Origin of the sequence: Streptomyces sp. WAC07094, from assembly GCF_036320405.1 — a bacterium.
GTDB classification, from domain to species: Bacteria; Actinomycetota; Actinomycetes; order Streptomycetales; family Streptomycetaceae; genus Streptomyces; species Streptomyces lannensis.
Genome location: NZ_JAVMJZ010000001.1, coordinates 1,032,869 through 1,087,884, shown reverse-complemented (window position 1 = coordinate 1,087,884; position 55,016 = coordinate 1,032,869). Strand labels below are relative to the sequence as shown.

General features: G+C 71.5%; 55 protein-coding genes (1 of these 55 cut by a window edge). 28 read left to right on the top strand and 27 right to left on the bottom strand.

The features are described from left to right. Positions 1-34 precede the first annotated feature (34 nt). Positions 35-508 (bottom strand): Lrp/AsnC family transcriptional regulator, encoded by a 474-nt coding sequence (locus RCR19_RS04850; RefSeq protein WP_331263941.1) that lies wholly within the window; start codon positions 506-508, stop codon positions 35-37. A 228-nt stretch (positions 509-736) separates the two neighbouring features. On the opposite strand from RCR19_RS04850, the gene RCR19_RS04845 reads away from it, so the two are divergent. Both RCR19_RS04845 and RCR19_RS04840 read left to right on the top strand, forming a co-directional pair. Further along, on the top strand, positions 737-2,227 hold the full coding sequence (locus RCR19_RS04845) for an FUSC family protein (protein WP_331269348.1): 1,491 nt from the start codon (positions 737-739) through the stop codon (positions 2,225-2,227). Positions 2,228-2,329: 102 nt separating this feature from the next. Then, positions 2,330-3,355: a lactonase family protein gene (locus RCR19_RS04840; protein WP_331263940.1), complete on the top strand. Its 1,026-nt coding sequence runs from the start codon at positions 2,330-2,332 to the stop codon at positions 3,353-3,355. Between the two features lie 175 nt (positions 3,356-3,530). On the opposite strand, the gene RCR19_RS04835 is transcribed toward RCR19_RS04840, so the two are convergent. From RCR19_RS04835 to RCR19_RS04825, 3 genes are all read right to left on the bottom strand, one after another. Then, the gene (locus RCR19_RS04835) at positions 3,531-4,454 is read right to left on the bottom strand and encodes a hypothetical protein (protein WP_331263939.1); all 924 of its coding nucleotides are present in this window, start codon (positions 4,452-4,454) and stop codon (positions 3,531-3,533) included. A gap of 504 nt (positions 4,455-4,958) precedes the next feature. Then, a complete protein-coding gene (locus RCR19_RS04830; RefSeq protein WP_059127513.1) occupies positions 4,959-5,636 on the bottom strand; it encodes a uracil-DNA glycosylase in 678 nt (225 codons plus the stop codon). Between the two features lie 178 nt (positions 5,637-5,814). Next, positions 5,815-6,900, bottom strand: a complete 1,086-nt coding sequence (locus tag RCR19_RS04825; protein ID WP_331263938.1) for an exo-alpha-sialidase — start codon at positions 6,898-6,900, stop codon at positions 5,815-5,817. Positions 6,901-7,200: 300 nt separating this feature from the next. On the opposite strand from RCR19_RS04825, the gene RCR19_RS04820 reads away from it, so the two are divergent. After that, positions 7,201-7,767 (top strand): hypothetical protein, encoded by a 567-nt coding sequence (locus tag RCR19_RS04820; protein ID WP_331263937.1) that lies wholly within the window; start codon positions 7,201-7,203, stop codon positions 7,765-7,767. Positions 7,768-8,007: 240 nt separating this feature from the next. Here RCR19_RS04820 and RCR19_RS04815 read toward each other — a convergent pair whose 3' ends face one another. The 3 genes from RCR19_RS04815 to RCR19_RS04805 form a co-directional block, all read right to left on the bottom strand. Beyond that, entirely contained in the window at positions 8,008-10,053 is a 2,046-nt protein-coding gene (locus RCR19_RS04815; RefSeq protein WP_331263936.1) for a HEAT repeat domain-containing protein, read from the bottom strand. 400 nt (positions 10,054-10,453) lie between these two features. Next, a complete protein-coding gene (locus tag RCR19_RS04810; RefSeq protein WP_331263935.1) occupies positions 10,454-11,815 on the bottom strand; it encodes a nucleobase:cation symporter-2 family protein in 1,362 nt (453 codons plus the stop codon). Positions 11,816-11,882: 67 nt separating this feature from the next. Then, entirely contained in the window at positions 11,883-13,226 is a 1,344-nt protein-coding gene (locus RCR19_RS04805; RefSeq protein WP_331263934.1) for an FAD-dependent oxidoreductase, read from the bottom strand. A 166-nt stretch (positions 13,227-13,392) separates the two neighbouring features. Between RCR19_RS04805 and RCR19_RS04800 the strand changes: the two genes are divergently transcribed. Continuing rightward, positions 13,393-13,911: a DUF6214 family protein gene (locus RCR19_RS04800; protein WP_331263933.1), complete on the top strand. Its 519-nt coding sequence runs from the start codon at positions 13,393-13,395 to the stop codon at positions 13,909-13,911. Between the two features lie 33 nt (positions 13,912-13,944). On the opposite strand, the gene RCR19_RS04795 is transcribed toward RCR19_RS04800, so the two are convergent. Further along, positions 13,945-14,643, bottom strand: coding sequence for a helix-turn-helix domain-containing protein (locus RCR19_RS04795; RefSeq protein WP_331263932.1), 699 nt, complete (start codon positions 14,641-14,643; stop codon positions 13,945-13,947). A gap of 130 nt (positions 14,644-14,773) precedes the next feature. Then, a complete protein-coding gene (locus RCR19_RS04790; RefSeq protein WP_331263931.1) occupies positions 14,774-15,466 on the bottom strand; it encodes an SDR family oxidoreductase in 693 nt (230 codons plus the stop codon). Between the two features lie 73 nt (positions 15,467-15,539). Here RCR19_RS04790 and RCR19_RS04785 point away from each other — a divergent pair, with 73 nt between their 5' ends. After that, positions 15,540-16,163 carry a TetR family transcriptional regulator gene (locus RCR19_RS04785; protein WP_331263930.1) on the top strand — a complete coding sequence of 208 codons (624 nt, stop codon included), beginning with the start codon at positions 15,540-15,542 and terminating at the stop codon, positions 16,161-16,163. Positions 16,164-16,207: 44 nt separating this feature from the next. After that, positions 16,208-16,453: a DUF2630 family protein gene (locus tag RCR19_RS04780; RefSeq protein ID WP_331263929.1), complete on the top strand. Its 246-nt coding sequence runs from the start codon at positions 16,208-16,210 to the stop codon at positions 16,451-16,453. An 18-nt stretch (positions 16,454-16,471) separates the two neighbouring features. Here RCR19_RS04780 and RCR19_RS04775 read toward each other — a convergent pair whose 3' ends face one another. The 4 genes from RCR19_RS04775 to RCR19_RS04760 all read right to left on the bottom strand — a co-directional run bounded on the left by RCR19_RS04775 (position 16,472) and on the right by RCR19_RS04760 (position 19,610). After that, complete coding sequence (locus RCR19_RS04775) at positions 16,472-17,170, bottom strand: HAD-IA family hydrolase (protein ID WP_331263928.1); 699 nt, start codon at positions 17,168-17,170, stop codon at positions 16,472-16,474. Positions 17,171-17,202: 32 nt separating this feature from the next. Then, positions 17,203-17,910 carry a phosphatase PAP2 family protein gene (locus RCR19_RS04770; RefSeq protein ID WP_331263927.1) on the bottom strand — a complete coding sequence of 236 codons (708 nt, stop codon included), beginning with the start codon at positions 17,908-17,910 and terminating at the stop codon, positions 17,203-17,205. A 47-nt stretch (positions 17,911-17,957) separates the two neighbouring features. Beyond that, positions 17,958-18,893 carry a M56 family metallopeptidase gene (locus tag RCR19_RS04765; RefSeq protein ID WP_331263926.1) on the bottom strand — a complete coding sequence of 312 codons (936 nt, stop codon included), beginning with the start codon at positions 18,891-18,893 and terminating at the stop codon, positions 17,958-17,960. Positions 18,894-19,055: 162 nt separating this feature from the next. Continuing rightward, positions 19,056-19,610 carry a DUF5134 domain-containing protein gene (locus tag RCR19_RS04760; RefSeq protein ID WP_331263925.1) on the bottom strand — a complete coding sequence of 185 codons (555 nt, stop codon included), beginning with the start codon at positions 19,608-19,610 and terminating at the stop codon, positions 19,056-19,058. A gap of 167 nt (positions 19,611-19,777) precedes the next feature. Between RCR19_RS04760 and RCR19_RS04755 the strand changes: the two genes are divergently transcribed. Further along, on the top strand, positions 19,778-21,418 hold the full coding sequence (locus tag RCR19_RS04755) for an FUSC family protein (protein ID WP_331263924.1): 1,641 nt from the start codon (positions 19,778-19,780) through the stop codon (positions 21,416-21,418). Further along, the gene (locus RCR19_RS04750) at positions 21,415-22,050 is read left to right on the top strand and encodes a MarR family transcriptional regulator (RefSeq protein ID WP_331263923.1); all 636 of its coding nucleotides are present in this window, start codon (positions 21,415-21,417) and stop codon (positions 22,048-22,050) included. Before RCR19_RS04755 ends, RCR19_RS04750 begins: the two co-directional genes overlap by 4 nt. A 263-nt stretch (positions 22,051-22,313) precedes the next feature. Here RCR19_RS04750 and RCR19_RS04745 read toward each other — a convergent pair whose 3' ends face one another. Then, positions 22,314-22,706, bottom strand: a complete 393-nt coding sequence (locus RCR19_RS04745; RefSeq protein ID WP_331263922.1) for a VOC family protein — start codon at positions 22,704-22,706, stop codon at positions 22,314-22,316. Between the two features lie 71 nt (positions 22,707-22,777). Here RCR19_RS04745 and RCR19_RS04740 point away from each other — a divergent pair, with 71 nt between their 5' ends. Further along, on the top strand, positions 22,778-23,326 hold the full coding sequence (locus tag RCR19_RS04740; protein ID WP_331263921.1) for an N-acetyltransferase: 549 nt from the start codon (positions 22,778-22,780) through the stop codon (positions 23,324-23,326). Between the two features lie 30 nt (positions 23,327-23,356). On the opposite strand, the gene RCR19_RS04735 is transcribed toward RCR19_RS04740, so the two are convergent. Further along, positions 23,357-24,040, bottom strand: a complete 684-nt coding sequence (locus RCR19_RS04735; RefSeq protein WP_331263920.1) for a glycerophosphodiester phosphodiesterase family protein — start codon at positions 24,038-24,040, stop codon at positions 23,357-23,359. Between the two features lie 499 nt (positions 24,041-24,539). Between RCR19_RS04735 and RCR19_RS04730 the strand changes: the two genes are divergently transcribed. From RCR19_RS04730 to RCR19_RS04710, 5 genes are all read left to right on the top strand, one after another. After that, positions 24,540-25,937 carry a DUF6421 family protein gene (locus tag RCR19_RS04730; RefSeq protein ID WP_331263919.1) on the top strand — a complete coding sequence of 466 codons (1,398 nt, stop codon included), beginning with the start codon at positions 24,540-24,542 and terminating at the stop codon, positions 25,935-25,937. 56 nt (positions 25,938-25,993) lie between these two features. Next, entirely contained in the window at positions 25,994-26,746 is a 753-nt protein-coding gene (locus RCR19_RS04725) for an SDR family NAD(P)-dependent oxidoreductase (protein ID WP_331263918.1), read from the top strand. Continuing rightward, positions 26,743-27,813, top strand: a complete 1,071-nt coding sequence (locus tag RCR19_RS04720) for a low specificity L-threonine aldolase (RefSeq protein WP_331263917.1) — start codon at positions 26,743-26,745, stop codon at positions 27,811-27,813. The genes RCR19_RS04725 and RCR19_RS04720 overlap by 4 nt, the downstream gene beginning before the upstream one ends. Before the next feature lie 130 nt (positions 27,814-27,943). Continuing rightward, positions 27,944-28,534: a transglutaminase family protein gene (locus RCR19_RS04715; protein ID WP_331263916.1), complete on the top strand. Its 591-nt coding sequence runs from the start codon at positions 27,944-27,946 to the stop codon at positions 28,532-28,534. A gap of 9 nt (positions 28,535-28,543) precedes the next feature. Next, a complete protein-coding gene (locus tag RCR19_RS04710; RefSeq protein WP_331263915.1) occupies positions 28,544-29,236 on the top strand; it encodes a phenylalanine--tRNA ligase beta subunit-related protein in 693 nt (230 codons plus the stop codon). A gap of 6 nt (positions 29,237-29,242) precedes the next feature. Here the strand turns inward: RCR19_RS04710 and RCR19_RS04705 are convergent, their stop codons facing one another. Continuing rightward, positions 29,243-29,971: a lysophospholipid acyltransferase family protein gene (locus RCR19_RS04705; RefSeq protein WP_115976812.1), complete on the bottom strand. Its 729-nt coding sequence runs from the start codon at positions 29,969-29,971 to the stop codon at positions 29,243-29,245. 182 nt (positions 29,972-30,153) lie between these two features. Next, positions 30,154-30,570: a DUF4395 domain-containing protein gene (locus RCR19_RS04700; RefSeq protein WP_331263914.1), complete on the bottom strand. Its 417-nt coding sequence runs from the start codon at positions 30,568-30,570 to the stop codon at positions 30,154-30,156. Between the two features lie 75 nt (positions 30,571-30,645). On the opposite strand from RCR19_RS04700, the gene RCR19_RS04695 reads away from it, so the two are divergent. The 4 genes from RCR19_RS04695 to RCR19_RS04680 all read left to right on the top strand — a co-directional run bounded on the left by RCR19_RS04695 (position 30,646) and on the right by RCR19_RS04680 (position 33,824). Then, positions 30,646-31,059: a thioredoxin family protein gene (locus RCR19_RS04695; protein ID WP_331269347.1), complete on the top strand. Its 414-nt coding sequence runs from the start codon at positions 30,646-30,648 to the stop codon at positions 31,057-31,059. Between the two features lie 256 nt (positions 31,060-31,315). After that, entirely contained in the window at positions 31,316-31,825 is a 510-nt protein-coding gene (locus RCR19_RS04690) for a flavin reductase family protein (RefSeq protein ID WP_331263913.1), read from the top strand. A gap of 194 nt (positions 31,826-32,019) precedes the next feature. Then, positions 32,020-32,805 (top strand): electron transfer flavoprotein subunit beta/FixA family protein, encoded by a 786-nt coding sequence (locus RCR19_RS04685; protein WP_331263912.1) that lies wholly within the window; start codon positions 32,020-32,022, stop codon positions 32,803-32,805. A 56-nt stretch (positions 32,806-32,861) separates the two neighbouring features. Next, positions 32,862-33,824 carry an electron transfer flavoprotein subunit alpha/FixB family protein gene (locus RCR19_RS04680; RefSeq protein ID WP_220290811.1) on the top strand — a complete coding sequence of 321 codons (963 nt, stop codon included), beginning with the start codon at positions 32,862-32,864 and terminating at the stop codon, positions 33,822-33,824. Between the two features lie 55 nt (positions 33,825-33,879). Here RCR19_RS04680 and RCR19_RS04675 read toward each other — a convergent pair whose 3' ends face one another. Next, the gene (locus RCR19_RS04675; RefSeq protein ID WP_331263911.1) at positions 33,880-34,785 is read right to left on the bottom strand and encodes an endonuclease/exonuclease/phosphatase family protein; all 906 of its coding nucleotides are present in this window, start codon (positions 34,783-34,785) and stop codon (positions 33,880-33,882) included. Between the two features lie 217 nt (positions 34,786-35,002). Here RCR19_RS04675 and RCR19_RS04670 point away from each other — a divergent pair, with 217 nt between their 5' ends. After that, positions 35,003-36,334, top strand: a complete 1,332-nt coding sequence (locus RCR19_RS04670; protein ID WP_331263910.1) for an aldolase/citrate lyase family protein — start codon at positions 35,003-35,005, stop codon at positions 36,332-36,334. A gap of 88 nt (positions 36,335-36,422) precedes the next feature. Here RCR19_RS04670 and RCR19_RS04665 read toward each other — a convergent pair whose 3' ends face one another. Continuing rightward, positions 36,423-37,505 carry a LacI family DNA-binding transcriptional regulator gene (locus RCR19_RS04665; RefSeq protein ID WP_331263909.1) on the bottom strand — a complete coding sequence of 361 codons (1,083 nt, stop codon included), beginning with the start codon at positions 37,503-37,505 and terminating at the stop codon, positions 36,423-36,425. Positions 37,506-37,706: 201 nt separating this feature from the next. On the opposite strand from RCR19_RS04665, the gene RCR19_RS04660 reads away from it, so the two are divergent. Then, a complete protein-coding gene (locus RCR19_RS04660) occupies positions 37,707-38,666 on the top strand; it encodes an ROK family protein (RefSeq protein ID WP_331269346.1) in 960 nt (319 codons plus the stop codon). Positions 38,667-38,744: 78 nt separating this feature from the next. Here RCR19_RS04660 and RCR19_RS04655 read toward each other — a convergent pair whose 3' ends face one another. Continuing rightward, the gene (locus RCR19_RS04655) at positions 38,745-40,766 is read right to left on the bottom strand and encodes an NPCBM/NEW2 domain-containing protein (protein WP_331263908.1); all 2,022 of its coding nucleotides are present in this window, start codon (positions 40,764-40,766) and stop codon (positions 38,745-38,747) included. Positions 40,767-41,146: 380 nt separating this feature from the next. On the opposite strand from RCR19_RS04655, the gene RCR19_RS04650 reads away from it, so the two are divergent. After that, positions 41,147-41,341 carry a hypothetical protein gene (locus RCR19_RS04650; RefSeq protein WP_331263907.1) on the top strand — a complete coding sequence of 65 codons (195 nt, stop codon included), beginning with the start codon at positions 41,147-41,149 and terminating at the stop codon, positions 41,339-41,341. 149 nt (positions 41,342-41,490) lie between these two features. Further along, positions 41,491-42,531 carry an NUDIX domain-containing protein gene (locus RCR19_RS04645; protein WP_331263906.1) on the top strand — a complete coding sequence of 347 codons (1,041 nt, stop codon included), beginning with the start codon at positions 41,491-41,493 and terminating at the stop codon, positions 42,529-42,531. 124 nt (positions 42,532-42,655) lie between these two features. On the opposite strand, the gene RCR19_RS04640 is transcribed toward RCR19_RS04645, so the two are convergent. After that, positions 42,656-44,011 carry a dipeptidase gene (locus RCR19_RS04640; RefSeq protein ID WP_331263905.1) on the bottom strand — a complete coding sequence of 452 codons (1,356 nt, stop codon included), beginning with the start codon at positions 44,009-44,011 and terminating at the stop codon, positions 42,656-42,658. A gap of 183 nt (positions 44,012-44,194) precedes the next feature. Between RCR19_RS04640 and RCR19_RS04635 the strand changes: the two genes are divergently transcribed. Next, positions 44,195-45,427, top strand: coding sequence for a geranylgeranyl reductase family protein (locus RCR19_RS04635; RefSeq protein ID WP_331263904.1), 1,233 nt, complete (start codon positions 44,195-44,197; stop codon positions 45,425-45,427). On the opposite strand, the gene RCR19_RS04630 is transcribed toward RCR19_RS04635, so the two are convergent. Beyond that, complete coding sequence (locus RCR19_RS04630) at positions 45,417-45,875, bottom strand: nitroreductase family deazaflavin-dependent oxidoreductase (RefSeq protein WP_331263903.1); 459 nt, start codon at positions 45,873-45,875, stop codon at positions 45,417-45,419. The two genes, RCR19_RS04635 and RCR19_RS04630, sit on opposite strands and share 11 nt — an antisense overlap. A gap of 273 nt (positions 45,876-46,148) precedes the next feature. On the opposite strand from RCR19_RS04630, the gene RCR19_RS04625 reads away from it, so the two are divergent. After that, positions 46,149-46,841, top strand: coding sequence for a TetR/AcrR family transcriptional regulator (locus RCR19_RS04625; protein WP_331263902.1), 693 nt, complete (start codon positions 46,149-46,151; stop codon positions 46,839-46,841). Positions 46,842-46,856: 15 nt separating this feature from the next. Here the strand turns inward: RCR19_RS04625 and RCR19_RS04620 are convergent, their stop codons facing one another. Then, positions 46,857-47,936 (bottom strand): medium chain dehydrogenase/reductase family protein, encoded by a 1,080-nt coding sequence (locus RCR19_RS04620; protein ID WP_331263901.1) that lies wholly within the window; start codon positions 47,934-47,936, stop codon positions 46,857-46,859. A gap of 158 nt (positions 47,937-48,094) precedes the next feature. Between RCR19_RS04620 and RCR19_RS04615 the strand changes: the two genes are divergently transcribed. From RCR19_RS04615 to RCR19_RS04605, 3 genes are all read left to right on the top strand, one after another. Next, positions 48,095-48,745 (top strand): TetR/AcrR family transcriptional regulator, encoded by a 651-nt coding sequence (locus RCR19_RS04615; RefSeq protein WP_331263900.1) that lies wholly within the window; start codon positions 48,095-48,097, stop codon positions 48,743-48,745. A gap of 116 nt (positions 48,746-48,861) precedes the next feature. After that, complete coding sequence (locus RCR19_RS04610; protein ID WP_331263899.1) at positions 48,862-50,091, top strand: sensor histidine kinase; 1,230 nt, start codon at positions 48,862-48,864, stop codon at positions 50,089-50,091. Beyond that, positions 50,088-50,753: a response regulator transcription factor gene (locus tag RCR19_RS04605; RefSeq protein WP_331263898.1), complete on the top strand. Its 666-nt coding sequence runs from the start codon at positions 50,088-50,090 to the stop codon at positions 50,751-50,753. The genes RCR19_RS04610 and RCR19_RS04605 overlap by 4 nt, the downstream gene beginning before the upstream one ends. Here the strand turns inward: RCR19_RS04605 and RCR19_RS04600 are convergent. Beyond that, a complete protein-coding gene (locus RCR19_RS04600; RefSeq protein WP_331263897.1) occupies positions 50,714-51,025 on the bottom strand; it encodes a DUF6332 family protein in 312 nt (103 codons plus the stop codon). The two genes, RCR19_RS04605 and RCR19_RS04600, sit on opposite strands and share 40 nt — an antisense overlap. Positions 51,026-51,095: 70 nt before the next feature. Next, positions 51,096-52,577 (bottom strand): MFS transporter, encoded by a 1,482-nt coding sequence (locus RCR19_RS04595; protein ID WP_331263896.1) that lies wholly within the window; start codon positions 52,575-52,577, stop codon positions 51,096-51,098. An 85-nt stretch (positions 52,578-52,662) separates the two neighbouring features. Between RCR19_RS04595 and RCR19_RS04590 the strand changes: the two genes are divergently transcribed. After that, positions 52,663-53,055 carry a MarR family transcriptional regulator gene (locus tag RCR19_RS04590; protein ID WP_331263895.1) on the top strand — a complete coding sequence of 131 codons (393 nt, stop codon included), beginning with the start codon at positions 52,663-52,665 and terminating at the stop codon, positions 53,053-53,055. A 43-nt stretch (positions 53,056-53,098) separates the two neighbouring features. Here the strand turns inward: RCR19_RS04590 and RCR19_RS04585 are convergent, their stop codons facing one another. Together RCR19_RS04585 and RCR19_RS04580 are read right to left on the bottom strand one after the other, a co-directional pair. Then, complete coding sequence (locus RCR19_RS04585; protein ID WP_331263894.1) at positions 53,099-53,839, bottom strand: maleylpyruvate isomerase family mycothiol-dependent enzyme; 741 nt, start codon at positions 53,837-53,839, stop codon at positions 53,099-53,101. A 57-nt stretch (positions 53,840-53,896) separates the two neighbouring features. After that, positions 53,897-55,016, bottom strand: partial view of a cytochrome P450 gene (locus RCR19_RS04580; RefSeq protein ID WP_331263893.1) — the 3' portion only. 188 nt of this gene lie beyond the right edge of the window; only the last 1,120 of its 1,308 coding nucleotides appear in the window; the start codon falls outside the window, past its right edge; it ends in the stop codon at positions 53,897-53,899.

Here is a 55,016-nt window from a genome sequence, read left to right as displayed (position 1 = left end):
AGGGGCCCCTGCGCGCTCCGCACCGGACGGATCATCACCCGGTCGTACGGCCGATCGACTCGACCAGCGGCAGCACACGGTGCGGAACACGCTCGCGCAGCGCCACCTCCGTACGGGTGCGCACCACACCGGGCAGGCCGATCAGGGTCTGGATGACGTCTTCCAGGTGCTCGTTGTCCCGCGCCACGACCCGGGTCATCAGATCCCCGCCGCCGGTGATCGAGAACGCCTCGACGATCTCGGGCACGGCCGCGAGGGCTTCACCCACGTCGTCCAGGTGACCCTGGGTGACCTCGACGTGCACGAAGGCGAGCACGGGATGCCCGAGGGCGGCGGGTGACAGGGAGGGCGCCGTACCGGTGATCACCCCGTCGCGCTCCAGACGGCCGAGCCGCGCCTGGAGGGTGCCGCGGGCGATGCCGAGGGTGCGCGCGTACTCGCGGACACTGGTGCGCGGCTGTTCGAGCAGCAGCCGCAGGATGCGGGTGTCGAGTTCGTCCACGGCCATGGTCCGTTGGCCTCCTCCGCGTACGCATGCCTTTCGCTCGACTGTACCAATGGCCCACTGAGGGACATGTCGCTTGAGCCATCGTCCTCCGGATGTTTTCCTTGTCGGTATCAATGGCGCCGCGCAGCGCAGGACCGGTGACGAAGCCGGAATCCGTGCCCGCGGCGCCTTTCCATGTTCCGGCGCCGGCGTCGACCAGTAGGGGGCGGACTTCCGACCGTGAAGAAGATGTTCTCGGCTCCCGATCCGGGGCTGTTCCGGTTGCGGATCTCGCTGCGCGCGGTGCTCGGGATCGGCCTGGCCGTGGCCGTGTGCGAGAGCGCCGGGCTCTCCCTGCCCGCCTCGATCACCGGCGGACTCGCCGCACTCCTCGCGCTGTTCACGGTCGCCGATCCCACCGTGCGGGATCAGGCCCTGACCACGGCGCTGATGCCCGTCGTCGGCCTCCCGGTCCTCGCGCTCGCGTCGTTCCTGCACGGTGTTCCCACGGCGCGGGACGCGGTCTGGTCGGCGGTCGTCTTCGCCGGCGTGTACGCCCGCCGCTGGGGGGCGCGCGGCCATGCGCTCGGCATCTTCGCGTTCATGATGTTCTTCGTCGCCCAGTTCCTGCACGCCGTCCCGGACCGGATCCCGCAGTTGTACGCGGCAGTGGGACTGTCGCTCGCCACGGCCTTCGCGGTCCGGTTCGGCGTGTGGTGCATCGAGCGCCGCCGGCCGCTGCCCGCCGCGCCCGCACCGTCCGCGGGACGGGGCCTCGGCCGGCCCGCCACCCGGCAGGCCTTCCAGGCGACGGCCGCCTGCGCCTTCGCCGCCGCCGTCGGCCAGGTGGTCTCGCACGAGCGTTGGTACTGGGCGGTCGGCGCCGCGTGGTGGATCTTCGTGAACACCGCCTCGCGCGGTGAGACGCTCGTGCGCGGCGTCAGGCGTGTCGTCGGAACGGTGGCCGGCATCGCGGCGGGACTGGTGATCGCCGTCCCACTGCACGGTGCGCCGGTTGCCACGGCTGCGCTCATCGCCGTCTGCGTGTTCGGGATCTTCTACACGGCGGCGCCGTCGTACAGCTGGATGATGTTCTTCGTCACCGTGATGGCGGGGCTGCTCTACGGCCTCCTGGGGGTCCTGCACCCGGGGCTCCTCGGGCTGCGTCTCGTGGAGACGGGCGTGGGGGCGCTCGGAGCCGCGCTCGCGGTCGCCCTCGTGCTGCCGGTCACCACCCACACGGTCACCGACCACTGGGTGCGCCGTGCCCTGCACGCGGTGCACGACTGCACCGCGGCGGCGACCCGGCGGCTCGCGGGTGATGCCGCCTCGGAACCGGCGGCCCGCGCGGCGGAGCTCGATGTGCTTCTGGGGCGTGTGCGCCTCGCCCTGGCGCCGCTGGTGCACCCGCTGAACCCGCTCCGGGCGCGCAAGGCGCGGGCACTTCAGGTGCTCGCCCTGCTGGACGAGTGCGCCCGTCAGACGCGCGGCCTCGTGGCCGTCGCCGCCGATCCCGACGCCTCGCACGACGCCAGGCTCACGGCCGCCTGCCACCGGGTCGAGACGGCGGTGGAGGCACTGCTCGGCGCCGTCCCCGAGCGCGCCGCAGGGGCGTCCCGGGACGGCGCACCCGGCCACCATCCGGGCGCCGAACAGGCCCTCGGCCACCTCCACGACCTGGAGCGGGCGCTCGTGGCCCTGGCCACCCCGCTGCGGGGCTCCTCCCTCGCGCAGGCGTGACACCGGCCAGGAGGAGCACGGCGCTCCCCGCACCCACCGCTCCCATTTGGTCTAGACCTGCTGCTACCTTCTCCCGCAGAGTGTCGGCGAGAGGGGACGTCAGTGGCGGACGACGGCGGGCGGCGGAGGGCGTACATCGGCTCGTTCACGGCAGCGGGAGGGCGGGGTGTCCTCACGGCGGCCGTGGATCCGGACAGCGGGGCGCTGCGCCTTGTGGGCGCCGTGGACGCGGTGCCCGATCCCTCCTACCTCGCACTGTCGGACACCGTGCTGTACGCCGTCAGCGAGACGGCCGACGGGGCGGTGGCGGCGTTCCGCGTCGACGGGGAGCGAACCGTACTCATCGGTGCACCCGTCTCCGTAGCGGGGAGCGAACCCACGCATCTGAGCGTGCACGCCGGACACGTACTGACCGCCAACTACGGTTCCGGCAGCGTCAGCGCGCTGCCGTTGCGCGGCGACGGCGCCTTCGTGGACGGTGCCGCCGTCGTGCTCCGGCACGAGGGCTCGGGCCCGGTCGTGGACCGGCAGCAGTCGGCGCACGCCCATCAGGTGCAGCCCGATCCGAGCGGCCGGTGGATCGTCAGCGTCGACCTCGGCACGGACTCCGTGCGGGTGTGCGCGTTGCGGGGCGACGCCCTTTCCCTGCATCACGAGACCGTGCTGCGTCCCGGATCCGGGCCGCGCCACCTGGCCTTCCATCCGGACGGTGAGCGTGCCTACGTCCTCAACGAACTGGCCCCCACCGTCACCGTCTGCCGCTGGGACGCCGCGGCGGGAACGCTCGAGCCGGCCGGTGAGATGCCCGTGCTGCCGGACGAGCCCGTGGGCGACGCCTACCCGTCCGGGATCGCCGTCTCGCCCGACGGACGCTTTGTGTGGACCGCGACGCGTGGGCAGGACGTACTGTCCGTGCTCCCCGTCGAGGGCGAGTCGCTCGGCCGGCCCGACACGGTGCCGTGCGGGGGTGTCTGGCCGCGCGCGATCACCCTGGCGGCGGGTTATCTGTACGTCGCCAACGAACGGTCGGGGGACGTGAGCTGGTTCGCCGTGGACCCCGCGTCGGGCGTGCCGCGACGGCGGGGCTCCGTGGAGGCACCGGCGGCCTCCTGCGTCGTCTTCGGCTGAACCCCGCCCGAACAGGTGCGGTCGGGCCGTCCCGGAGCCGCACACGGCGTCGGAGGCGGTGGTGCGCCCCGCCGGCGTGCGATGTGTGCACGGGCGCGGCTCCGGTAGGACGAAGGGCCCGACTTCCTGAGGGGAGCGGGCCCTTGCGTGGGCAACGGACGCGGTCCGACCGGGTTCAGTGGACCGGAGTGCCCTGCGGCTGCTGCGGGGCGATGCCCAGCGCCGACGTGTACTTGGAGAGCGCCAGCTTGCCGATCGCCGGATACGGGCCGAGCGCCTCCGCCGTGGCGCAGTCCGCCTCCTTCGCCGCCGCGTCCAGCAGCCCGGACTCCAGCTCCGGTCCGATGAGGTACGGCGCGAGCGCCAGCTGCTGCGAGCCGGAAGCGCGCAGCTGCTCCGCCACAGCCGCGATCGAGCCATCCTCGTCCAGCGCCGCCGCCATCACGGGCACGGCGAGCCGGGCGGCCAGCAGCATGCCCGTGATGCCTGCCGCCTGCACGGCCTCGTCGCCCCCGACGGAGGCGAGGATGATGCCGTCCGCAGCGGTCGCCACCGTGAACAGCCGGGCGCGGTCGGCACGGGCGAGGCCCGCCTCGGACAGGCGCACGTGCAGCGCCTCGGCGAGCAGCGGGTGCGGGCCGAGGGCGTCGGTCAGGTCGGCCGCGATGCGACTGTCCATGACGGCCTGGCGGATCCGGCGCAGCAGCGCGTTGTCCGGGCCGGCCAGCAGGGGCACCACCACGGCGACGGGGCCGTCCGGCTCCTTGGCCTCCGTGCCGGCGGCGAGGGCCTGCTCGTAACGAGCGGTGCGCTCCTCGGCGGTCTTCACGAGAACGGACTGCACCGTGGGGAACTCGGAGTCGTCCCCGTCCAGGTACCCGATGCGGGCGTCAAGGCCAGGCAGCTCGGAACGCGCGATGCTCACGACCTCCTCGGCGAGGCTGCGCGTGGCGGCGCTGGGCTTGCCGGGCACCGCGAGGACGAGCGCGGGCGCGCCCTCGGGAGCCGCCAGCGGTTCCGGGCGGCGGTGCCGACCCGGCTGGCGGGGTCGCGGCATTCGTACAGGCAGGCCGGATGCGGGGCCAGTGGGGGAGCTCATGGCGCCGCATGCTACTCAATTTGTGGGCTCCCCTGTTCGGGGAGGGTGCAGGTGAGCGGTTTCCGTCCGGTTTTGTCTGATGAGTTACGTACGGAGCAGAAGTGGTCGATACGGCGTGACTTCTCCTCCGTTCATCGGGAACAACTTCCCCGTTACGGCGGGGAGTATCGGCCTCCGCTTTCGTCCGTACCGGAAAGGGGGCTCCTGGCGTAGGTGAGTTCGAGTTCACCGGACATGAGTGCGAGTGCGATCGGTGCGTATCAGGGCCGGCGGGTCGCCGTCCGCCGGGACGCGGCCTGAATGCCTCCCGGAGCGGCCCGACCGCCGTCGAGCATTGCGGCCTTCACCTCGCCGGCGGCCGTGAGCCGTATCCAACCCGTCTTCCCGTTCGGGGAGTTGCCTCGCAGGGCAAACGATGTCCCGGCATCTCGGGTGCAGATCGTACGGACGTCGGTGCCGGGCCCCGTGTGCCGACCGCCCGGTCGCCTACAGGGCCCGGCCCTATCACGGCAGACGCCAGTCCACCGGCTGCCCACCCTGCCCGATCAGCAGATCGTTGGCCCGGCTGAACGGGCGTGAACCGAAGAAGCCCCGGTCCGCCGACATCGGGGACGGGTGCGCCGACTCGATCGACGGCAGATCTCCGAGCAGCGGCCGCAGATTGCGTGCGTCGCGCCCCCACAGAACGGACACCAGCGGCTTTCCGCGCCCGGCCAGCGCTCGTATCGCCTGCTCGGTGACCTCCTCCCAGCCCTTGCCCCGGTGCGCGGCGGGACGGCGCGGGGCAGTGGTGAGCGCCCTGTTGAGCAAGAGCACGCCCTGCTGGGTCCAGGGGGTGAGATCGCCGTTGGACGGCTGGGGCAGCCCCAGGTCCGTGTTCAGCTCCCGGAAGATGTTGATCAGGCTGCCGGGCAGCGGCCGTACCTCCGGTGCGACGGAGAACGACAGGCCCACGGCGTGCCCCGGTGTGGGGTACGGATCCTGTCCGACAATCAGGACGCGGACCTCGTCGAAGGGCTGCTGGAAGGCGCGCAGGACATGGGGACCCGCCGGGAGGTAGGTGCGCCCCGCGGCGATCTCGGTACGGAGGAAGTCCCCCATCTCGGCGATTCGTCCGGCGACGGGTTCGAGGGCCTTCGCCCAGCCGGGTTCGACGATCTCATGCAACGGTCGTGGTGCCACGGGCGTCACCCTACTGCCGTGCGGACCGTCGTGATCACCGGGTGGCCCGAGAGTGACCGGGAACGACCGTCTGGTTGCCGAACAGGGGTGACCGCGCTCGTACTTGACCGGATGCCGTCCCTCCCCGGGCCGGGGCCTGGTTCCCTCCTGCCGAGGCCTCCGCACGGCCGCCCCCGGATCAGGAGATCACCGCCGCCCGTACGCACAGCACGTCCGGGAGGTGCGATGCCAGCCGCTGCCAGGTGTCACCGTCGTTCGCGGACGCGTACAACTCGCCGTTGCGATTGCCGAAGTAGACGCCCGCCGGGTCCGCGTCGTCCGTGCACAGGGCGTCGCGCAGCACCGTGCCGTAGTGGTCCTCGTCCGGAAGCCCCGCGGACAGCGGTTCCCAGCTCTTGCCCGCGTCCTCCGTACGGAAGACCCTGCACCGGCGTCCGGCCGGAACGCGGTCCGCGTCGGCGGTGATGGGAAAGACGTACGCCGTGTCCCCGCGGTGCGGATGCGCGGCCGCGGCGAACCCGAACGTCGACGGCAGACCCGCGCCGATGTCCGTCCAGTGGGCGCCCGCGTCGTCGCTTCTGTACACCCCCCAGTGGTTCTGCAGATACATCCGGTCCGGGGTCGCGGCATCCTGGGCGACCTTGTGCACGCACTGGCCGAACTCCGGGTTCGGATCCGGCAGGAAAACCGCGGAGACGCCGGAGTTGGACGGCTTCCAGCTCGCGCCCCCGTCCCCGCTGCGGAACACCCCGGCCGTCGAGACGGCGACCGTCAGTGCCTTCGGGTCCCGTCGGTCGGTGACCACGGTGTGCAGTCCTTCGCCGCCGCCGCCCGGCACCCATTTGTCGCGCGTCGGGTGCTCCCACAGAGGGCGGACGAGGCTGAAGGTCTCGCCCCGGTCCTCGGAGCGGTACAACGCCGCCGGTTCCGTACCCGCGTAGATCACGTCCGGCTCCGCCGCCGCCGGGTGCAGCTGCCACACCCGCTCCAGTGAGGCGCCGGTGTCCTTCGGGAACTTGACGGCGGGTCGTGTCGGCTCGGTCCAGGTGCGGCCCAGGTCGTCGGAGTGGAAGACGGAGGGCCCCCAGTGCGCGCTGTCCCCGCCGGCCAGCAGACGCGGGGTGTCGCCCCGGGTGTCGATGGCGACCGAGTAGACCGCCTGTGCGTTGAAGTACGGACTCTCGTCGAACTCCCAGGCGCCGCCTTGCCGTCGCCCGATGAAGAGTCCCTTGCGCGTGCCCACGGTGAGCAGTACGTCGGCCATGCCGACCACCTCCGAAACGCCGGTGTTCCAGACAGGGGTCAGTCTGCACCCCGGCACTGACAGACACCCTCGGACCGCTTGTTCTCGCAGGTCGGCAGCCGTGTTGCCGTCTTGGGGAGCGACGTGTGCCGGGGTACGTGGGGCTGGTCGCGGCGATCCGGGACCGGGTGCCCCGACCGCCGTCGCACCGCGGACCGGTGGGACGCCGGCTGAGCAGCGGGCGTCCGGCACGCGTATGGAGGTGCGGTCGGGGGGTGTCCGTGCGTGAGGAGGATGCCATCGATGAGGTGGTTGCCATCGATGACTGCGTTCCGCGGTCCCGGGGTGTGGTGGTGGCGGTGGCGGCGCAATCCGCTGCGGCGCCGCAGCGATGCTCTGGAGGCCTGGATCGTGTTGACGGTCTGGGCCGCGACCGTGACCGGGGGAGTGCTGGCGGGGACTGCGGCGGCGCACACGGTGGAGCGCGGTCTGGCCCGGGAACGGGCCGAGTGGCGCCCGGTGGTGGCTCTGCTCGCCGAGGACGCGCCGAGAGCGGCCGGCGCCGGCCCGGTGTGGGCGGACGTGCGCTGGAGGGGAGAGGACGGGGCGTTCCACCTCGCCCAGGCGCGGGTGGCCGCCGGAAGTCCGACGGGCACCGCCGTCACCGTCTGGTCGGATCGCGACGGCTTCCTGGTGACACAGCCCCCCACGGCGTCCGCGGCGCATGTGCGCGCGGCCATGGTCGGCTTGATGATGGGGGCCGGCGCGGCGGCCGTTCCGATCCTGGGCGGGCGCATCGCCCGCGACGGTCTGGAGCGGCGGCGCATGGCGCAGTGGGACGCGGCCTGGGCGCGGTTCGGGTCGACCTGGGGGCGGAAGACGGGCTGATCCCCGGCTGGGCGGGCCACCGCCCGACTCGCCCCGGGAACACGGCAATCCACGGGTCCCGCGGCAAGTCCGGCGGACCTCCCGCCCGGCGGCTCGCGCCCGCGGCACCTCCGCGAGGCGGAGCGCCGCCGTCTTCCCACGGTGCACGGACGGCGGGGCCCGTACTCCGCCGTGCCCCGCGCGTCCCGAACCGGGGGCGTCCGGGACACGGTCACCTGGGCCCTGCCGCTGTCGACGCCGTCAGCTCTGCCGCAGCATCCGGTCCGCGCTCAGTGCCTCCCGGCAGGCGCGCAGCAGCCGTTCGTCCTCCAGGACGTCATGGCTGCCGTATCCGCCGGTTCGTGCCCGGTGCCGACGCGGAGCGGCCACCTCCGTGCGCAGCAGCTCGTGGACCGGCCGGCCGGCCGGACCCATCCCGGCGAGGCACTCGGCGATCGTGCCGCGTGTGTAGAGGTTCTCCTCCCAGGCGGCACGCAACACGGGCAGGACGGGATCCGGATCGCCCGTGACACGCCACAGGGCGCACGCGGCCGCCGTACGCTGCCACACCTCGTCGGACCTCGTCATGACGCTCAGCTCCGGCACCAGCGACCGAGCCTGAGCGCCCATGCGTCCCAGCGTCCCGGCGGCCGCCCGTCGGCGATGCGGACGTCCGGACCCCAACTCCCGGGCCAGCACGGGAAGAACGGCTTCGGGATCCCCCTCGGCCGACCACAGCGCGGCGGCTGCCGTCACCGCGCACTCTCCGTCCAGCAGTCCGCGCAGCACGGGGATCGCCTCGGGTGCCGCCAGGGCGTCCAGGACACGTACTGCCGATTCCGTGAGCGCCTCGCGCCGCGGCAGGTCGCCGGGCACTTCGTGCAGCAGACGGAGTACCTCCGGCAGTGCGGCCCGATCGCGCAGCAGCGCGAGCGCGTGCAGGGTCGTCCCGGCATGGCCGCACACGTCGGGGGAGTCCAGCGGGACGCGCCTCAGACGGGCGCGCAGGGGACCGGCGAGTCCGGCGGCCTCGGGTCCCAGATGTGCCACCACGTACCCCAGGTCGTGCGGAACGGTCTCCTGCCCGAGCACCGCGGCCAGGGCCGGTACCGCGCGAGGATCCCCGGTGCGTGCCAGCGCCTTCAGCGGACCGCCGAGGGTGGGTGCTCCGTGCTCCCAGCGCCGCACCCAGCACTCGGGGTCGGCGGTCACCAGCGCGGCGAGCCGGTCGGCGGCCGGCGCCGCCAGTTCGAAGAGGTCCTCCAGGACGGAGACCGCCGCCTCCCGCAACCGCGCGTCGTCGGCCGCGAGCTGGTCGCCGATCAGCGCCACCGGTTCCTCGTACGTGCCACGCCACTCGCGGAACAGCCCGGCCGACATCCACACCGCATTGCACCGGTCGGCCCCGTCCGGACTCGTCAACTGGCCGCTCAGCAGGGCGATCCGCTCGACGGTGCGGCCGCCGAGCGCGGCGTGCAGCGTGCGCAGCAGCCGGGAGCCCTCCTCGTCCGCCGGCCGCAGCCGCCGCAGCCGGCCGACGAGCGTGTCCGTCTCCGGGCGGTCGTCCGTCCGGGGGGCGCGTGCCACTCGGGATCTCTCCCGCAGCAGTGCGACGACCGTCGGCACCAGGTCCTTCGGCAGCCGTTCGGGAGCGCGGCCGGCAAGTTGGCCCAGTGCGGCCAGTCGCAGTCCCGGGTCGGTCAGTGTCCCGTACAGCTCGTGCAGGAGATCCACGGCGGGCAGCGGCGACGCGGGGTGAAGCCGTGCGAAGCACCCGAGAGCCTCGATCAGCGCCGTCTTCACGCTGTCGTCCGCCTCCCGCTCGACGCGCCTGTGCAGCACGGTGAACACCCGTGCCGGGCCGTCGGCGAACCGCACCACCGCGTGTGCCGCAGCCCGCCGCACCTCGGGATCGGCGTCCTCGGTCAGGCCGAGGAAGACCTCGGCGCCCGCTCGCACCGCCGCGCGGGCCATCGCGTGGTTGTCCGGCCGGTCCGCGTCCGGGTCGTCGGGGAAGTCCTCGTCCTCGAGGTCCGTCCCGCCGATGCTCGCCAGCAGTTCCACGACGCTCCCGCGATCGGGCAGTCCGGCCTGGCCTATGACGTCGAACAGAAAGGGGATGCACGCGAGTGTCGAGTCGTACACATCCCCCTGGTGGTGCACGGCGCCGTACATGCCGTCGAGCGCTCTCTCCCGCTCGTCCGGAAGTTCCGAGAGCAGTCCCCGCAGCAGCATGGGCACGTCCTCGGCACTTCCGTAGGCATGTTCCATGGAGGCCCAGTCGACCTCGTCGATTCCGATGAACACGGCGCTCCTCCCCGTAAGTCAGCAGCCGGTCGTGAGTGTGTATCACCCCACTGACAGTCACGCCCGGAATCCGCCGAAGCGAGCCGAGTCCTGCCCCTGTTCGGACACGTGTTGCGACAATCGTGCCGGGAACGGAGCGACGGGTGCCCGCAGCTGCACGGACGCTCACGAGCGGCGCGGGTGCCGCCTCGCCGCTCGGGTTCGATCTGTTCGGTCCGCGGCGTCCCGCCGATCACGTCAGGCGCTCATCCGCTCGGACGTCGCGTCGCGGACAGATGGCGGTGGTGTCCGCCGCAACCGACGTCGGGTCGGGACGGCCGGAAACCGTCACCGTGCGAGCCCAGGGAACGGCGTGTTCGGCTCCCGGAACGCAACGGCGGCTCGGTCCAAACGGCAGACCCTAGGGCCGGTCGGCGACTTCGCCGTGTCCCGCCCCGCCACGCGCCTCGGGGGCGCCCGAACCCGCCCTCGCCGGCCGGTGGTTGAAGAGCAGGTTCAACGCGATCGCCGTCAGGGAGCCCGCGCTGATCCCGCTGTTCATCACCGTCCGGAACCAGTCGGGGAAGCGCTCGTACACCGTCGGAACACCGACCGGCAGCATGCCGACCGCGAGCGAGACCGCCACCACGGTCACGTTGTGACCGGCCTTCAGGTCCACCTCCGCGAGCGTACGCAGCCCACTGGCGGCGACCGTTCCGAACATGACCAGACCCGCACCGCCCAGCACCGGTGCCGGAATCGCCGCGACCACCGCGCCGAGCTTGGGCAGCAACCCAAGCACCACGAGCATGCCGCCAGACGTCGCGACCACCCATCGGCTGCGCACCCGGGTCATACCGATCAGACCGACGTTCTGGGCGTAGGCCGTGTACGGGAAGGTGTTGAACACGCCGCCGAGAACGGTGGAGAGCCCGTCGGCCCGTAGGCCGTCCGCGAGCGACCGGGGCCCGGTCCTCCGCCCGGTCAGCTCTCCGACCGCGATCAGATCGCCGGTCGTCTCCGTTATCGTCACCAGTGCCACCACGAGCATCGACACGATCGCCGAGGCACGGAAGACCGGCGTGCCGAAGTGGAAGGGGGTGCTGATCCCGACCCAGTCGGCGTCGCGGACACCGCCGAAGTCGGTGAACCCCAACGGCACCGCGACCGCGAGCCCCACCGCGATGCCGATCAGCACCGCGATCCGGCTCAGGAACGCCGGCGCGAACCGCTGCACCCCGAGCACCACGACCAGGACGAAGGCCGCCAGAGCCAGGTTCCCCGGTTCCCCGAAGTCCTTCGACCCCTGACCGCCGGCGACCCAGTTGCCCGCCACGGGCAACAGGGAGAGGCCGATGATCAGGATCACCGTCCCGGTGACGAGCGGCGGGAAGAAGTGCAGCAGCCCGCCGAAGACGGGCGCGAGCAGCATGATCGCGCACCCCGACACGATCACCGAGCCGTAGATCGCGGGCAGCCCACCACCCGTCGTCCCGATCAGCACCATCGGGGGAACGGCGGCGAAGGTGCAGCCCTGCACGATCGGCAGCCGTGCGCCGAAACGCCGGAAGCCGACGCACTGGATGAGCGTGGCCACTCCGCACACCAGCAGGTCGGCCGTGATCAGGTAGGCCAGGTCGGCGGCCGACAGCTTCATCGCGCCGCCCACGATCAGCGGAACCGCGACGGCACCGGCGTACATCGCGAGGACGTGCTGGAAGCCGAAGACGGCGAGTCGGCGCAGGGGCGGCACCTCGTCGACCGGGTGCACGGAGATGGTCACGGCCGGGACCGCGGGCCGCTCGAACCGGCCCTCGACGCCTCCGTGGCGGCCGCCGCGTATCGCCTCTTCAGCGCGCGTCTCCGCGCGCCGCGGCCAGCAGGGACCGCCAGTCCGGGAGCTTCACCACGGACCGGCCCAGCGACCCCCCGAGCTCCGCCTCGGCCCGCTCGATCGCCAGCCACCCCGTCCAGTCGACAGGGGCGAGCCCGTCCGCCTCCAGGGCCGGCAGCGCGTCCTCGGGGACCTCGCGCCGCATGAGACCGGGGGCGTCCTCGAGCAGCGACGTCACGGTCTCCTTCGCGCACGGCCGGTTCGTTCCGATGACGCCCGTCGGGCCCCGCTTGATCCAGCCGGCCACGTACTCGCCCGGGGAGACCTCGCCGTCACGCAGCACGCGCCCCGCCCGGTGCGGCACCGTGCCCGTCGCCGTCTCGAACGGGAGACCCTCCAGCGGCACTCCGCGGTAGCCGACCGAGCGCAGCACCAGCTGGGCCTCGATGTCCTCGTACCGCCCGCTGCCCGTGACGCCTCCCTGTCCGTCGGGCAGCGTCCGCTCGAAGCGCACGGCCCCCACCCGGCCGCCGTCGGCGAGCAGTTCGACCGGGCGCAGGAAGAAGCGCAGCCGGATCCGGCGCGGGGCACCCCGCGGCGGTGCGGCGGCCCACCCGCGCAGCACCTCGACATTGCGCCGCTGGGCCGCCGGCAGTCCGGTGGGGTCGGCGTAGGCCGGGTCGAGCGCAAGCTCGGCCTCGTCCACGACCACCTCGGTGTCGGGCAGGGAGCCGAGCTCGCGCAGTTCCTTGGTGGTGAACCGGGCCTGCGAGGGACCGCGCCGCCCCACCATGTGGACCTCGGCCACCTTGCTGTCGCCCAGCGCAGCCAGTGCCGCCTGCGGCATGTCGGTGGGGCTGAGCTCGGGCACCTGGCGGGACAGGATCCGGGTCACGTCGACCGCGACGTTTCCGACGCCGATCACCACCGCCGTGCGCGCGCCGAGCACGAATCCGTCGGTGAGGGAGTCGGGGTGCGCGCTGTACCAGGACACGAATTCGGTCGCCGACCAGCTGCCGGGCAGTTCCTCGCCGGGGATGCCGAGGTGCCGGTCGGTCGCGGCGCCGACGCAGTAGACCACCGCGTGGTAGTGCTCGCGCAGCCGGGCCGGCGATACCCCGCCCGTTCCGACCTGGACGCCGCCGAGGAATCTGACCCGTTCGTGCTCCATGACGGTGCGCAGGTTGTTCTGCAGCGACTTGATCTTCTCGTGGTCCGGTGCGACTCCGTAACGCACGAGGCCGTACGGGCACGGCAGCCGGTCCAGGACGTCGACGCGCACCTGCGGATCCTGCTGGACAAGGCTCTGGGCGGTGTAGACCCCGCTCGGCCCGGAGCCGACGACGGCGACATGCAGCACGGCGGAACTCCCTCGCTGAGGAGATCGCTGGTGGCTCCAGCATTGCACCGCGCGCGGCATGAAGGGAGGGGTGAACGGTGCGGCGCTGGGCCGACGGGGTGCGGTGCGCGCTCCTGCCGTGCGTGGCTTTCGCATCGTATGTGATGACGCGCATACGTTGCGTTGTGTGCTCGAAGTGTCCTTTCAGGAATTTTCCGATCACTTCCGGTCGGATGGGGCGGTATCCGTATGTCCCGCGTGGGAAGTGCGGGAGCACGGAGACGTCACGACGTGGTTCGCCGTGCGGCTCGACCTGCCCGACGGAGGGTGGATCGATGTGCTCGCCGTGGCGTCGGGTGGGTGTGTGGGGATCGAGGAGGTGCGGTCCCAGCCGCCGTTGACGTTCGACGACCTGGCGGCCGTCGTCGACTGGATCGAGGAACCGCTGCTCGAGGCCTGCGGGATGGCGCCGGAACGCGAGGACGAACCCGGCGGGACGTCCGCCTGCCGCGACCGGCCGGCCATGCCGCGCGGTGTCGAGGGCCTGCGCTTCGTGGCCGAGGAGTATCTGGCCGCTCGTCGGGAGGGCGTCGACCCGGTGTGCGCGGTGATGCGGGCGACCGGGCGCAGCCGGCGCAGATCGCTCAAGCTGATCGCGGGGGCCAGGGACGCCGGGTTCCTGCCGCCGCGTCATGTGCGCTGCTGACAGGTGCTTTTGCCGCAGTGTGCACAGGAACGTTCATGCCGGGCCGGGCTGATTGGGGAGTCCGGTCGCCTCCGGGTGCCGGCTCTCCGTCGCGAAGAACCTCGAGAGGCCGGTGTCGTGCCGCCCGTCCGGTCCCTCGGGAGGCGGTGGTGTGCCCATCCCCCAGTCGAGTCCGTACCGCTCGAACAGCTCGGCGCGCAGCACCGGCAGCGGCATCGGAGCGCCCGGTATCAGCGCCGCGTAGACCGCGCCCATCAGCAGTGCGCGCAGCATCGGATAGTCGGTCTCGGTGTTCGCCGAACCGTGGCGGGTGACGGTGTCCCGCAGCAGTTGCGCCAGCCGCTGCTGCTCGGGGCACTGCACGAACCCCTCGGCGTGCAGCATCCCCGCCATGTGCTGGCGCATCAGCACGGGGTGGTGCACGGTGAGGCCGAGGATCGCGTCGACCGCCCGCGCCATCCTCTCCCGGCCGTCGTCGGTGCGCGGCTCGCGCTCCAGCGCCTCCTCCAGGGTGCGGTGCATCACCCGGTGCACCGCCGACTGCAGGAGTTGCCGCTTGCCCGGAAAGTAGTAGGACACCAGACCCCGGGCGGAACCCGCGCGGTCGGCGATGTCGCCCAGCGTCGTCGCCTCGTAGCCTCGCTCGCCGACCAGTTCGATCGCGGCCTGCAGAAGCCGCTCGCGGGAACGTCTCCGCAATTCTTCATTGACCGAGGCGCTGCGCGGCGACATCCTGGACTCCTGCGTTGACTGGTTGTCAGCCAACTATACTCAGCGCATCCCGGACCCGTTTCCGTCGGAAGGGTCCGGGGCCGGCGTCTGCCCTGGGCCACACGGGGGATGGTCCAGGGCGGCGCCGAGGTCATCGTTTGCGTACGGCCTCGCGCCAGATCATCCGTGGCACGCTCGGCTTCACGTCCTTCGTGACGACGCCCATAGCCCCGCGTACGAAGCGCCGGTCGACCAACTCCCGCAGCATGGCCGCCGCAAGGTCGGCCCGGGCCGTGAACACACCGTCCGCGCTGTCCTGCGCGACCCTGTAGCGGGTCGGCTCCGGGTGGTCGAAGAGTCCGGACGGCCGGGCGACCGTCCAGTCCAGCGGGCTCTGCCGCAGCACGGCCTCCATGCGGCGCATGTCGTCGTGCGCGGTCCGGGCGAGCACCCGGTTCACATACGGGTCCAGCACATAGTTGAAGAAGAAGGCCCCGCTGGGCCGCCAGTCCGGGTCCAGGGCGCTGGAGGTGACCGCCACCAGACGCTTCACACCGTGGCGCCCCATCGCCTCGGTGATGGTCCGTGCCGATGCCGAGTAGAGGGTCACCGGTGCCCGTCCCGGCCGGACCCCCAGCGCGGACAGTACGGCGTCGGCGCCCTCCACCGCGGCGTCGACCGCGTCCGGGTCGGTGGCGTCGGCGTCGACGACGGTCAGGCCCGCGCGCGGGGCGGTCCGATGCGGCCGGCGGGTCACCGCGGTCACCTCGTTGCCGTCCGCCAGCGCCTGGGCGACCAGTTCACGCCCGGTGGGTCCGCCCGCTCCGAAAACGGCGATGTGCATGACGTGTCTCCTCGGGTCGATGGTCCGTTCGTCCCTTGACACTCGCGCTCGGGGGCCGGGATATTCAACGCTGATGAATAAAACACGCGGCCGTCCACCCGGCCGCCCCGCCACCAAGGCCCGCATCGCCGGCGCCGCAAGGGGCCTGTTCCTGGAGCGCGGCTACCAGCGCACGACGCTGCGCGCGGTCGCGGCAGAGGCCGATGTCGACGTGGCGCTCATCGGCTACCACTTCGGTTCGAAGCAGGGGCTGTTCGGCGAGTCGATGAATTTGCACTGCGGTCGGTCGAACGCGATCGTCAGCGCCCTGGGCGGCGATCCCGCGGGACTCGCCGATCGGCTTCTGGACGCCGTCACCTCGCTGTGGGAGGACCCGTCGGGTGCCGGGTTCGCCGCCATGGACGGCACGGCACTGAGGGACGAGGACGTGATGCGGGTGTTCCGCGAGTTCCTCGAGCGGGAGGTCCTCGGCCGGATCGCGGACCATCTCGGCGGCCGGGACGCCACGGACCGCGCCACGGCAGCGGTGGCGGTGATCGGCGGCCTGATCTTCACGCGCTATCTGAATCCGCTGGGTCCCGTGACCGCCCTGGAGGCGGCGGACGTCCGTCGGATCCTGGGACCGCCGCTGCGCGCCGCCCTGCACGGACGTCTCCGCGCGGCGAGGCCGTCCGCCCAGGTGTCGCAGAGCCACTGATCCGTCCCTAGAGTGGGCACGAGTCCCGAGGAGGCGTAACGCACATGGCTGATGAGCAGATCCTGGCCAGGATCACGGCGATGGTGGACGAGGAGCGCGGTCTGCGCGAGGCGGTGTCGTCCGGCCGGATCGACAGCGAGACGGAGCACGAACGACTCGCCGAGATCGAAAGCGCGTTGGACCAGTGCTGGGACCTGCTGCGCCAGCGCCGCGCGAAGTCCGAGTTCGGCGAGAACCCGGACGACGCCCGCGTCCGCCCGGCGTCGCAGGTCGAGGGCTACCAGGGCTGAGGAAGCGGGAGTCCCGCGTCAGCCGATCAGGCCGAGGACCGGACGGAGCCCGTCCGGTCGTTCGGCCACCGGACGGTGATCGACGAAGTGGACCGCGCAGCCCAGCTCCGCCGCGCCACCGTCCGCGTGGCGGCTGTCGCCGACCATGAGCGTGTCCTCGGGCGCCACGCCGAGCGCGTCGCAGGCCAGGGCGAACAGCCGGGTGTCGGGTTTCTGCACACCGTGCTCGTACGACAGCACGTATGCGTCGACGTAGTGGTCGACGCCGTGCTCCCGGAAGACCGGCCGCAGATCCCAGCCGATGTTGCTGACCACGCCGATGGCGACACCGCGCCCGCGCAGGGCGGCCAGCACCTCGGCCGTGTCGGGGTACGGCCGCCAGGCCGCGGGCGTCATATGGCGGTCGTACAGGGCGTCATGGAGGCCCGGGTCGGGCAGCGGCACCCGGAGGGAGAGGGCTGTGTAGGCGGCCCGGTGCTCCTCGGCGCTGCGGTCCCGTACCGCCCAGAGCGCGGCGAGGCCGGCCGGCAGGGGATCCTCGGGTGGGGCGCCTCCGGCCAGTGCGCCCGCGGCCTCCAGCCGCTCCGCCGCACGCACGACCTCGGTCTCGGGCAGTGCCGCACCGGCATCGGCCAGCACCGCACGCAGCCAGGACTCGGTCGACTCGATGCGGAAGAGGGTGCCGGAGAAGTCGAAGAGCACGCCTTTGATCGCCATGGGTGCGATCCTTTGCGACGCGGCCCTCGAGGTCAAGACGGCCCCGCCGGTGCCGCGGGCTCCTCCTCACCCCGGCCCCACCGCTCGTACGACGCCACCGCGAGCGCGACCATCAGGGCCCCGAGCAGCCAGCCGCCGACCACGTCCGACGGCCAGTGCACGCCCAGCCAGACCCTGCTCAGACCCACTCCGACGACGGAGACCACCGCCGCCGCCCACGCCATGAGTCGTGTCGCACCCCGCGCGCCGTACCGGTGCAGGAGCCACAGCAGCAGGCCGCACACCACGGTCGCCGTCATCGCATGACCGGACGGGAAGGCCGATTCGCGCGCGGTGTCCACCGGATCGGGCCACACGGGGCGTGCCCGGCCCACCAGTACCTTGAGGGCCTTCTGCACGAGCGCGGCCAGCACGCAGGTGGCTGCCACCCACAGGGCCGCCCGCGCGTCCCGGCGCCGCCACAGCAGCCAGAGGACCGTGGCCGCGGCCAGAATGCGCATGGTCGCCGGGTCCCAGACCCAGTCCGTCAGGATGCGGAACGCACGGGTGGTGCCGTGGTGGGCGACAGCCGAGCGGTGCAGGCTGCGCGAGATGCCGCCGTCCAGCGCCGTCAACGGGTTCCAGGAGAGCGCGACCAGCAACAGCAGTGTCAGCGACGCGACGGCCAGGGCCGCGGCGGCGAATACCGCGACCCGGGGGCTCGACCGGTGCGGCGGCGAGTCGACGTGCGCGAGGTGCATGAACCGATCCTCGCCGACATGAGGGGGACGGGGCCAACGCGCAACGGCTATCCCAGCGCCCGCAAACCCGGGACGAAGGCCACCAGCACCGGGATCACGGGCACGAGCGCGGCGGTCGCCGTCAGCCGCAGCCTGTGTGCGGGCGGCAGCCGGTCCGGAGGAGTGAGCAGACGGTGGACGCGCTGCGGCACATGGGCCTGCGGAGTCGGGCAGGGCCCGAACACGCCACGGTCCTCGTTGAGTTCCACCAGTGCCAGAGCGGTGGTGAGGCGGCCGTGTCGGCGGGACGCCATGTCGTCGGCGGCGAGTTCGACGAGCCGGTGCATCTCCTCGCGGAACGCGGCGAACACGGGCACCTGGGGAAACCCGTTGGCCAGTGCGGCGGATGAGTGCAGCAGCCAGTCGTGCCGGGCCCGCGCATGCCCCTGTTCATGGGCGAGCACGGCGTCCAGCTGCCTGCCCTTCAGCCGGCGCAACGCGGCCGTGGTGACGACCAGTCGGGGCGTGGCCCCGGACAGCCACCAGGCGTCGGGGCGCTCTCCCTCCAGGACCACCAGCCGGTCGGTGTCGGGTTCCTCGCCGGGCAACAGCGGGGCCCGGACGAGCAGTTCGGCGCGGCTCTGCCGGCGCCGGGCCCGCGCGCGGGCGACCTCCCGGACCAGCATCGCCGCGGTCCACGCCCCGCCACAGGCCAGGGCCACGGCCGTGGTCGCTGCCCATCCGCTCCCGGTGCCCAGCGCATAGGCCTCCACCACCGCGTGCGGCGCCGGGGCGAACACATGGCCCCGTACCGCCTCCCAGGCGGCCGCCGCGCTCAGCGTCATCGACAGCACGCAGCAGGCCAGCACGGCCGCCACCACGCACTGCCACATCCACAGGGCGACCACCGGTTCCCGGTCCGGCCAGTCCGCCCGGGCGAGCAGCCGCGGGGCGAGAACGGCGGTCAGGGCGCCGAGCAGCAGCAGTGCCGCGGGGACCATCATGGGCCGAAGCCTATGAGCCGGGTGTCGCGACGGGATACGTACTGCCACGGCAAAGTGACGCACGCCACGGTTTGCCGCAGGGCGGCAGGGGCGCCGGCGGCGGTACCCGCCACGGAGCACGACGGAGCCGTCCGGCACGGGCGCCTGCGCCCGCGCCGGGGATCAGAGCGTGAGGAGCATCGCCACCATGGCGAGGGCCATGGACAGCCGGCATACGCGCGCCAACTCCGGCCGGTCTCCCCAGCCGACGGTCCGCGGACCCGCGGCGACGGTCACGGTGGTGACCGGTACGAGCCGTACCCCGGACCACAGCACGTACCCCGCGAAATAGAGCAGGAGCACGCCGGTGAGCGGCGCGAGACCTCCGTGACCGCCGTGCATGTGGTGCCCGGGAGAGGCGGTCATCGCCGCGGCCATGTAGACCATCGCGAACGCACCCACCAGATGGTGCAGATGATGGGTGCTCCTGCGGGCCGTCCACAGCGCCCGCACGGCAGCGCCCGCGAAGACCACCAGATAGGCCGTCCAGGCCCAGCGGGGTGGCGCGAGGACCGCCGCGGGCACGGCCATCACGGCCATCCCGAAACCCATCAGCGCATCGCCGCCCGCGGCACGGCGCTGCTCCTCGACGGAGCTGCGCATGCGCAGCAGACAGTAGGCCCCGGTCGCCGCACACAGCGCGACGAGCAGCCAGCCGGGCGAAGCCGGTCCGTGCACGGCGCACCTCCTGCTCGACGTCTCGGACGGTCGCAGGGGGCATGCCCCTCACCGACGGTGCGCAAGCGAGCGCACAGGGGTACGTGGGGGAGCGCGCGAACGCCCCAGTGGGCCGGAGCCGCACCGGTCAGATGTTTCGCGAGTAAAACACCTGCTAAGCTTTATGGATGAGCAGCGAGATCCCCGGAACCACCTCCCGAGTGCGCCCCCTGCCTCTCGCCGGGATCCTGCGCCTCGGCAGACCCTCGGACATCTGGTTCAAGCCCGCACTGAGCGTGGTGGCCGCGGTCGCCCCGCCGAATCTCACGCTGCTCGCCGTCGGCCGGCTCGACCTGGCCGTCTACACGATGGCCGGATCCCTGTGCGCCCTCTACGCACACAACCGCCCCTACGCGGCCCGCGCCCGGGTGCTCGCGCTGGTCGTCCTCGGCATGGTCGGCGGCCTCGCCGTGGCCCTGACGGCCGCCTCGCTGACCGCGAACGCGGTGGTGCTGGTGACCGTGGGGGCGCTGCTCGCGGCCTTGCAGAAGGCGCTCTGCGACGCGACGCGCATCGGCCCGCCGGGCAATGTGATCTTCGCCTTCATCACCTCGGCGTCCCTGTTCGCCCCGCAGTCCCCCGGTCAGGTCCCCGCCCACGTCGCCCTCGCCGCCGCGGCGGGCGCCTGGTCCTGGATCGTGGGCATGGCCCCCGGGCTGCTGCGTCCGCACGGCCCCGAGCGCCGTGCCGTCGCCCAGGCACTGAACGCGGCCGCCGCCTTCGCCGAGAGCGGGGAGGCGACGGCACGGGCCGGTGCCGCGGCGGCGGTGCACAACGCGTGGCAGTCACTTCTGTCCACCGGTGCCCGCTCCGCGGCCCGGCGCCCTCTCGAACGACTCGTCGTGCGGGCGGAGGTCGCGATGGCGGCGCCCGACGACTCCGAGCCGGAGCGGCTGCGCGTGTGGGCCCGCGCCCTGAGGGGCACCGGCCCGCTGCCCCGGCCGGCCGAGCCGGGTGGGACGGCCGACCGGCTCCTCGGCGTCGAGGCCGAACTCGACCGCCCGCGGCGCCCGTGGCGCCAGGCGCTCGGACCGCTCGCTCCCCTTGCCCTGCGCACCGCGCTCGGCTGCGCCCTCGCCGGATACGTCTCGCTCGCGCTCGGCGTCGGCCGTCCGTACTGGGCGCTGGTCACCGCCGCCTCGATCTATCAGGCCAACGTCACACTCACCTGGCGCCGCGGCGTCCAGCGGATCGTCGGCAACCTCGCCGGTGTGCTGGTCTTCGCGGCCGTCGCCCCGGTCGCCCACGCCGGTCGGTTCGCCCTCGTGGTCTGCTGTCTCGTCCTCAACTTCGGAGCCGAGGCGCTGATCGGGCGCAACTACTGGCTCGGCAGCGTCTGTGTCACCCCGATGGCCCTGTTGATCAGCGAGTTCGCCCGATACCAGGAGCCCGGCGGCCTCATGGCGGACCGCGTCCTGGACACCCTCATCGGGGCGCTGGTCGGTTTCGTCGCCGCGATCGCAGTCACCAACAGGCGGGCCGGTGACCGTATCGAACACGCCCTCGCTGCCGTGGAACGGGCCCGTGGCGTCGCGTCCGGTGTGATGGCCGCGGAGCACCCGGAACCGCGCGCCCTGGAATCCGCGCGCCGGGAACTGGCCGCCGCCGTGACGGACCTGCGCGCCGCGGCCGACGCCGCTGCGGGCGAATGGTGGCAGCGCGCACTGCCGGAGGAACGGGTGCTGCGGGCGGAGCGCGCCGGACACCGTACGCTCGCAGCGACGGTACGACGCCAGGGACTGCACATCTCGGAAGGCTCACGGGTATGACGGCGGCGAACGGACGGGCGGCCTCCGGGAACCGTGCGGTCGGACGGAGGGACACGGACGAGGGCGCGGACGACCGCGGCGGCACCGGGAGGGACGTGCGGGCCGTGGGCAGCGGCGCGGCCGGGCAGGGGGACGACATCGTCGCGGCCGTGGTGCGTCAGTGGCACCTCGTCCGCCCCGACATCGACACCGGGCCGATGGAGATCATCGGCCGTATCAACCGCTGCGCCGCCCTGCTGCAGCAGGCGGAGGACGCGCCGCTGCGCCGTGCCGGGCTCACCCGGCCGGAGTTCGACGTCCTCGGCACACTGCGGCGCACGGGGCACGAACTGACACCCGGTGAACTCGCCCGCGAGACCTTCTCCTCCGGGGCCGCCGTCACCAAGCGCCTGAAGCAGCTGACCGAGCGCGGTCTGGTCGAGCGCCGTGGCGACGACAGGGACCGCCGGGTCGCCCACGTGCGTCTCACGGACGCCGGCCGCGACCTCGTGGACGAGGTCCTGCCAGAGCAACTCTCGTACGAGAGAACCGTTCTGTCCGGTCTCGACGACGGGGGACAGCGCACACTGGCGGCGCTGCTCGGGGAACTGCTGGTCCAGTTGGAGGGCCGGCTCGGCGCGTCGCGGAGCTGACCGCCCGGGCGACCGCGGCCCACCGGTGTGCCCGGCGCTCAGTTTTCGCTGTTCCGCCGTGTGGATGCGGGCGTTCGCGCCCTGGGGGTCCTCGAGGACCGCGATGCGCGGTCCGTCCGGGAGCGACGCCGGTTCGGGCGGGCGGCCGGCGCCCGTCCAGGTGTGTCGGAAGAGACGCGGACGGGGCAGCACCGCCTGCCCGGTCGATTCCCGGTCCGCGGTCGTGCCGGCGGCGGCCGGTGCCCGCGCCCCGCCGGCCGGCGTCAGATCCCAGGGCGGTACCGCAAGGGGTGATCGGCCGGGACCTCCACGAGCACGATCTCCGTGCCGTCCGGGTCCTCGATCCACATCTCGACCAGGCCCCACGGCTCCTTGACGGGCGGCCGTACGATACCGACCCCGGCGTCCGCCAGCTCCCGGTGCGCGGCCGCCACGTCCGGCACCTGCAACCAGAGTTTCAGCGCCGGGGAGGGCGGGATCTCGCTGCGCCCCGCCACCTCCAGAAAGCCTCCGCCGAGGAAGTAGACGACCCCGCGCTCCGGGCCCGTGCCGAACTCCCGGTACACCGTGAGCCCGAGTTTCTCGCCGTAGAAGGCGCGGGAGCGGTCCGGATCGGTCGGGCGCAGGAGCGTGCGGCTGCTCAGAACGTGGACCATGCGACGGGAGCCTAGTGGGAGGGCTACCCTCGTCGATGCCCGCGCCGCGCCACCGATTCGGAGAGACAGCCATGGACAGCGCCGCCCTCGCCACCACCGGCCTGACCTTTCGCGACGCCACCGACGCGGACGTCGACACGCTGGTCGCGCTGATCGAGTCGGCCTACCGCGGTGACTCGAGCCGGGCCGGCTGGACCACCGAGGCGGACATCCTGGAAGGGCAGCGCACCGACCCCGAGGGTGTGCTCGAGGTCGTCAAATCGCCCGACAGCCGCTTGCTCACCGTGGAGCGCGACGGCGCGGTCGTCGCCTGCTGCCAGCTCGAACACCGTGGCGACAGCGCCTACTTCGGCATGTTCGCGGTCAGCCCCGCGCTCCAGGGCGCGGGCCTGGGCAAGGTGATTATCGCCGAGGCCGAGCGGGCGGCGCGCTCGGACTGGGGCGTCACGCAGATGCAGATGACGGTGATCTCCGTCCGCGAGGACCTCATCGCCTGGTACGAGCGCCGCGGCTACCGCCGTACGGGACAGATGAGCCCCTTCCCGTACGGCGACGAGCGCTTCGGTGTTCCGCAGCGCGACGACCTGCAGTTCGAGCTGCTGGTCAAGCCGCTGGTCTGACTCCGGGAGCGGGGCCGGGCCGGGTGACGCTCACGCGGTGAACCGGCCGGTCCGCTTGATCTCCGGGTAGTCGGTCGTGGCGCCGTCCAGTTCGAGGGCGCGGACCAGACGCAGGTGGTCCAGCGTGTTCACGACCCAGGCGATGATCTTCAGGTCGGCCTTGCGGGCGTGCTCGACGACCTCGAGGGTCAGTCGTCGGATGTTGAGGCAGACCGTGGCGGCGCCGGCCTCGACGGCGCGCTCCACGACGTCGGTCCCGTACCGGCTGGCGATCAACGCCGTGCGCACGCCGGGCACGAGCCGGGCGATCTCGGCGATGGCCTCGTCGTGGAACGACGACACCTCGACCCGGCCGACGAGGTCCCGGCGGTGCATCACCTCGGCCAGGGCGCGGGCGGCCGCGACGTCCTTGATCTCCGCCTGGAGCGGTGTTCCGACGGCGTCGAGGACCTCCTCGAAGACCGGGACGCGCTCCCCGCGACCGGCGTCGAGTGCGCGCAGTTCCGCGAGTGTCTTCTCGGTGATCGCACCCGAGCCGTCGGTTGTTCGGTCCACTTCGGCGTCGTGCATGACCACGAGAGCGCCGTCCTTGCTCAGATGCAGATCGAGTTCGATCAGGTCCAGGCCCGCGCGCTCGGCGGCGAGAAAGGACCTGAGGGTGTTCTCGGGCTCGACACCCATGACTCCGCGGTGACCGATGGTGAGGAAGTTCAAGGTTCAACTCGCTTCCGTCGACGGCGGCTCGGTTGCCACACGGCGTTCCCGTGACCGGCGTGGCACGGCGGCAGCCTAGTGGCCCGGGTCCGAGGTGAACCCGCTCGTACGCGGGCCAATGGGTGCCGAGCACGGCGTGAATCCTGAGCGAACCGGCGACCATGTGTCACCCCTGGGTGGGCGCGTCACGCCCGTGTTGACGCCCGCGCCGCCGACCGCGTGTGGCCGGTTGTCGCCCCCGCTTCCGTACCGCTCCGCGACGGCCGTCGGACCTGGCCGGTGTGACGGGGTGTGTCGCCGCCATGGCGGGGTCGGCCCGGGCCGCGCTCGTCCGGGCCTTGCAGGGCATGGCGAACTCGTCGTCATCGGCATGGCCGACAGGAAAAAGCGCGGTGAAGGCGGGGGGAGGGCAGGATAATTTCCCGATCGTCTACTTGCTGGGAGAAAGCTTGTACGCATACGGTGTCCTTACGCGAGGTTCTCCCGTGGAGGTCGGGTCATGACGGAAATTCTTGTGCAGGTGGGTCCGGAGGGGCAGGTCGCTCCGGTGAGCAGGGTGGTGGATCACCCGGCTTGGCCCGTGCTCAAGGGTGCCGTGGAACAGATTCGGCCATGGCAGTCCAAGGACGGCTCGATCGACTTCGATGCGGACGGCGCGCCGACCGTCACGGAGGCCGAGCGTGTCGTGGGCCGGGTGGCCGACGCCGTCGCGGAGCTCTCCCCGCTGCTGCCGCACGACTCCGCGTACCACGAGGCGCTCGTGACGGACCTGCTCCGGTGGACCGAAGAGGGCTTCCCGGTGCCCGACTTCCTGGACTCGCTGCTGGCCTTCCAGCCCGCCGCGGACCGCCGGGACGGCCTGCAGCACCTGGTCGTCTTCCCGATGTACACGCAGAACGGCAACCCCGACCGCAATCTCGAGGCGGTCGTACTGCGCATGGTCTGGCCCGAGTGGCTCGCCGATCTGGAGGCCACCCGGTACGACAACCCGCTGTTCTGCGGCATCACCTTCGAGGACTTCACGGCGGGCTACGACACCAACTCGGCCGTCCTCTTCCCCGAGACCATCGCCGTGCGCGAGGCGCCCGAGCGCTTCTCCTGGGGCGGCATCTTCTGCGACCGCGAGGCCGCCCGCTTCCGCCGGGTCACCGCGGCCGCCGTGGACCTCCTCGGTCTCGAGCTGCCGGAGGACATCGCGGCGATGGTGCACGACCAGGACCGCTGCCAGCAGGCGTTCGTGCTCTGGGACATGGTGCACGACCGCACCCACAGCCACGGTGACCTGCCGTTCGACCCGTTCATGATCAAGCAGCGCCAGCCGTTCTGGATGTACGGCCTCGAGGAACTGCGCTGCGACCTCACGGCCTTCAAGGAGGCGGTGAAGCTGGAGGGCGACGGCTTCCCGCAGGGCCGCGACGTGCAGTACGCGGTGCTCTTCGACCGTATGTTCCGCTTCCCGGTCACCGGCGAGCGTGTGCGCAACTACGACGGCCTCGGCGGCCAGCTGCTCTTCGCCTACCTGCACAAGCACGACGTCGTCCGCTGGACCGACAACAGGCTGTCCATAGACTGGCAGCGCGCCCCGCAGGTCACCAACCAGCTGTGCACCGAGATCGAGACGCTGTACCGCGAGGGCATCGACCGTCCCAAGCTGGTCCACTGGTTCAAGGCGTACGAACTCGTCTCCACCTACCTAGCCCCGCACCCCGGTTCCCGCTGGGCCAAGGGCCCGGATGCCCTCGACCTCACCCTGCCGCCGCGTAAGCTCGTGGACGACGTGCTTCCGGACGAGTTTCCGCTGAGCATGTTCTATGAGGCGCTCCAGAAGAAGCTGAAGAACGTGATCGCCTCCACCAAGGGCATCACCGCGGACGCCGCCGAGCAGGCAGCCGCGTGAGCGCTCGCGCAGTGCGTACGGGTGATGCAGCGGACGCTGCTCGGGAGGCGAGGATCATGCGGAACGGCAACGGTGCACTGAGCGGCGCGGTGATCGCGGTGGCGGGCGCGGGTGGACCCGCCGGCCGGGCGGCGCTGCAGCGGCTGGCCGAGGCGGGCGCGACCGTGGTGGGTTCGGACAACGACCCCGAGCGCCTCGCGGAAGCGGTGGATGCGGCCCGCTACGCGCACGGCGGCGCCACCGTCATCGGGGACACGGTCGACCTGCTCGATCTGAAGTCCACCCGTGACTGGGCCTCCCACATCGAAAAGGACTTCGGGCACGTCGACGGGCTCGTGCACCTCGTCGGAGGCTGGCGCGGCAGCGAGACCTTCACCAAGACCAGCCTCGACGACTGGGACTTCCTGGACCTGCTGCTCATCCGCACCGTGCAGCACACGTCCCTCGCCTTCTTCGACGCCCTCCAGCGCAGCGACCGGGGCCGATACGTCCTGATCAGCGCCGCGGGTGCGACCAAGCCCACCGCGGGCAACGCCTCGTACGCCGCGGCCAAGGCCGCCGCCGAGGCCTGGACGCTCGCCATGGCCGACGCCTTCCGCAAGACGGGGGGTGCCGAGGGACCGACATCGGCGGCTGGGATCCTTGTGGTGAAGGCGCTGGTGCACGACGCGATGCGCGCCGACCGCCCCAACGCGAAGTTCGCGGGCTTCACGGACGTCGAGGACCTGGCCGAGGCCATCGCCGAAGTCTGGGAGAAGCCCGCCGCCGAAGTGAACGGAAACCGTCTGTGGCTCACCGAGACGCCGTGAACCCTCCCAAGACCGACGCGCGTCGCCACCACGACCCGGAGGTCCGCGGTTTCGCGAGCGACAACTACGCCGGGGCGCACCCGGAGGTGCTCGCCGCCCTGTCCGTGGCCAACGGCGGGCACCAGGTCGCGTACGGGGAGGACGACTACACGGAGAACCTCCAGGGGATCGTCCGCAGTCACTTCGGTGCGACGGCAGAGGCCTTCCCGGTCTTCAACGGCACCGGTGCGAACGTCGTCGCCCTCCAGGCGGTCACCGACCGCTGGGGTGCGGTGATCTGCGCCGAGAGCGCGCACATCAACGTCGACGAGGGCGGTGCCCCCGAGCGCATGGGCGGCCTCAAGCTGCTCACCGTGCCCACCCCGGACGGCAAGCTCACCCCCGAGCTGATCGACCGGCAGGCCTACGGCTGGGAGGACGAGCACCGCGCGATGCCGCAGGCCGTCTCGATCACCCAGAGCACCGAGCTGGGCACCCTCTACACCCCGGGCGAGATCCGCGCGATCTGTGAGCACGCCCATGCGCACGGGATGAAGGTGCACCTGGACGGCTCCCGGATAGCCAACGCGGCCGCCTCCCTGAACGTACCGATGCGGACGTTCACCAACGCAGTCGGCGTCGACATCCTCTCCCTCGGCGGGACGAAGAACGGCGCGCTGTTCGGCGAGGCGGTCGTCGTCATCAACCAGGACGCCGTGAGCCACATGAAACACCTGCGCAAGCTGTCCATGCAGCTCGCGTCCAAGATGCGCTTCGTGTCCGTGCAGCTGGAGGCCCTGCTCGCGAGGGACCTGTGGCTGCGCAACGCCCGCCATGCCAACGAGATGGCGCAGCGTCTGGCGGAGGGCGTGCGCGCGGTCCACGGCGTCGAGATCCTCTACCCGGTGCAGGCCAACGCCGTGTTCGCCCGTCTGCCGCACGACGTCAGTGAGCGTCTGCAGAAGCGCTTCCGGTTCTACTTCTGGGACGAGGCCGCGGGTGACGTCCGCTGGATGTGCGCCTTCGACACGCGGGAGGACGACGTGGACCGGTTCGTCGCCGCCCTCAAGGAGGAGATGGCGCGCTAGCGGTGCGAGGTCTCTCCCGGCCGACCTGACCCGATCGACAGACCCCGGCCGCCCGCTTCTCATGCATAAATGTGCGGCCTACCGAAAATCGATCGACTGAGGGTCGGCCGCATTCCTATGCTTTGCCGGCATGGAACTGATCCAGCAGACCCCGGACCTTTCCGCCTACCTGGGCGCTGACGAGGCGATCGACCACCATCATCCGGTGGTGCGCGAGACGGCCGCGCGACTCGCCGAGCGAGCAGCGGATTCGTATGCCTATGCGCGCGCGGCGTATGAATTCGTGCGCGACACCATTCCGCACTCCGCCGACAGCGGTGATCCGCGTGTCACCTGGCGCGCCTCCGACGTCATCGAGCAGCGCACCGGCATCTGCCATGCCAAGGCCCATGCCCTGGCCGCACTGCTGCGCGCCGAGGACATCCCGACGGCTCTGTGCTACCAGCGGCTCCTGCACCACGACGGCGGCCATGTCGTGCACGGTCTGGTCGCCGTGCGGTTCGACGGCGCCTGGCACCGGCAGGACCCGCGCGGGAACAAGCCGGGCGTCGACGCCCGCTTCTCCCTCCATGGGGAGCGCCTGGCCTGGGTCCCCGACAAGAAGTCCAATGAAGCGGACTATCCAGTCCTGTATGCTGTACCTCACCCGGTTGTACTCAGCGCTCTCGAGGCGGCCCGAGACCGGCCGGCCCTCTGGAAGACGCTCCCCACCGCACTCTGAGGCAAGGCGATGACCACCACCCTGACCGTGTCCGACACGGTGCGCGCCCTCGCGCCCGGCTTCACCCATGTGGCCGTCGAGGCATACGACCTGGTGAACGGGCCCAGCACCGAAGGCACTTCGGCCCTGCTCGACGACTCCGCCCGCCGCCTCGCCGCCCGGCTGGAGGGACGCGCCCCGCACGAGGACCCGCACATGGTGGCCTGGCGGGAGGTGTACACGGCCTTCGGGGCCAAGCCGTCGCGCACCCGCAACTCGGCCGAGGCGCTGGCGAAGCGGGCGCTGTCGGACGCCGGGCTGCCCCGGATCAATGTGCTCGTCGACATCTACAACGCGATCAGCGTCGCCCATCTGATCCCGGTCGGAGGCGAGGACCTGGACCTGATCCAGGGCGCCATGCACCTTGTGCGGGCCTCGGGCGAGGAGGACTTCGTGACCGTCGCGGGCGGCGAGGAGACCGTCGAGCACCCCGACGCCGGAGAGGTGGTCTGGTGCGACGGGGCCGGTGTGACCTGCCGCCGGTGGAACTGGCGCCAGGGGCCGCGCACCCGGCTCACCGAGGCTTCGACCTCGGCGCTCTTCCTGCTGGAGAGCCTGGCTCCGATGCCGGTGGCCGATGTCGAGAAGGCCGGCGAGGAACTCGCCGAACTGCTGGAGAAGTTCAGTCCCGGGGCGCGGATCACCGTCCACGCCCCGGCCTGACGTTGGTCAGTGCGCCTCGACGGCGCGCAGCTGTTCCGGGGTCGGCGCCGTCCCGCCGAGGTGGGCGGGCATCCACCAGGTGTCGTCCGGCGTCCTGGGTCGCACGGGGTAGGCGCGCTGCGCGGCCTCCAGCAACTCCTGTACCCGCTCGCGCAGCTGGCGGGTGAGCGCCCCGGCGTACGTGTCGCGCGAGGCCTCGACCGCCTCGCCGACCCGGATCGTGATCGGGGTGTGGCTGCGACGGAAGTTTCGCGGGTGTCCCTTGGTCCACAGTCGCTGCGTACCCCACAGAGCCATCGGGATCAGCGGGACGCCGGCCTCCTGGGCCAGGCGCACGGCGCCCGACTTGAAGCTCTTCAGGGTGAAGGACTGCGAGATCGTGGCCTCCGGGAACACCCCGATGACCTCGCCCGACTTCAGCGAGTCCAGTGCGTGGGCGTACGCCGCCTCACCCTGCTTGCGGTCCACCGGGATGTGCTTCATGGCGCGCATCAACGGGCCGGAGAGCTTGTGCCGGAAGACGGACTCCTTGGCCATGAAGCGCACAAGGCGCTTCTGCTGGAGCGCCGCCAGGCCGTTGAAGATGAAGTCCAGATAGCTGATGTGGTTGCTCACGAGCACCGCCCCGCCCGAGCGCGGGATGTTCTCCGCCCCCTTGCAGTCGATCTTCAGGTCCCATGCCTTGAAGGTCGTGAGGGCCAGACCGATGACGGGACGATAGACGAGCTCAGCCATGGACGGGACGGACCCTTCTCTCTGTCTGGGAAGGGACTCCCAGCCGAAGTTACGCAGCCGTAGGTTTACGGCTTGTCGCAGATCGTGCCGGAAGAACGGACGCGGGGCCAGTCCTGGTGCCTGCGGGCGGCGAGATCCTCGTCACGTCACCCGTGTGCGCCACCACGGCTGCCGGCTCCGTCCTACCGACCCCGCACCGCTGTTCGTCGTACGAGCAGATACAACTCGCAGCCGAGGCAGTATCCGAACACCGCGTTGAGGAAGGCGGCGGCGAGCGCGAGCCCCGTCGCGGTCTGCCCGAGCCACTGCGGCCCCACGGTGTACCCCACGAGTCCGACGGCCGCGAAGGCCAGTCCGACCGCCTGGGCGAACTGCGGTGGCTGCGGCGCCTCGAACTGTGTCGGCGGCCCGAGCCGCGGACGGACCAGGGTTCGGAAGAGCAGGCCGTAGGGTGACCGGGGCACGCCCCCGGCGGCGCCCAGCGCGAACGCCAGGAGCTGCCAGGCCAGTAGCCAGCCGCTGCCGGTGATCAGGACGATCACCAGCACCACTGTCGTCAGGGCCGCTCCGAAGCGCGGTCCTCTTGCGTCGATGTCCATGAATCGAGCATTCCGCAGGGAAGACGTTTCGTGGAGGCGGGAATCTTTGCAGTCCTGTGAATGCTGGAGCAGGTGATGACCGGACTTGTGGTGTGTGTGGCCGTGCTCGTACTGGCGAGTGCCTACGGTGTGCTGCACCGGCGGCGGAGCGGGAGAGTGAGAGTGCGCGGGCGGGACGACGGAAAGCGGCTCGGTGCCGCCGAGTTGGGTGACGGGCTCGGCGAGCGGGCGACGCTGGTGCAGTTCTCCAGTGCCTTCTGCGCACCCTGCCGGGCGACGCGACGGACCCTCACCGAGGTGGCCGCGATGGTCCCCGGCGTCACTCATGTGGAGATCGACGCCGAACAGCGTCTTGAACTCGTCCGCGCGCTGGACATCCTCAAGACACCGACCGTCCTGGTCCTGGACGCTGAGGGCAGGATCGTACGCCGTGCGACCGGTCAGCCCCGAAAGGCGGATGTGATCGCCGCGCTGGGCGAGGCGGTCTGACGCCGTCTCGGCCGGCCGGCAGGACCGGTGCCGGACTCCGCGGGACGAGCGGGAGGCGGACGATGAGGTATCTCCCAGTTGTCCGGACGAACTTGACTGCGCCCACCATCTATCGTCAGCCTGACCCCATGCCCCCGGAACTCCTCCTTTTCGAGCGCGTCCACGTGGACCTGGTCCGCACCGCGAGTGCGTGTTGGCCGGACCGCTGAACAGCCACGGATCCGCCCCACGTCGCCCCTCGCAGAAGGACAGTTCCATGACGGCCACACCCGGCCTCGGCGCCTCCCGGCTCGCCTCCCCGGCCCTGCTGCGCTCCGTCTTCCGGCGGCATGCGGCGGGGGTCGCCGTGGTCACCGCACAAGGGGGCGGCAGGCCGGTGGGTTTCACCGCGACCTCGCTCAGCTCCGTCTCGGCCGAGCCCCCGCTGATCTCGTTCGGTATCGGTGTCGGCGGATCGAGCTGGTCCGTCATGTCGGAGGCCGACCACGTCGGCGTGCACATACTCGGTGAGCACCAGGAAGCCCTGGCCGGCGTCTTCGCCACGAGCGGTGCCGACCGCTTCGGCGCCCCGACCGGCTGGCGCGAGGGGCCCGAGGGGGTTCCCGTGCTGGACGGAGTGCTCGCCTGGCTCGTCTGCCGTGTGGTGGCGCGGGTGCCCGCCGGGGACCACCGCATCGTGATCGCCGAGGTCGTGTCCGGCGATCCCTCGGGAGCGGGCCGTCCACTGCTGTATCACCAGGGGCAGTTCAACGGGCTGCGCGACTGAACCCGCCGACCGGTTACGCAGCGTTGTCAAGGTCACAGTTCAAAGCGCTTGCTTAGCGGGCATGTACTGGGTGTACTGACGAGTAATATTTCGTTCGGAGCGCGGGGTCGCCCCGACCGGGATCGGCCGCTTCAGGCGCCTATGCTGCCTAAAAGAAGGCAGCCCAGAAATGACGATGCAGTAGGAGAGCCGGCGTGAGCTTGAGGATCGTTGTCACTGTGAAGTACGTGCCCGACGCCACTGGCGACCGGCACTTCGCCGATGACCTGACCGTCGACCGGGACGACGTGGACGGTCTGCTCTCCGAGCTCGACGAGTACGCCGTCGAGCAGGCGCTGCAGATCGCGGAGAACGCCGACGACGCCGAGGTCACCGTGCTGACGGTGGGTCCCGAGGACGCCAAGGACGCGCTGCGCAAGGCCCTGTCGATGGGTGCGGACAAGGCGATCCACGTGGAGGACGACGACCTGCACGGCACCGACGCCATCGGCACCTCGCTGGTGCTGGCCAAGGCGATCGAGAAGGCCGGCTACGACCTGGTCGTCTCCGGCATGGCCTCAACCGACGGCACCGCCGGTGTGGTTCCGGCGCTGCTGGCCGAGCGTCTGGGCGTCCCGCAGGTCACGCTGCTGTCCGAGGTCTCCGTCGGGGACGGTGTCGTCACGGGCCGCCGTGACGGCGACACCGCCTCCGAGCAGCTCCAGGCGCAGCTCCCGGCCGTCGTCTCGGTCACCGACCAGTCGGGCGAGGCACGTTACCCGTCCTTCAAGGGCATCATGGCCGCCAAGAAGAAGCCGGTCGAGTCCTGGGACCTGTCCGACCTGGAGATCGACGCCGACGAGGTCGGCCTCGAAGGTGCCTGGACGAAGGTCGAGACCGCGACCGAGCGTCCGGCGCGCACCGCGGGCACGATCGTCAAGGACGAGGGCGAGGGCGGTAAGCAGCTCGCTGAGTTCCTCGCAGGCCAGAAGTTCATCTAGGGCCCTCCGGCCTGATCGCCCCTCAGACTTCGTAATCCGCAAGGAGATCCATTCCCATGGCTGAAGTTCTCGTCTACGTCGACCACGTGGACGGTGCCGTCCGCAAGCCCACCCTGGAACTGCTCACGCTCGCCCGCCGCCTCGGCGAGCCGGTCGCCGTCGCCCTCGGCGCGGGTGCGGAGAACACCGCGTCCGCCCTCGCCGAGCACGGCGCGGTGAAGGTCCTCACCCACGACGCGCCCGAGTACGCCGACTACCTGGTCGTGCCCAAGGTGGACGCGCTGCAGGCCGCCTACGAGCAGGTCTCCCCGGCCGCCGTCCTGGTGCCGTCCTCGGCCGAGGGCAAGGAGATCGCGGCCCGTCTCGCCGTGCGCATCGGTTCCGGCATCATCACCGACGCCGTCGACCTGGAGGCCGGCGACGAGGGCCCGGTGGCCACGCAGTCGGCGTTCGCCGCCTCCTTCACCACCAAGTCCCGTGTCAGCAAGGGGACCCCGGTCATCACTGTCAAGCCGAACTCGGCTGCGGTGGAGGCCGCCCCGGCGGCCGGCGCGGTGGAGGCGCTCAACGTGTCCTTCTCGGACAAGGCGACCGGCACCAAGGTCACCGGCCGTACGCCGCGTGAGTCGACGGGCCGTCCGGAGCTGACCGAGGCCGCGATCGTGGTCTCCGGTGGCCGTGGCGTCAACGGCGCGGAGAACTTCGCGATCATCGAGGCGCTGGCCGACTCCCTGGGTGCGGCCGTCGGTGCCTCGCGTGCCGCCGTCGACGCCGGCTGGTACCCGCACACCAACCAGGTCGGCCAGACCGGCAAGAGCGTGTCCCCGCAGCTGTACATCGCCTCCGGCATCTCGGGTGCGATCCAGCACCGGGCCGGTATGCAGACCTCGAAGACGATCGTGGCGATCAACAAGGACTCCGAGGCGCCGATCTTCGACCTGGTCGACTACGGCGTGGTGGGCGACCTCTTCGACGTCGTCCCGCAGCTGACCGAGGAGGTCAAGGCCCGCAAGGGCTGAGCGACTTTCGGCCACGAGGCCCCCGCGACCGCACCGGCGGTCGCGGGGGCCTTTGTCATCCCAGGGTCAGCGACGCCTGCACCGGAAGGTGGTCGCTGGGGTACCGCCCCTCCTGTGCGAAGGTGTTGACCGACGCCCAGTGCGCCGTCACACCCGGGGTGGCGAGGATCCAGTCGATGCGGTCGCCGTCCGGCCTGAGCGGCTTGTAGCCGTGGAAGGTCCCGTACGGCGCGGTGCGCTCGGCGGCCGTGTCCCAGGTGTCGACGAGGCCGGCGCCGAGGAGTGTGTCGTAGACGGGGCTCTTGTGCGCGGCGACGTTGAAGTCGCCGGTCAGTACGAGCGGCAGGGAGCGGTCGAGCCCGGCGATCCGGTCGGCGATGAGGGAGGCCGCGCGTGTGCGTGCGTACCGGCTCTTGTTGTCCAGATGGGTGTTCAGTGCGTAGAACTCCCGCCCGCCGTGCTGCAGATCGCGGAAGCGGATCCAGGTGACCATGCGGATGCAGGCACCGCCCCAGGTGTTCGAGCCGATCACGTCAGGGGTGTCGGAGAGCCAGAAGTGGTCGTACTCCAGGGGGTCGAGCCGCCGGGTGTCGTAGAAGACGGACTCGAACTCGTCGCGGCTGCCGCCGCCGCGCCCGGTGCCGATCCAGGCGTAGTCCGTTCCCAGGTCGGCCGCGATGTCACGGACCTGGTGGTACAGACCCTCCTGGGTGCCGATGACGTGTGGCCGTTCCCGGCGCAGCAGCGTGCGCATGGCGGGGCGGCGCTCCGTCCAGCTGTGGGGTTCGGCGGTGCTCGCGAAGCGCAGATTGAAGGACATGACCTCCAGATGGCGCTCGTGCGGGCCCGATGCCGAGGCGTGGTGCGAGGACAGCGCCGCGCTGGACATGGGAAGGGTGGCCGCGGCCGCCACAACGGTCTTGAGGCCCAGGCGGCGGGTGACTCGGCTGTACAGGGGCACGGGAGGCTCCTTGAGTGGAGGGTGCCGGACGGGCCGGGCGCACCGTAGTGTGACAGAGCCGTATGAGATGTGCGTGAGCATGACAAAGGCGGGCGTGTCTCCCATGGAAGGTGAGGAGTGCCGGACGCGCAAGGGGTGTTGACCCGCGGCAAGAGCCGCGGATAGCGTCATTCAACAGATTGTTGATTCCAGGAAGCGAAAAACGGGAGGACGCGGAATGGGCCAGGGGCATCAGGAGAGGGTGGCGACGAGTCTCGCGGGCGCCGTCGTCAACGACATCAGTGCCTCTCTGGCCCCGGTCGACCGTGAACTGGAGCGCCGCTACCCGGGTGACCCGGGCACGCGTCAGCCGGTCCACACCGTTTATGTCCCCGGTGACGTCTTCGCCGCCGGTACGGTCCGCTCCTGGGGGGACCAGGCCCTCGCGGCCCTCGACGAACACGCCCCGGACGCGGGGTCGCTGGCCGCCGTGCTCGGTCTCGCCGACTACCTGGCCGAGCCGGTCCACGACCGGGTGCGAGCGAAGCTGGAACGCGAGCCGATCGAGGACCTGCGCGTCGACTTCGAGGACGGCTACGGCCCGCGTCCCGACGCCGAGGAGGACCGTGCGGCCGCCCGTGCGGCCCGGCTGATCGCGGATGCCCGGGCCGCACGCGCCGCGGGGCCGGAATACGGGGCGGGAACCGCCGCCCCGTACATGGGCATCCGGATGAAGTGCCTGGAAGCCCCGGTACGGGACCGGGGGATCCGCACGCTCGACATCTTTCTGACAGGCCTGATGCAGGCCGGCGGTCTCCCGGACGGTCTTGTGCTCACCCTGCCCAAGGTCACCTACGCCGAGCAGGTCGCCGCCATGGTGCGGCTGCTGGAGGAGTTCGAGACGGCGCACGGACTCGAGCCCGGCCGGATCGGGTTCGAGATCCAGATCGAGACCAGCCAGGCCATCCTGGCCGCCGACGGCACGGCGACGGTCGCCCGCATGATCGAGGCGGCGCGTGGCCGCGCCACCGGCCTGCACTACGGCACCTTCGACTACAGCGCCTGCCTCGGCGTGTCGGCCGCCTACCAGGCGAGTGACCACCCGGTGGCCGACCACGCCAAGGCGATCATGCAGGTCGCGGCGGCGGGCACCGGTGTACGGGTGTGCGACGGCTCCACGAACGTCCTGCCCGTCGGGCCCACCGAGCAGGTCCACGAGGCCTGGAGGCTGCACTACCGGCTCACCCGGCGGGCGCTGGCCCGCGCCTACTACCAGGGCTGGGACATGCACCCCGGCCACCTTCCGACCCGGTACGCGGCCGTCTTCGCCTTCTACCGCGAGGGGTTCGAGCAGGCTGCGGAGCGTCTGGCCCGTTATGCCCGGCGCAGCGGCGGTGATGTGATGGACGAGCCCGCGACCGCCAAGGCCCTGAGCGACTATCTGCTGCGAGGGCTGGACTGCGGTGCGCTGGCCGCCGGCGAGGTCGCCGAGGCCACCGGTCTGACCCGGGCGGATCTGGAGGGCTTCGCGGCACCCGGGCGCGGGGATCTCACGGTCTCGGGCACGTAGGGGCCCCATCCGGGGTCAGGGGCGGCCGGGCAGGCAGGTCCGCGGAACGGCCTGTGCCGCCGCCGAGCTGCCCTAGGGCCGCCGCTCCTCAGTCGGCGGGCGCCAGTTCGCCCGAACCCCGGGCGATCAGGCGGGTGGGGAGTTCGATGCGCTCGGGTGTGATGAGGCTTCCGTCGAGTTGACGGAAGAGGCGTTCGGCGGCCGTACGGCCGAGGGCGGCGGCGTCCTGGGCGATGACCGTCACCCCGGGGTCGAGGAGGTCGGCCAGTTCGAAGTCGTCGAAGCCGACGAGGGCGACCGGCCGGTCGTGCTCGGCGAGGACACGGACGACGGTGACTGTCACACGGTTGTTGCCCGCGAAGATGGCGGTGACAGGGGTGGTACCGGACAGCATCTCCTCGGCGGCCCGCCGCACCCGCTCGGGGTCGGTGACCCCGAGGGAGATCCACGACTCCTCCACCGGTATGCCGGCGTCCTCCATCGCGGCCCGGTAGCCGCGCAGTCGCTCGGCCGCGGTGTGGATGCGGGGCATGTCGCCGATGAAGCCGATCCGGCGGTGGCCGTGCGCGATCAGATGGGCGATCCCGTCGCGCGCGCCGCCGAAGCTGTCCGAGAGCACGACGTCGGCGTCGATCCGGCCGGCGGGGCGGTCCACGAACACCGTGGCGACCCCCGCCTTGATCTCCGGCTCCAGATAGCGGTGGTCGTCACCGGCCGGGATGACGACCAGACCGTCGACACGGCGTGCGCACAGCGCCAGCACCAGTTCCTGCTCGCGGTCAGGGTCCTCCGCGCTGGAGCCGTTGATCAGCAGGGCTCCGTGGGCCCGCGCGACCTCCTCGACCGCCCGGCTCAGCGGGCCGTAGAAGGGGTCGGCGAGATCCTCGAGGACGAGGCCGACGCTCGCGGTGCGGCCCTTGCGCAGCACCCGTGCGCTGTCGTTGCGGCGGAAGCCCAGGGCCTCGATGGCCTCCTGGACACGGCGCTCGGTGTCAGGGGTGACTCCGGACTCCCCGTTGACGACACGCGACACCGTTTTCAGACCGACTCCGGCACGTGCTGCGACGTCCTTCATGGTCGGCCGGTTGCCGTAGCGGTTCTCGGATCGGCGTGCGGTGTCGGGCACGATGCGCTGTCCTGTCCTGTCGTCCACGGTGATGCGTCGGTCCATGGGGTTGTATGAGGATGTGGCGTCGAGCATAGAGCCTGGACAACGTTGTCAGATGCGGGAGACACTGTCCACCGCAATCTCCGGCCTGCGCCTTCCCTCCAGGGTGCCTCCTGCCTGCGCCCGGCCGGGGCATCCGGATCCGCGGCGGCGCCCGCCGTGCGCGGTGCCGGTACGACCGAAGCATTGGGAGATCAGACACTGATGCACACCGACCTCGTGGCCGCGCTCGACATCGGCGGCACCAAGATCGCCGGAGCGCTGGTGGACGGCCACGGCCGGATCCTGCTGCGCGCACAGCGCGCGACACCCGCGCAGGAGGACGGCGAGACCGTGATGGGGGCCGTGGAGGCCGTCGTCGGGGAGCTGACGGCCTCGCCGCTGTGGAGTCGGGCGCAGGCCGTCGGCATCGGCAGCGCGGGTCCGGTGGATGCCTCCGCGGGTACGGTGAGCCCGGTCAACGTGCCCGGCTGGCGCGGCTACCCGTTGGTCGAGCGGGTGCGGGCCGCGACGGGTGGCCTGCCCGTGGAACTCATCGGCGACGGTGTGGCGATCACCGCCGCCGAGCACTGGCAGGGCGCGGCCCGCGGCCACGACAACGCGTTGTGCATGGTGGTGTCGACGGGCGTCGGCGGCGGACTCGTGCTGGGGGGCCGCCTGTACCCGGGGCCGACCGGCAACGCCGGCCACATCGGGCACATCAGCGTCGACCTGGACGGCGACCTCTGCCCGTGCGGGGCGCGCGGCTGCGTGGAGCGCATCGCGAGCGGGCCGAACATCGCCCGCCGCGCCCTGGAGGGCGGCTGGCAGCCGGGGCCCGACGGCGACACCTCGGCCGCAGCGGTGGCCGCCGCCGCCCGCGAGGGCGATCCGGTGGCGGTGGCCTCCTTCGAGCGGGCGGCCCGCGCACTGGCCGCGGGCATCGCCGCGACCGCCACGCTCGTCGAGATCGACATCGCGGTGATCGGCGGGGGAGTGGGCAAGGCGGGCGACGTGCTCTTCACACCCCTGCGCAAGGCCCTGCCCGACTACGCCACGCTGTCCTTCGTGCAGGGGCTGACCGTGGAGCCGGCGCAGATGGGCACGGATGCGGGGCTGGTGGGCGCGGCGGCCGCCGCGCTGCGCGGCCGCGAGGACGCTCCGGCCGCGGGCCTCGCGAGCTGACCGGTCCGTGCGGTCCCGGTGGGACCGCAAGGACAGTGGCGCCCCGGCGCGGATGCGCCGGGGCGCCCTTGTGTCCGATCAGCAACTCAGCCGCGCGTCCGCCCAGTCCGCGTGGTCGGAGTCGATGCCGTCGCCGCCGTCGGTGACGACCAGGTGGACCACCTGGGCGCCCGTCACATCGGCGGTGATCGGCCGGGCGGCATCCGCATTGGTCAGCACGCCGGTGGTGAGGACCGTTCCGCCGTCCGCCCTGATCTCGAAGGCGACCGTGCCCTTGCTGCCCTTCTCGTCGTCCACGCCGACGTCCGCCGTGACCTTCGTGCACGCCCCGCCCGTGTAGTAGGCGATGTCGCTCTCGGCGTGTACGCCGAGTCCCTTGGCGTACACGGCCCCGCCGATCGTGAGGGGATGGCCGTCACCCGCGGCGCTCTCACCGTTGCTGGTGTCGCGCTCGACCGGCCCGTAGCCGTTGGCCGTCGAGAGCCACGGCAGATCACTGAGGTAGGAGACCCCGGAGGGCGGCGGCACGACCACGGTGGCCGTGACCGGCACCAGGTTCTCCACCCGCACGCCCGTGGGTGACCGGTAGGCGGTTCTGAGCGTCAGGGCGTACGACCCCGTCGCCGTGCCCGGCGGCGCCGTCACCCGCCACGAGGTGCGCAGCGAGCGCCCCGTGGGCAGGACGTTGGCGGCCGTCCCGGACGTCGGCTTCACCGACCATCCCGCGGGGCCGCTCAGCGACACGGACACGTGCATCGCCGGTGTACGCCCGAGGTCCGTGACCGTCGAGGCCATGACCGCCGGCCTGCCCGCCTGGACCAACGGGCTTCCGCTCAGGCCGAGTTCCACGGCGGGCGGCTGCAGCGCCCAGTGCCGGTCGGCCGCCACGCGTACGAGGACCGTGCCGTGCGCCGGAACCGTCGCCGAGATCGTCCCGGCGGTGTTGTAGCTGCGGTGCTGCCACAGATCGCGGAGTGTGTAGGCGCCCGCGGACGGGAGACCGACGGCCGCGGCGGTCGTACCGATCCGCTGGGCCTCGCCCGTCTCGTTGAACAGGGCGACCGCCCGGCTGCCGTCCTTCATCTCCTTGGAGATGACCCAGCGTCCGCCGTCGGAGGAGACCACCGCGCCCTGCTTGCCGAGCGGGTCCTGGTCGACGGCGATGACCTCCTTGTTGCCGAGGATGTCGAGGGTCTCCGGGGAGGCCTTGCGCAGATCGGAGCCGATGAGCAGCGGGGCGGCCATCACGGACCACAGGGAGAAATGGGAGCGGTACTCCGTGTCGGTCATGCCGCCGTTGCCGACCTCCAGCATGTCCGGGTCGTTCCAGTGCCCGGGTCCCGCGTAGGACGCCAGGGGCAGGTTCTGCTTGAGGATCGAGAGCATCGAACCCCAGTTGTCACTGATGTCGCCGGTGGTACGCCACAGATGCCCGACGTCCGAGGCCCACTCCCACGGCTTGTTCTGGCCCCACTCGCAGATGCTGTAGACGATGGGACGGCCGGTCGCCTTCAGCGCGTCCCGCATCGTCGTGTAGCGCTGCTCGGCGTCCACGCCCTGGTTGTTGCAGTTGTCGTACTTCAGGTAGTCCACACCCCAGTCGGCGAACTGCTGCGCGTCGCTGTACTCGTGGCCGAGCGCGCCCGGGAATCCCGCGCTGTTGCACGTCTTCGTGCCCGCACTGGTGTAGATGCCGAGCTTGAGCCCCTTGGAGTGGACGTAGTCCGCGACGGCCTTGATTCCGTCGGGGAAGCGCACCGGGTCGGGCACGAGCTTGCCGTCCGCGTCCCGCGAGGGCAGGGCCCAGCAGTCGTCGAGGTTGACGTACTGGTACCCGGCGGCCTTGAGTCCCTTGTCGACGAACAGGTCCGCGATCCCCTTGACCATCGACTCGTCGAACTCGGCGCGGCAGTTCGTGGAGTTCCAGTTGTTGAAGCCCATGGGCGGGGTGAGGGCCAGGCCGTCGGCGAGTGCGGGCCGGGCCGGTGCCGCGGCGGGAGCGGCCAGAGCCGGTGCCGCCAGCCCCGTCGTACACAAAAGGCCCGCGGTGAGCGCACCGAACACTCTTCGGCGCGTTGTGCGGGGGAGAAGGTGACGCATCGTTACGTTCCTCCGTCTCTCGCTAGAGATAGGACGTCTGCATGCTCGCGTCAAACTGTTCGCTTACGGTAGGCCGTGTTGGAGTGTGGTGGAAGAGGATGGGTGACGGCTGTTCGACATGGACCGGAAGCAGCTGACTGTGGCTCGATCCGGCGAAGAGCCGAAGTTTCGCGTTCGGTTGTGTGCAGGGGGTCGCTGAGGAGGGGTGTGTAGAGTTGCCGCTGAGCCGCACCTTGTCCTGGAGCTTCCACCTGGGGACATCGGATGTCCTGCCCACGAAGTCCCCGCACGTTGTGACCGGTGTGATGGTTGCCCGTCCTGTCGAACGCGTACGGAGGGCGGGTGCGTGACTCCTGGCCCGTTCGGCAGTTGAAGAGGGCATGAAGAAGCGCAGCATGCTCGCCATCGCCTCCCTCGCCACCGGATTCGTCGTGGCGGCCATCACCCCTTCACCCGCCGCCGACCACGACGGGCTCGGCGACCTCAACGTGAAGGACACGTTCAGCACCGTCGACCACACCGTCGACCACGACGGCCTGGCGGCGGACGAGGGTGCCCTCGGGCAGAACGGCTGACGGAGAGCCCGCTTCCCGGCGCCGGTCCCCGATGGCAGGGGTGCCGGCGCCGCGGCGTGCCGTCCGCCGGAAGCACCCTCATCTGCGGCGGGTTTCCGTGGCAGGGTTGAAGGGGCAAGCCACAGGGGGCCAATAGAAGAGGGGGAACCGTGATCGTCTGGATCAACGGTGCGTTCGGTGCGGGGAAGACCACTACCGCACGGGAACTGATCGAACTGATCCCGAACAGCACGCTCTTCGACCCCGAGGTCATCGGCGGAACTCTCACGTACCTGCTGCCGCCGAAGCGCCTCGCCGAGGTCGGCGACTTCCAGGACCTGGCGATCTGGCGACGGCTCGTGATCGACACGGCGGCCGCGATGGTGGCCGAACTCGGCGGTGTCCTCGTGGTTCCGATGACCCTGCTGCGCCAGGAGTACCGCGACGAGATCTTCGGCGGCCTCGCCGCCCGCCGTATCCCGGTACGCCATGTCCTCCTCGCCCCGGCCGAAACGATCCTGCGGGAGCGGATAGCCGGCCGGGAGGTGCCGCCGGACCTCCCCGACGGAGAGATGCGGGTCCGCCAGTGGTCGTACGACCACATCGAGCCCTATCGCGCCGCCCTCGCCGCCTGGCTCACCGCGGACGCGTATCCGGTCGACACCAGCGCCCTCACCCCGTACGAGACCGCCCTGCGGATCGCCGAGGCCGTCCGCACCGATACCGCACCCGTCTGCGACATCGTGCAGACCCCCGAGCCGACCTCCGAGACCCTCGCCGCGGGTGTGCTCCTCTTCGACGAGCAGGACCGGGTGCTGCTCGTCGACCCCACCTACAAGGCCGGATGGGAGTTCCCCGGCGGCGTGGTCGAACCCGGCGAGGCCCCCGCGCGCGCCGGTGTACGCGAGGTAGCGGAAGAGACGGGGCTCACGCTCGACCAGGTCCCCCGGCTCCTGGTCGTCGACTGGGAACCTCCCGCACCGCCCGGATACGGCGGGCTGCGGCTCCTCTTCGACGGCGGCCGGCTGGACAGCACGGCGGCCGACCGTCTGCTGCTGCCCGGACCCGAGTTGCGCGACTGGCGGTTCGTCACCGAGGCGGAAGCGGCCGGTCTGCTTCCGCCCGTCCGTTACGAGAGGCTGCGCTGGGCCCTGCGGGCGCGCGAACGCGGGGCGGCCCACTACCTGGAGGCCGGCGTCCCGGTCGGCTGAACCGGCTTCGCGCCGCGCCTGCCGCCGCCGCCGGTGTTCAAGGACGGCGACGCAAGGTCGGCAGGCGGCCGTGGAAAGGGTCCCCGCCCACGGGGCGAGGACCCTTCGCCGGGTGCGGAGTCGCTCAGCCGGCCGCGTAGTTGCGCAGGAACAGCGCCTCGGTCACCGACAGTCGCTCCAACTCGTCCGGAGACACGCTCTCGTTGACCGCGTGGATCTGCGCCTCGGGCTCGCTCAGGCCGATGAGGAGGATCTCCGCCTGCGGATAGAGCGAGGCGAGGGTGTTGCACAGCGGGATGGAGCCGCCCTGGCCCGCGTACTGCATCTCCTGGCCCGGGTAGGCGGCCTCCATCGCTTCGGCCATCGCCGCGTACGCCGGGCTGGAGGTGTCGGCCCGGAACGCCTGTCCCTGGCCGATCTGCTCCGTCCGCACCCGTGCGCCCCACGGCGTGCGCGCCTCCAGGTGCGCCTGGAGCAGCTTGGTGGCGTCGACGGCGTCCACGCCCGGCGGCACCCGCAGGCTGATCAGCGCGCGGGCACTCGCCTGGACGGAGGGGGTGGCGCCCACGACGGGCGGGCAGTCGATGCCGAGCACGGTCACGGACGGGCGCGCCCAGATGCGGTCGGCGACCGAGCCGGAGCCGATCAGTTCCACCCCGTCGAGCACCTTGGCGTCCTTGCGGAACTGCTCTTCCGGGTACTCGACTCCCTCCCAGCGGTTCTCGGCGGCCAGGCCGTCGACGGTGGTCGAGCCGTCCTCGGCCCGCAGCGAGTCCAGTACACGGATCAGGGCGGACAGCGCGTCCGGTGCCGCACCGCCGAACTGACCCGAGTGGAGGTTGCCCTCGAGCGTGTCCACGCTGACCCGGAGGAGAGTCATGCCGCGCAGTGTCGAGGTGACCGTCGGCAGTCCGGCGCGGAAGTTGCCCGCGTCCCCGATGACGATGGTGTCGGCGGTGAGAAGGTCCGGGTGCTCCTCGGCGTAGCGCTCGAGGCCACCGGTGCCCTGCTCCTCCGAGCCCTCGGCGATGACCTTGACGTGCACCGGCACGCCGCCCCCGGCCCGCAGGGCGCGCAGCGCGAGCAGATGCATGATGACGCCGCCCTTGCAGTCGGCGGTGCCGCGCCCGTACCAACGGCCCTCGCGCTCCGTCAGTTCGAAGGGCGGGGAGGTCCAGCCGGCCTCGTCGAGGGGCGGCTGCACGTCGTAGTGCGCGTACAGCAGCACCGTCTTGGCGCCCTCCGGGCCGGGCAGGTAGCCGTACACCGACTGCGTACCGTCCGGGGTGTCGAGCAGCGCCACGTCCTGGAAGCCCTCGGCGGCGAGCGCGTCGGCGATCCACCGCGCGGCGCCCTCGCTCTCGCTCCTGGGGAACTGGTCGAAGTCCGCCACCGATTTGAAGGCGACCAGCTCGGTGAGCTCCTCCTTCGCCCTGGGCATCAGCGAGGCGACGGCCTCGGCGACCGGATTCGACGACATGGGCACGCTCCTTGTAGGTGCGACTTTGTACTGTTGAGCACTTCCTGTGCGGATTTGCGCATGCGCGTACTGGTGTGCAGGGCGCATACGCTGCCGATCCTCCCACAGCGACCTGTGACGACGCCGCCGTAGGATGCGAGGGACAGGTGCGGCAAGCAGCGTGATCGGGAGCAGTAGACCATCGTGAGCAGCGAGAACTCTTCGGCGGACGACGTGCAGCAGGTGTGGGACGTCGTCGTGGTGGGCGCGGGACCTGCGGGGGCGTCGGCCGCCTACGCGGCGGCGGTCGCGGGACGCAGCGTGCTCTTGCTGGAGAAGGCCGAACTGCCGCGCTACAAGACCTGTGGCGGCGGCATCATCGGCCCCTCGCGCGACGCCCTGCCGCCCGGCTTCGAACTGCCGCTGCGCGACCGGGTGCACGCGGTCACCTTCTCGAACAACGGTCGCTTCACCCGTACCCGCCGTTCCAAGAACATGCTGTTCGGGTTGATCAACCGTCCGGAGTTCGACCAGCAGCTCGTCGAGCACGCCCAGAAGGCGGGCGCGGAACTGCGTACCGGCGTCACGGTGTCCCGGGTCGAGCAGCACGGCTCGGCGGTGCCGGACCGGCGCACGGTCGCCGTCGTCCTGCAGGGCGGAGAGACCCTGCTGGCGCGCGCCGTCGTGGGCGCCGACGGCAGCGCCAGCCGTATAGGGGCGCACGTGGGGGTCAAGCTCGACCAGGTGGACCTCGGCCTGGAGGCGGAGATCCCGGTGCCGGAGACCGTCGCCGAGGACTGGAAGGGGCGGGTGCTCATCGACTGGGGGCCGATGCCCGGGAGTTACGGCTGGGTCTTCCCCAAGGGGGACACCCTGACGGTGGGCGTGATCTCCGCGCGCGGTGAAGGCGCCGCGACCAAGCGGTACTTGGAGGACTTCATCGCCCGTCTGGGACTCGCCGGCTTCGAACCGAGCGTCTCCTCGGGGCACTTGACCCGCTGCCGTGCCGACGACTCGCCGCTGTCGCGCGGGAGGGTGCTGGTCTGCGGGGACGCCGCGGGCCTGCTGGAGCCCTGGACCCGTGAGGGCATCTCGTTCGCGTTGCGGTCGGGGCGGCTCGCGGGGGAGTGGGCGGTCCGTATCGCCGAGGCGCACGACGCCGTGGACACCCGCAGGCAGGCCCTGAACTACGCCTTCGCCATCAAGGCCGGGCTGGGCGTCGAGATGAGCGTCGGCAAGCGGATGCTCGCGGTCTTCGAGCGCCGCCCGGGCCTGGTCCACGCGGCGCTGACCGGCTTCCGGCCCGCCTGGAACGTGTTCAAGGACATCACCCAGGGCGCCACCACCCTGGGCGAGCTCGTCCGCACCCGCCCGATCGCCCAGCGCGCGCTGACCGCGCTCGACCGGGGGCCCGCGGGCGACGGGGTCAGCTCCTGACCGTGATGCGGAACACCGGATGGTCCTGGGCGGCCGCGGTGATCTCCTCGTCGCTGGACCTGGCCGTGACCCCCTTGAAGTACTGGTTGACCTCCCAGCCCCACTTCTCCAGGTAGGTACGCAGGATCGGGAGCTTCTCGTCGTCGGGCAGCTCCACCGCGGTGAACTCGCGGACCCTGCGGCCCACACGCAGCTCCCCGCCACCGGCGGCGCGCATGTTGCGGACCCACTGGGAGTGCCCGCGGGCGGAGACGAGGTACTGGGCGCCCTTGTACACATGGGGATTGACCGGGATGCGCTGCATCCGACCGCTCTTGCGGCCGCGCACGGACATCTCCGCCGTGCCGGCGAGGCTGAACCCGAGCCGGGCCAGCCGGCCGATGACGCTGTTGAAGCGCACGGTCATCGGGCTGCCCTTGCGGTAGTACGGCGCGGACGAAGACGACATGGCGACCCCCATCTGGTCGGGAGAGCAGTGCTCTCACCCGGTTTTCGAGAGCGGTGCTCTCGCTCGAGGAACAGTGTGGAGGAGATCGGTGATCCAATGCAAGAGCACCGCTCTCGTTTTTGTGCGGTGCTCTCGCTGGAGTCGCGGGCGAGTGCTGCTCCGAGTGAGGGGTGCGGTTCAGGGTGCACGCCCACCCCGGGTGAGCGCCGCTCCAAAGTGTGAGCGACGCTCTGTGATGTGTGCAGTGCTCTGCGAACGTGGCAGACTCCCCGCATGAGCACCCCACAAGGAGCCCGGGCCCGCGCCCGGATCGAGGTCACCGCCGCCATCAAGGAGGAGGCCCGCAAGCAGCTCGCCGCGGAAGGTGCCGCCCGGCTTTCGCTGCGCGCCGTGGCCCGCGAGCTCGGCATGGTCTCCTCCGCGCTCTACCGCTACTTCCCGAGCCGTGACGATCTGCTCACCGCACTGATCATCGACGCCTACAACTCCCTCGGCGAGACCGCCGAGGCCGCGGACGCCGGGGCGGGCGACATCGGCCCCGCGCGGCGGTGGGTCGGGGTGTGCGAGGCAGTGCGCGGCTGGGCGCTCACGCACCCGCACGAGTACGCCCTGATCTACGGCTCGCCGGTGCCCGGCTACTCCGCACCCGAGGCGACCATCCCGCCGGCCTCCCGGGTGGGGCTCCTGCTGGTCGGCATCGTCCGCGACGCCTACGGGCGCCATGGCGTGGCCCGCGACCGGCTGCCCACCGAACTGATGCCCGAGGCCCGGCGGATGGCAGCCGAACTGGCCCCCGACCTCCCGCCGGAGGTGGTGACGGCCCTGGTGGCCGCGTGGGCGCAGCTGTACGGGCTGGTCGGGTTCGAGCTGTTCGGGCAGTTCAACAACGTGGTGGTGGAGCGCGAGGCGTTCTTCCGCCATGCCGCGGCCCGGCTCGCCCACGGTGTGGGCCTGGTGTTTCCCTAGGCTCTGCCGTTCGGGTCATGCCGTCGCTCCCTGCCGACTTGATCCATACGGCAGACCCTGGTCCTCGGGGACCAGGACCACCTTGCCGGCGACCGTGCCCGACTCGGCCAGCCGCATGGCCTCGGCGGCGTCGGTGAGGGGCAGCCGGGCGGCGATCGGTGCGGTCACCTCGCCCCGGCGGAAGGCGTCGAACACGGAGGTGAGGTCAGAGTGCAGCCGGGCCCGGAAGCGGTCCTTGCTCAGTGCGCGGCCGGCCCAGACGTTGAAGAAGTAGGCGTGGCGGCCGTTGGGCAGCGCGTTCCACCACCACACCCGGCCGAGGATCTTCAGAACGGGCCACTGCTTGGAGCCCGTGTCGTCCCTCGTCGAGGCGCTGCCGTAGGAGACCAGGGTTCCGCCGGGGGCGAGCAGCCGCCAGGAGTCGAGCACGCTTCGGCCCCCGAGGTGGTCGAAGACGGCGTCGACACCGCCGGGAGCGAGTTCGCGGACCCGGGCGGGCACGTCCTGCGACCGGTAGTCGACGGGGGTGACGCCGAGTTCCCGCAGTGAGTCGTGGTGACGCACGGACGCCGTGCCGATCACCTTGAGATCCGCCGCACGTGCGAGCTGCACGAGGACCGTGCCGACGCCGCCGTTGGCGCCGTGCACCAGGATCGTCCCGCCCTCACGGACGCGGGCCCTGCGGTGGAGCATCTGCCATGCGGTGACGCCGTTGACCACCAGGGTCTCCGCTTCGGCCGCGCCGATGCCGGCGGGCACCGCCACCACGTCGGCGGCGTCCAGGAGGACATGGCTGGCCCAGCCCCCGACCTTGACCAGTGCCGCCACCCGCTTGCCGAGGAGTGCGGGTGCGACGCCGGGGCCGGCCGCCGCGACCGTGCCGACCAGGTCGTAGCCGGGCACGAACGGGAACGGCGGCTGGTCGTAGTACCGGCCGCGGCGCATCTGCTGCTCGGCGAAGGAGACCCCCGTGGCCTCCATGCGGACCACCACCTGACCCGCGCCGGCCGTGGGCACGGCGCCGCGCCGGAACTGAAGGCCCTCCGGTTCGACCTTCCCCGGCAGAACGACCTCGAGCAGTCCCTTGTTCTCCATGACGACCTCCGTCGAGCGGTGAAGTTCTTGCTTGCGTTAGAAGCTATAACAAACATGACTGCCACTCGTGCGAGTGTCAAGGTGTTGCCCGCAAGTCTGTTACGCCCTATCTCGGCGGTGATAGCTTGAAACGGCCCTACGGAGAGGAGCCCGGGACGATGGCGGCAGGTGCGGCAAGCCCTCGCGAGCGGTATCGCAGCCAGGTGCGCGCGGAGATCAAGGAGCGGGCCTGGGAGCAGATCGCCACGGCCGGGGCGTCGGGGCTGTCCCTGAACGCGATCGCCAAGGAACTGGGCATGAGCGGCCCGGCGCTGTACCGGTACTTCGGCGGGCGGGACGAACTGATCACCGAACTGATCCGCGACGCCTACCGCAGCCTGGCGGACACGTTCCGTGCCGCAGCCGGATCGGGCGGTGGTCTGCCGGGGCTGGCCCGGGCGCTGCGCGGCTGGGCGCTGGAGGACCGCCAGCGGTACTTCCTCGTCTACGGCACGCCCGTCCCCGGCTACCACGCGCCCGACGACATCACCGTCATCGCCCGGGAGATCATGTCGGCGCTGCTCGAGGTGTGCGCGGCGGCCGGAACCGGGACCGCGGCCCCCGACGGCTTCGACGCGCATCTCGCGGACCACGGGCAGTGGGCGGGAGACCACGCGTACCCTCCCGCCGTCCTGCACAGGGCGCTGGTGTTCTGGAGCCGCCTGCACGGGGTCCTGTCGCTGGAGCTCGCCGGCCACTTCACCGGGATGGGCTTCGACCCCGAGCTGTTGTTCGCCGTCGAGGTCGAGGGGCTGACGGCCGGGCGCTGAGGGGCGTGCCCGGGCACCGGGTGCGGCTGCGGCTGCGGCGTACTTCCCCGGGAGTACGCGTGATCACCTCGCCCGGCCGACGTCGTACCCGGCCGGGGACGTCTAGCGTGAACCTCATGCAGGAGCAGCGCGCAGACGTTCCCCGGCGGTGGCCCGTACCGCCGTGGTGGAACGACGAGTCCGAGGGGTCCCGTCTTCCCTGGCGCTCCACCGTGCTGTTGACCCTTGTCGTGCTGTTCGGCACGCACTTCGCGGCTCTGAACCAGAAGGGCCAGCGGGTCGGCCTCGACCCTTTCGCCTATGTGCTTCTGCTGGCGGCCTGTGGAGCGCTGCTGTGGCGCAGGCGCCGTCCCGTGCCCGTGGCGTTCATGACGACGGCCGCCGCAGTGGTCTACCTGGGCGCCGGGTATCCGTACGGTCCCGTGTTCCTCACCGTCGCCGTCGGGTGCTTCAGCGCCCTCGTCGCCGGTCGCCGCAAGGCCGCGTGGACGGCAGTCGGGGTGTTCTGGGCCGGGCACGTGCTCGTGTCGCACTGGCTGTACCGGTGGTTGCCGCCGTCGAACGACTCGCCTCCTTCCTGGGGGCAGGAGTTGGTGATCGCCACCTGGGTGGTGGCGATCGTGGCCCTGGCCGAGCTGATGCGGGTCCGCCGCGAGCAATGGGCGCGCGAGCGGGCCGAACGCGCGCTGGCCGCCCGCCGGCGCGCCGACGAGGAGCGGCTGCGCATCGCCCGCGAACTCCATGACGTCCTCGCCCACAGCATTTCCGTGATCAACGTCCAGGCGGGTGTCGGTCTTGCGCTGCTCGACTCCGACCCCGAGCAGGCGCGCACGGCGCTCACCACGATCAAGGCCGCCAGCAAGGAGGCGCTCGGAGAGGTGCGCCAGGTGCTCGACACCCTCCGCACACCCGGTGACGCGCCGCGCACGCCGGCGCCCGGCCTCGACCGGCTGCCGGAACTCGTCGAACAGGCCGCGCACGCCGGTCTGGTGGTCACGGTCGAGGGCGCGGTGCCGCGACTGGCTCCGGGTACCGATCTCGCCGCGTTCCGTATCGTCCAGGAGGCCCTCACCAACGTCGTACGGCACTCGGGTTCCCGCCATGCGCGCGTGCACGTGGAGGGGGTGGCGGGCGTACTGCGCCTCCGTGTCGACGACGACGGTCCGCCGAGCGGTACCGACGAGGGCGGCAGCGGCAACGGCCTTGCCGGGATGAGGGAGCGGGCCACCGCCCTCGGCGGCACGATCGAGGCGGGTCCGCGTGACGACGGGGGCTTCCGGGTCCTCGCCCGGCTGCCGCTGGAAGCGGTGGCCCGGAAGTCCGTCGAGCACAAGGAGGACGTGTGATCCGGGTACTGCTCGCCGACGACCAGTCGCTCGTCAGGGCCGGTTTCAAGGCGCTGCTGGACGCGCAGCCGGACATCGAGGTGACCGGGGAGGCCGCCGACGGCGAGGAGGCGCTGCGCGGGGTGCGGGAGACGCGGCCGGACGTGGTGCTGATGGACATCCGCATGCCCGTGCTCGACGGGCTCGCGGCGGCCCGCCGCATCACCGGGGATCCGGACCTGGAAGGGGTGAAGGTGGTCATGCTCACCACCTTCGAACTCGACGAGTACGTCTTCGAGGCGATCCGCTCCGGTGCTTCCGGCTTCCTCGTCAAGGACACCGAGCCGGAAGAACTGCTGCGTGCGGTACGGGCGGTGGTCGAGGGTGACGCCCTGCTCTCCCCTGGTGTGACCCGGCGGCTCATCGCCGAGTTCGCGGCCCGCTCCAAGGAGCCGGCCGCCGCCGCTTCGCTCGCGCGGCTCACCGAGCGGGAGCGTGAGGTCATGGCGCTGGTGGGCATCGGCCTGTCCAACGAGGAGATCGCCCGCCGCCTGGTCGTCAGCCCGCTCACGGCGAAGACGCACGTCAGCCGGACCATGGTCAAGCTGGGGGCCCGAGACCGAGCCCAACTGGTGGTCCTCGCCTATGAGTCGGGGCTGGTGCGCCCGGGCTGGCTCGGCTGAGTCGTAGCGCCGGGGCGGAAGCGGATCAGCACGGCCACCACGCGCGCCGCGAAGACCAGACAGGCCATGGTCGTGCCGGCGAGAATGAGCGCACGTCGCGGACCGCCCGACAGGCCGAAGGTGAAAGCCGGTCCCACCACGGCCGCGCACACCAGCGCCGCCGCGAACGCGGCGCTGCACAGGGCGTACCCGATCTCGACGGTGATCGCGTCCCGATCGGCCTGAGTGCGCCCTGTCCGGCCTGCGAACGAACCGCCCCCGTGGTTCTCCATGGGCCGATTCAAACAGCCGTGCGCCCGGCGGGGGAAGACCCCGGCCGGGCGCACACCGGGAGGCGTCCCCCTAGTCGCGGACCGCCACGGTCTCCGCGTCCGCCTCCACCGGAAGGGACCTGGCGACCACGACGGACCGTCCGGTCCGGCGTGTGCGCAGTCCCGGGAGGGTGATCAGCAGCCCTGCCAGGGCGATGCCGGTGACCACGATCAGACCGGGCCGGTAACTGTCGAGGACGGCCTGCGGCGAGGCGTGCTCCGGGGTGTGGGCGGTCACCACCGCCGTCACCACGGCCAGGAAGAGCGCGCCGCCCACCTGGACGGAGGTGTTGAGCAGACCGGAGACCATCCCCTGTTCGTGGTCGTCGACCCCGTTCGTGGCCTGGATGTTGAGCGAAGGGAAGACGAGTGCGCAGGCCGCGCCGATCAGCAGCATGCTCGGCAGGATGGCCGCCGCGTATCCGGGATGGAGGCTGACGCGCAGGAACAGCGCGTAGCCGACGACCATGAGGGCGAAGCCCGCCGCGATGAGCCGCGGGGTGCCGAAGCGGTCCACGATCGCACCCACCTTGGTGGAGGAGACGGCGACCAGTGCGCCCGCGGGCAGGAAGGCGAGCGCCGTGTGTAGCGCGGACCAGCCGAGCAGCGACTGCATGTAGATCGTGACGAGGAACTGGAAGCCGACATAGGACCCGAAGAACGCCATGGCCCCGAGCTGGGCGCGGATCTGGCTGCCGGAGCGGAGCACGCCGAGCCGGATCAGCGGGCCGGCCGAACGCCGCTCGACGAGGACGAAGACGGTGAGCAGCACGGCGACGGCGAGGAAGGACGTCAGCGTGCGGGCCGACGCCCAGCCGGCCTGTGGCGCCTCCACCACGGTGAACACGAGCAGCAGCATCGACGCGGTGCCGACGACGGCGCCGGGGATGTCGTAGCCGTTGTGGTCCTTCTCGCGCTCGCTGCGCGGCAGCAGCTTCAGACCGGCGACCAGGGCGATCAGTGCGATCGGCGCGGGCAGCAGCATGGTCAGCCGCCAACTGGCCTCGGTGAGCAGCCCGGACAGCACGAGCCCCATCGAGAAGCCGGTGGCCGCGCAGGTGGTGTAGATCGACAGTGCGCGGTTGCGCAGCGGGCCCTCGGGGAACGTGGTGGTGATGATCGAGAGGCCGGCGGGCGCGGTGAAGGCGGCGCTGAGGCCCTTGACGAAGCGGCTGGCGATCAGCAGCGGACCGGAGTCCACAAGCCCGCCGAGCAGCGAGGCGACCGCGAAGACGCCGAGCGCGATCAGGAAGACCTGACGCCGGCCGAGCAGGTCCGCGGTCCGTCCGCCGAGCAGGAGGAGACCGCCGTATCCCAGGATGTAGCCGCTGACGACCCATTGCAGCGTCGATGTCGTCAGATGGAGATCGGAACCGATGGACGGCAGGGCGACGCCGACCATGGACACGTCCAGTGCGTCCAGGAACATGGCTGCGCAGAGCACCAGCAGGGTGCCCCACAACCGGGGAGTCCAGCGTCCCTCGGACGAAGAGGTGGTGAGCGGAGAGGTCATGGACCAGAGACTACATGCGCATGCATGCAATGCAAGTGCATTTAATTCAGATGCAACAATCTTGGATTCTTGCTACCGTGCGCGCATGGCGACCGTGGACAAGACCGAGCAGACGCTCGTGGACCGGTGGCGCGACATTCTGACCCTGCATGCGCGCACCCAGTGCGAACTGGATCGCACCCTGCACGCGCACGGTCTGTGTGCCAGTGACTTCGAAGTCCTCGACGTCCTGTCCGAGGCGGCGGGAGACGGTTCCTGCTCCTACCGCGTCCAGGAGATCTCCGAGCGGGTCCATCTGAGCCAGAGCGCGCTGTCGCGGCTGATCGCGCGTTTGGAGAAGGACGGTCTGCTCGAGCGGGCCCTGTGCCCCGAGGACCGGCGGGGCGTGCGCGTGGCACTCACCGCCAAGGGGCGAACGCTGCACGGCGAGGTGCTTCCGGTGCAGCGTGCGGTGCTGACGAGGATGCTCACGGACTGAGGGACTGGCAGCGCCGGGCGGGACGCCTCCGGCGGGTGCCGGCTCAACTCCAGGTGACCGCGGACTTCTCGCGCCACAGGGCCGCGATCGAGGCGTCGCCGGACACGGCCGGAAACGGCAGCCGGTTCCAGAGCGACAGGTACAACGCCTCGGCCGGCCCGGTCACTTCGCAATCCGCCCGGCCGGCGTCGGCCCGCTCGGTCACGGGCGGCTCGGTCGACAATCGCACGGTCCACACGGCGTCGTCGGCATCCGTGGCCCGCACGCGCAGGACACGCGGCTCCTCGCTGCGGACCCTGCTGCGACGGCGGGCGTGGAAGCCGCGCAGCAACTCGTCGATACCGTCGAGGGCGAGAGCGGGGGCGACGGCGGTGGGTGTGCCGCCGCGCGCCGCCTCCGCGTCGATCCGGTGCACCGTCGTCTCGTGCGCCTGCCGCCGGGCCCAGAACGTGAGTGGCGAGGGCGCCGGCAGGAAGTGCCAGCACCGCACATCGGGCGCGGCGCAGGAGAGGGTGTCCACGAGCCTGCGGTGGCCGTCCCGGAACCAGGCCGCCAGTGCGGAACCGTCGAGATCGGGCAGGCCGCCGTCCGGGTGGGGTGAGGTGTGCCCCTCGGTGACGAAGGACGCGGCCCAGCGGTGCACCATGCCCGTGTGCTGCAGCAGATCCCGCACCTGCCAGCCCGGACAGGTCGGCACCTCGGCGTCGACGCCGGCCTGCTCCGCCGCCGCGGCCAGCAACCCGCCCTCACGGTCCAGGATCTGTACGAACTCGGCAGTCTCCATGGGGTGAGTGTGCCGGACGCGGTGCGCCGAGGGGAGAGTGGCGCCGGTGGGCCCGTGTCACGCGTCCATCGACCGCCCGGGGGCGTCCGCGCACAACCGGACGGGAAGCCGCAGCAGATGGAAGCCGTCACCCGGCCAGTGCCCGAACTCGAGCTCCCCGCGGTCCACCGCGAGTGCGGTCTCCGGCCGCCGGACGAGCACCCGGTCGAGGACGACGGAGGTGACGAGACGCCCGAGGGCCGCGCCCAGGCAGTAGTGGGGGCCGTGACCGAAGGCCAGATGGCCGTCGCCCCGGCCGGACTCCCGTGCGATGTCGAGACGTTCCGGTCCTTCGCCGTACTCCCGCGGATCGTGGTCGGCGGCGAGCAGGGCGACGGTCACCGTCTCGCCCTTCTTCACCGGGGTTCCGGCGAACTCGAAGTCCTCGGTGGCGTACATGGATGCGCCGATGCGTACGAGGCTGACGTGGCGCAGGAGTTCGGGCACCGCGCGGTCCAGCAGGCCTGGCTCACGGCGGAGCCGGGCCAGTTGGTCCGGGTGGTCGAAGAGGGCGAGGACCGCATGGGCAAGGAAGAGGGCGGGTGGGGTGATGCCGGTGCTGATGAGCAGGAAGACCACCGAGATCAGTTCGTCCTCGGTGAGCGCGTCACCGCCGTCGCGGCCCCCCTCGATCAGCGCGGAGATCAGGTCGTCGGTGGGTTCGGCCCGGCGCCGGGCGATCAGTTCCCTGACGTAGTCGACGATGCCGACCAGCCCGTCCACCGTCCGGCTGCCGTCGCCGTACGCGAAGTCGTGGATCCAGGCGCACACGCGGTCCCGGGCGGTGTCGTCGATGCCGACGAGCTCGCAGACGACGACGGTGGTCAGCGGGTAGGCGAACTCGCCCAGCAGGTCCGCCTCGTCCTTGGGCGCGAGGGCGGACAGCAGGTCCTCGGCCACCCGTTCCACGAACGGGCGCAGCGCCGCGATCCGGCGGGCGGTGAACGCCCGGGTGAGCGGGACGCGCAGCCGGGCGTGCTCCTCGCCGTCGAACAGGGCCAGATGCCCGGAGACGTACTTGGCGTAATCGGCGGGGAAGCCGGCGAAGGCCGCCTCCAGCAGTTCCGCCTGCGGGTCGGCGCCGCCGGCGCCGCCGGGGATCTTGGATCGGTCCCGGATCAGCCGGGGCTCGGTCAGT

Excerpts from the sequence above, each read along its gene's own strand:
- RCR19_RS04850 (WP_331263941.1), bottom strand. The coding sequence starts at position 508 with ATGGCCGTGGACGAACTCGACACCCGCATCCTGCGGCTGCTGCTCGAA.
- RCR19_RS04670 (WP_331263910.1), top strand. The coding sequence starts at position 35,003 with ATGGGCCAGGGGCATCAGGAGAGGGTGGCGACGAGTCTCGCGGGCGCC.
- RCR19_RS04845 (WP_331269348.1), top strand. The coding sequence starts at position 737 with ATGTTCTCGGCTCCCGATCCGGGGCTGTTCCGGTTGCGGATCTCGCTG.
- RCR19_RS04690 (WP_331263913.1), top strand. The coding sequence starts at position 31,316 with ATGACGGCCACACCCGGCCTCGGCGCCTCCCGGCTCGCCTCCCCGGCC.
- RCR19_RS04785 (WP_331263930.1), top strand. The coding sequence starts at position 15,540 with ATGAATAAAACACGCGGCCGTCCACCCGGCCGCCCCGCCACCAAGGCC.
- RCR19_RS04650 (WP_331263907.1), top strand. The coding sequence starts at position 41,147 with ATGAAGAAGCGCAGCATGCTCGCCATCGCCTCCCTCGCCACCGGATTC.
- RCR19_RS04640 (WP_331263905.1), bottom strand. The coding sequence starts at position 44,011 with ATGTCGTCGAATCCGGTCGCCGAGGCCGTCGCCTCGCTGATGCCCAGG.
- RCR19_RS04820 (WP_331263937.1), top strand. The coding sequence starts at position 7,201 with ATGACTGCGTTCCGCGGTCCCGGGGTGTGGTGGTGGCGGTGGCGGCGC.
- RCR19_RS04660 (WP_331269346.1), top strand. The coding sequence starts at position 37,707 with ATGCACACCGACCTCGTGGCCGCGCTCGACATCGGCGGCACCAAGATC.
- RCR19_RS04825 (WP_331263938.1), bottom strand. The coding sequence starts at position 6,900 with ATGGCCGACGTACTGCTCACCGTGGGCACGCGCAAGGGACTCTTCATC.
- RCR19_RS04620 (WP_331263901.1), bottom strand. The coding sequence starts at position 47,936 with ATGGAGAACAAGGGACTGCTCGAGGTCGTTCTGCCGGGGAAGGTCGAA.
- RCR19_RS04610 (WP_331263899.1), top strand. The coding sequence starts at position 48,862 with ATGCAGGAGCAGCGCGCAGACGTTCCCCGGCGGTGGCCCGTACCGCCG.
- RCR19_RS04655 (WP_331263908.1), bottom strand. The coding sequence starts at position 40,766 with ATGCGTCACCTTCTCCCCCGCACAACGCGCCGAAGAGTGTTCGGTGCG.
- RCR19_RS04745 (WP_331263922.1), bottom strand. The coding sequence starts at position 22,706 with ATGGTCCACGTTCTGAGCAGCCGCACGCTCCTGCGCCCGACCGATCCG.
- RCR19_RS04725 (WP_331263918.1), top strand. The coding sequence starts at position 25,994 with ATGCGGAACGGCAACGGTGCACTGAGCGGCGCGGTGATCGCGGTGGCG.
- RCR19_RS04590 (WP_331263895.1), top strand. The coding sequence starts at position 52,663 with ATGGCGACCGTGGACAAGACCGAGCAGACGCTCGTGGACCGGTGGCGC.
- RCR19_RS04780 (WP_331263929.1), top strand. The coding sequence starts at position 16,208 with ATGGCTGATGAGCAGATCCTGGCCAGGATCACGGCGATGGTGGACGAG.
- RCR19_RS04615 (WP_331263900.1), top strand. The coding sequence starts at position 48,095 with ATGGCGGCAGGTGCGGCAAGCCCTCGCGAGCGGTATCGCAGCCAGGTG.
- RCR19_RS04755 (WP_331263924.1), top strand. The coding sequence starts at position 19,778 with ATGAGCAGCGAGATCCCCGGAACCACCTCCCGAGTGCGCCCCCTGCCT.
- RCR19_RS04795 (WP_331263932.1), bottom strand. The coding sequence starts at position 14,643 with ATGTCGCCGCGCAGCGCCTCGGTCAATGAAGAATTGCGGAGACGTTCC.
- RCR19_RS04625 (WP_331263902.1), top strand. The coding sequence starts at position 46,149 with ATGAGCACCCCACAAGGAGCCCGGGCCCGCGCCCGGATCGAGGTCACC.
- RCR19_RS04835 (WP_331263939.1), bottom strand. The coding sequence starts at position 4,454 with ATGAGCTCCCCCACTGGCCCCGCATCCGGCCTGCCTGTACGAATGCCG.
- RCR19_RS04730 (WP_331263919.1), top strand. The coding sequence starts at position 24,540 with ATGACGGAAATTCTTGTGCAGGTGGGTCCGGAGGGGCAGGTCGCTCCG.
- RCR19_RS04705 (WP_115976812.1), bottom strand. The coding sequence starts at position 29,971 with ATGGCTGAGCTCGTCTATCGTCCCGTCATCGGTCTGGCCCTCACGACC.
- RCR19_RS04585 (WP_331263894.1), bottom strand. The coding sequence starts at position 53,839 with ATGGAGACTGCCGAGTTCGTACAGATCCTGGACCGTGAGGGCGGGTTG.
- RCR19_RS04595 (WP_331263896.1), bottom strand. The coding sequence starts at position 52,577 with ATGACCTCTCCGCTCACCACCTCTTCGTCCGAGGGACGCTGGACTCCC.
- RCR19_RS04695 (WP_331269347.1), top strand. The coding sequence starts at position 30,646 with ATGACCGGACTTGTGGTGTGTGTGGCCGTGCTCGTACTGGCGAGTGCC.
- RCR19_RS04740 (WP_331263921.1), top strand. The coding sequence starts at position 22,778 with ATGGACAGCGCCGCCCTCGCCACCACCGGCCTGACCTTTCGCGACGCC.
- RCR19_RS04790 (WP_331263931.1), bottom strand. The coding sequence starts at position 15,466 with ATGCACATCGCCGTTTTCGGAGCGGGCGGACCCACCGGGCGTGAACTG.
- RCR19_RS04680 (WP_220290811.1), top strand. The coding sequence starts at position 32,862 with ATGGCTGAAGTTCTCGTCTACGTCGACCACGTGGACGGTGCCGTCCGC.
- RCR19_RS04770 (WP_331263927.1), bottom strand. The coding sequence starts at position 17,910 with ATGCACCTCGCGCACGTCGACTCGCCGCCGCACCGGTCGAGCCCCCGG.
- RCR19_RS04630 (WP_331263903.1), bottom strand. The coding sequence starts at position 45,875 with ATGTCGTCTTCGTCCGCGCCGTACTACCGCAAGGGCAGCCCGATGACC.
- RCR19_RS04775 (WP_331263928.1), bottom strand. The coding sequence starts at position 17,170 with ATGGCGATCAAAGGCGTGCTCTTCGACTTCTCCGGCACCCTCTTCCGC.
- RCR19_RS04710 (WP_331263915.1), top strand. The coding sequence starts at position 28,544 with ATGACCACCACCCTGACCGTGTCCGACACGGTGCGCGCCCTCGCGCCC.
- RCR19_RS04665 (WP_331263909.1), bottom strand. The coding sequence starts at position 37,505 with ATGGACCGACGCATCACCGTGGACGACAGGACAGGACAGCGCATCGTG.
- RCR19_RS04700 (WP_331263914.1), bottom strand. The coding sequence starts at position 30,570 with ATGGACATCGACGCAAGAGGACCGCGCTTCGGAGCGGCCCTGACGACA.
- RCR19_RS04765 (WP_331263926.1), bottom strand. The coding sequence starts at position 18,893 with ATGATGGTCCCCGCGGCACTGCTGCTGCTCGGCGCCCTGACCGCCGTT.
- RCR19_RS04750 (WP_331263923.1), top strand. The coding sequence starts at position 21,415 with ATGACGGCGGCGAACGGACGGGCGGCCTCCGGGAACCGTGCGGTCGGA.
- RCR19_RS04715 (WP_331263916.1), top strand. The coding sequence starts at position 27,944 with ATGGAACTGATCCAGCAGACCCCGGACCTTTCCGCCTACCTGGGCGCT.
- RCR19_RS04600 (WP_331263897.1), bottom strand. The coding sequence starts at position 51,025 with ATGGAGAACCACGGGGGCGGTTCGTTCGCAGGCCGGACAGGGCGCACT.